At 67.5% G+C, this 54,051-nt stretch carries 61 protein-coding genes and 1 tRNA gene (1 of these 62 only partly in view); 30 read left to right on the top strand and 32 right to left on the bottom strand.

The window, feature by feature from the left end:
- The 4 genes from KBY70_RS10575 to lipB all read right to left on the bottom strand — a co-directional run.
- Positions 1 to 825 carry the 5' portion of a dihydrolipoamide acetyltransferase family protein gene (locus KBY70_RS10575; protein ID WP_254988477.1) on the bottom strand. Its footprint begins 525 nt before the window's first position, so 825 of the gene's 1,350 nt are visible here — the first part of the coding sequence; the start codon lies at positions 823 to 825; its stop codon lies beyond the left edge, outside the window.
- A 76-nt stretch (positions 826 to 901) separates the two neighbouring features.
- Positions 902 to 1,345 carry a YlqD family protein gene (locus KBY70_RS10570; protein ID WP_094560163.1) on the bottom strand — a complete coding sequence of 148 codons (444 nt, stop codon included), beginning with the start codon at positions 1,343 to 1,345 and terminating at the stop codon, positions 902 to 904.
- Positions 1,346 to 1,413: 68 nt separating this feature from the next.
- The gene (locus KBY70_RS10565; RefSeq protein WP_254988476.1) at positions 1,414 to 3,378 is read right to left on the bottom strand and encodes an AMP-binding protein; all 1,965 of its coding nucleotides are present in this window, start codon (positions 3,376 to 3,378) and stop codon (positions 1,414 to 1,416) included.
- A gap of 32 nt (positions 3,379 to 3,410) precedes the next feature.
- Positions 3,411 to 4,091, bottom strand: coding sequence for a lipoyl(octanoyl) transferase LipB (gene lipB, locus KBY70_RS10560; protein WP_254988475.1), 681 nt, complete (start codon positions 4,089 to 4,091; stop codon positions 3,411 to 3,413).
- A 54-nt stretch (positions 4,092 to 4,145) separates the two neighbouring features.
- On the opposite strand from lipB, the gene hpf reads away from it, so the two are divergent.
- From hpf to KBY70_RS10535, 5 genes are read left to right on the top strand one after another with little or no spacing between them, the layout of a single operon-like run.
- Positions 4,146 to 4,736 carry a ribosome hibernation-promoting factor, HPF/YfiA family gene (gene hpf, locus KBY70_RS10555; RefSeq protein WP_254988474.1) on the top strand — a complete coding sequence of 197 codons (591 nt, stop codon included), beginning with the start codon at positions 4,146 to 4,148 and terminating at the stop codon, positions 4,734 to 4,736.
- Entirely contained in the window at positions 4,733 to 5,401 is a 669-nt protein-coding gene (gene deoC, locus KBY70_RS10550) for a deoxyribose-phosphate aldolase (protein WP_254988473.1), read from the top strand. The genes hpf and deoC overlap by 4 nt, the downstream gene beginning before the upstream one ends.
- A 7-nt stretch (positions 5,402 to 5,408) precedes the next feature.
- Positions 5,409 to 6,203, top strand: coding sequence for a DNA repair protein RecO (gene recO / locus KBY70_RS10545; RefSeq protein ID WP_094560160.1), 795 nt, complete (start codon positions 5,409 to 5,411; stop codon positions 6,201 to 6,203).
- Positions 6,204 to 6,228: 25 nt separating this feature from the next.
- Complete coding sequence (locus KBY70_RS10540; RefSeq protein WP_254988472.1) at positions 6,229 to 7,569, top strand: MFS transporter; 1,341 nt, start codon at positions 6,229 to 6,231, stop codon at positions 7,567 to 7,569.
- A gap of 27 nt (positions 7,570 to 7,596) precedes the next feature.
- Complete coding sequence (locus KBY70_RS10535) at positions 7,597 to 8,808, top strand: glycosyltransferase family 4 protein (protein ID WP_094560158.1); 1,212 nt, start codon at positions 7,597 to 7,599, stop codon at positions 8,806 to 8,808.
- Here KBY70_RS10535 and pyrF read toward each other — a convergent pair.
- From pyrF to KBY70_RS10520, 3 genes are all read right to left on the bottom strand, one after another.
- On the bottom strand, positions 8,794 to 9,531 hold the full coding sequence (gene pyrF / locus KBY70_RS10530) for an orotidine-5'-phosphate decarboxylase (protein ID WP_254988471.1): 738 nt from the start codon (positions 9,529 to 9,531) through the stop codon (positions 8,794 to 8,796). The genes KBY70_RS10535 and pyrF overlap by 15 nt on opposite strands.
- Positions 9,531 to 10,823, bottom strand: coding sequence for a tyrosine--tRNA ligase (tyrS, locus tag KBY70_RS10525; RefSeq protein WP_254988470.1), 1,293 nt, complete (start codon positions 10,821 to 10,823; stop codon positions 9,531 to 9,533). The genes pyrF and tyrS overlap by 1 nt, the downstream gene beginning before the upstream one ends.
- A 68-nt stretch (positions 10,824 to 10,891) precedes the next feature.
- Positions 10,892 to 11,215 (bottom strand): DUF1825 family protein, encoded by a 324-nt coding sequence (locus KBY70_RS10520; protein ID WP_254988469.1) that lies wholly within the window; start codon positions 11,213 to 11,215, stop codon positions 10,892 to 10,894.
- Positions 11,216 to 11,348: 133 nt separating this feature from the next.
- Between KBY70_RS10520 and KBY70_RS10515 the strand changes: the two genes are divergently transcribed.
- From KBY70_RS10515 to KBY70_RS10495, 5 genes are read left to right on the top strand one after another with little or no spacing between them, the layout of a single operon-like run.
- Positions 11,349 to 12,050, top strand: coding sequence for a response regulator transcription factor (locus KBY70_RS10515; RefSeq protein ID WP_254988468.1), 702 nt, complete (start codon positions 11,349 to 11,351; stop codon positions 12,048 to 12,050).
- 46 nt (positions 12,051 to 12,096) lie between these two features.
- Positions 12,097 to 12,789 (top strand): type II secretion system protein GspK, encoded by a 693-nt coding sequence (locus tag KBY70_RS10510; protein WP_254988467.1) that lies wholly within the window; start codon positions 12,097 to 12,099, stop codon positions 12,787 to 12,789.
- A 4-nt stretch (positions 12,790 to 12,793) separates the two neighbouring features.
- Positions 12,794 to 13,393 (top strand): GIY-YIG nuclease family protein, encoded by a 600-nt coding sequence (locus tag KBY70_RS10505; RefSeq protein ID WP_254988466.1) that lies wholly within the window; start codon positions 12,794 to 12,796, stop codon positions 13,391 to 13,393.
- Positions 13,394 to 13,431: 38 nt separating this feature from the next.
- Positions 13,432 to 14,955 carry a leucyl aminopeptidase gene (locus KBY70_RS10500; protein ID WP_254988465.1) on the top strand — a complete coding sequence of 508 codons (1,524 nt, stop codon included), beginning with the start codon at positions 13,432 to 13,434 and terminating at the stop codon, positions 14,953 to 14,955.
- A 42-nt stretch (positions 14,956 to 14,997) separates the two neighbouring features.
- The gene (locus KBY70_RS10495) at positions 14,998 to 15,252 is read left to right on the top strand and encodes a hypothetical protein (RefSeq protein ID WP_094560150.1); all 255 of its coding nucleotides are present in this window, start codon (positions 14,998 to 15,000) and stop codon (positions 15,250 to 15,252) included.
- Between the two features lie 9 nt (positions 15,253 to 15,261).
- On the opposite strand, the gene KBY70_RS10490 is transcribed toward KBY70_RS10495, so the two are convergent.
- The 9 genes from KBY70_RS10490 to KBY70_RS10450 form a co-directional block, all read right to left on the bottom strand.
- On the bottom strand, positions 15,262 to 15,468 hold the full coding sequence (locus tag KBY70_RS10490) for a hypothetical protein (RefSeq protein WP_094560149.1): 207 nt from the start codon (positions 15,466 to 15,468) through the stop codon (positions 15,262 to 15,264).
- 176 nt (positions 15,469 to 15,644) lie between these two features.
- Positions 15,645 to 16,346 carry a peptide-methionine (S)-S-oxide reductase MsrA gene (gene msrA / locus KBY70_RS10485; protein WP_094560148.1) on the bottom strand — a complete coding sequence of 234 codons (702 nt, stop codon included), beginning with the start codon at positions 16,344 to 16,346 and terminating at the stop codon, positions 15,645 to 15,647.
- Positions 16,343 to 17,527 carry a lipid-A-disaccharide synthase gene (gene lpxB / locus KBY70_RS10480; RefSeq protein WP_254988464.1) on the bottom strand — a complete coding sequence of 395 codons (1,185 nt, stop codon included), beginning with the start codon at positions 17,525 to 17,527 and terminating at the stop codon, positions 16,343 to 16,345. The genes msrA and lpxB overlap by 4 nt, the downstream gene beginning before the upstream one ends.
- Positions 17,527 to 18,333 carry an acyl-ACP--UDP-N-acetylglucosamine O-acyltransferase gene (gene lpxA, locus KBY70_RS10475; protein WP_254988463.1) on the bottom strand — a complete coding sequence of 269 codons (807 nt, stop codon included), beginning with the start codon at positions 18,331 to 18,333 and terminating at the stop codon, positions 17,527 to 17,529. The genes lpxB and lpxA overlap by 1 nt, the downstream gene beginning before the upstream one ends.
- A 3-nt stretch (positions 18,334 to 18,336) precedes the next feature.
- A complete protein-coding gene (gene fabZ, locus KBY70_RS10470) occupies positions 18,337 to 18,834 on the bottom strand; it encodes a 3-hydroxyacyl-ACP dehydratase FabZ (RefSeq protein ID WP_369802030.1) in 498 nt (165 codons plus the stop codon).
- Between the two features lie 5 nt (positions 18,835 to 18,839).
- A complete protein-coding gene (gene lpxC / locus KBY70_RS10465; protein WP_254988462.1) occupies positions 18,840 to 19,703 on the bottom strand; it encodes a UDP-3-O-acyl-N-acetylglucosamine deacetylase in 864 nt (287 codons plus the stop codon).
- On the bottom strand, positions 19,703 to 21,868 hold the full coding sequence (locus KBY70_RS10460) for a BamA/TamA family outer membrane protein (RefSeq protein ID WP_254988461.1): 2,166 nt from the start codon (positions 21,866 to 21,868) through the stop codon (positions 19,703 to 19,705). Before KBY70_RS10460 ends, lpxC begins: the two co-directional genes overlap by 1 nt.
- A 43-nt stretch (positions 21,869 to 21,911) precedes the next feature.
- Positions 21,912 to 22,667, bottom strand: coding sequence for a phosphoribosylaminoimidazolesuccinocarboxamide synthase (gene purC / locus KBY70_RS10455; RefSeq protein WP_254988460.1), 756 nt, complete (start codon positions 22,665 to 22,667; stop codon positions 21,912 to 21,914).
- Positions 22,664 to 23,665, bottom strand: coding sequence for a hypothetical protein (locus KBY70_RS10450; RefSeq protein WP_254988459.1), 1,002 nt, complete (start codon positions 23,663 to 23,665; stop codon positions 22,664 to 22,666). The genes purC and KBY70_RS10450 overlap by 4 nt, the downstream gene beginning before the upstream one ends.
- A gap of 147 nt (positions 23,666 to 23,812) precedes the next feature.
- On the opposite strand from KBY70_RS10450, the gene purD reads away from it, so the two are divergent.
- A complete protein-coding gene (purD, locus tag KBY70_RS10445) occupies positions 23,813 to 25,126 on the top strand; it encodes a phosphoribosylamine--glycine ligase (protein WP_254988458.1) in 1,314 nt (437 codons plus the stop codon).
- A complete protein-coding gene (nblS, locus tag KBY70_RS10440) occupies positions 25,123 to 27,102 on the top strand; it encodes a two-component system sensor histidine kinase NblS (protein ID WP_254988457.1) in 1,980 nt (659 codons plus the stop codon). Before purD ends, nblS begins: the two co-directional genes overlap by 4 nt.
- Before the next feature lie 27 nt (positions 27,103 to 27,129).
- On the opposite strand, the gene kaiC is transcribed toward nblS, so the two are convergent.
- The 3 genes from kaiC to KBY70_RS10425 are packed head-to-tail and all read right to left on the bottom strand — an operon-like array spanning position 27,130 to position 29,987.
- Positions 27,130 to 28,671, bottom strand: a complete 1,542-nt coding sequence (gene kaiC, locus KBY70_RS10435; RefSeq protein WP_254988456.1) for a circadian clock protein KaiC — start codon at positions 28,669 to 28,671, stop codon at positions 27,130 to 27,132.
- Positions 28,672 to 28,699: 28 nt separating this feature from the next.
- Positions 28,700 to 29,107, bottom strand: a complete 408-nt coding sequence (kaiB, locus tag KBY70_RS10430; protein ID WP_094560138.1) for a circadian clock protein KaiB — start codon at positions 29,105 to 29,107, stop codon at positions 28,700 to 28,702.
- A 19-nt stretch (positions 29,108 to 29,126) separates the two neighbouring features.
- On the bottom strand, positions 29,127 to 29,987 hold the full coding sequence (locus KBY70_RS10425) for a circadian clock protein KaiA (RefSeq protein ID WP_094560137.1): 861 nt from the start codon (positions 29,985 to 29,987) through the stop codon (positions 29,127 to 29,129).
- 186 nt (positions 29,988 to 30,173) lie between these two features.
- Here KBY70_RS10425 and rplU point away from each other — a divergent pair, with 186 nt between their 5' ends.
- Both rplU and rpmA read left to right on the top strand, forming a co-directional pair.
- Complete coding sequence (gene rplU, locus KBY70_RS10420; protein WP_094560136.1) at positions 30,174 to 30,539, top strand: 50S ribosomal protein L21; 366 nt, start codon at positions 30,174 to 30,176, stop codon at positions 30,537 to 30,539.
- Positions 30,540 to 30,602: 63 nt separating this feature from the next.
- Positions 30,603 to 30,866, top strand: a complete 264-nt coding sequence (gene rpmA / locus KBY70_RS10415) for a 50S ribosomal protein L27 (protein ID WP_094560135.1) — start codon at positions 30,603 to 30,605, stop codon at positions 30,864 to 30,866.
- Positions 30,867 to 30,970: 104 nt separating this feature from the next.
- Here the strand turns inward: rpmA and KBY70_RS10410 are convergent, their stop codons facing one another.
- A complete protein-coding gene (locus KBY70_RS10410; protein WP_254988455.1) occupies positions 30,971 to 31,747 on the bottom strand; it encodes a class I SAM-dependent methyltransferase in 777 nt (258 codons plus the stop codon).
- 22 nt (positions 31,748 to 31,769) lie between these two features.
- Complete coding sequence (locus tag KBY70_RS10405; protein ID WP_094560133.1) at positions 31,770 to 32,507, bottom strand: queuosine precursor transporter; 738 nt, start codon at positions 32,505 to 32,507, stop codon at positions 31,770 to 31,772.
- A gap of 42 nt (positions 32,508 to 32,549) precedes the next feature.
- On the opposite strand from KBY70_RS10405, the gene truB reads away from it, so the two are divergent.
- Together truB and KBY70_RS10395 are read left to right on the top strand one after the other, a co-directional pair.
- Positions 32,550 to 33,455, top strand: a complete 906-nt coding sequence (gene truB, locus KBY70_RS10400) for a tRNA pseudouridine(55) synthase TruB (RefSeq protein ID WP_254988454.1) — start codon at positions 32,550 to 32,552, stop codon at positions 33,453 to 33,455.
- Between the two features lie 26 nt (positions 33,456 to 33,481).
- Positions 33,482 to 34,267, top strand: a complete 786-nt coding sequence (locus KBY70_RS10395) for a YebC/PmpR family DNA-binding transcriptional regulator (protein WP_254988453.1) — start codon at positions 33,482 to 33,484, stop codon at positions 34,265 to 34,267.
- 23 nt (positions 34,268 to 34,290) lie between these two features.
- Here KBY70_RS10395 and KBY70_RS10390 read toward each other — a convergent pair whose 3' ends face one another.
- Both KBY70_RS10390 and KBY70_RS10385 read right to left on the bottom strand, forming a co-directional pair.
- Positions 34,291 to 35,031 carry a 6-phosphogluconolactonase gene (locus tag KBY70_RS10390; RefSeq protein ID WP_254988452.1) on the bottom strand — a complete coding sequence of 247 codons (741 nt, stop codon included), beginning with the start codon at positions 35,029 to 35,031 and terminating at the stop codon, positions 34,291 to 34,293.
- A gap of 2 nt (positions 35,032 to 35,033) precedes the next feature.
- Positions 35,034 to 36,230, bottom strand: a complete 1,197-nt coding sequence (locus KBY70_RS10385; protein WP_254988451.1) for a SpoIID/LytB domain-containing protein — start codon at positions 36,228 to 36,230, stop codon at positions 35,034 to 35,036.
- Positions 36,231 to 36,397: 167 nt separating this feature from the next.
- On the opposite strand from KBY70_RS10385, the gene rnz reads away from it, so the two are divergent.
- Positions 36,398 to 37,357 carry a ribonuclease Z gene (gene rnz, locus KBY70_RS10380; protein ID WP_254988450.1) on the top strand — a complete coding sequence of 320 codons (960 nt, stop codon included), beginning with the start codon at positions 36,398 to 36,400 and terminating at the stop codon, positions 37,355 to 37,357.
- A 98-nt stretch (positions 37,358 to 37,455) separates the two neighbouring features.
- Positions 37,456 to 38,019 (top strand): photosystem II cytochrome c-550, encoded by a 564-nt coding sequence (gene psbV, locus KBY70_RS10375; RefSeq protein WP_254988449.1) that lies wholly within the window; start codon positions 37,456 to 37,458, stop codon positions 38,017 to 38,019.
- Between the two features lie 79 nt (positions 38,020 to 38,098).
- On the opposite strand, the gene KBY70_RS10370 is transcribed toward psbV, so the two are convergent.
- The 4 genes from KBY70_RS10370 to serA all read right to left on the bottom strand — a co-directional run bounded on the left by KBY70_RS10370 (position 38,099) and on the right by serA (position 41,601).
- The gene (locus KBY70_RS10370; protein WP_254988448.1) at positions 38,099 to 38,509 is read right to left on the bottom strand and encodes a hypothetical protein; all 411 of its coding nucleotides are present in this window, start codon (positions 38,507 to 38,509) and stop codon (positions 38,099 to 38,101) included.
- Between the two features lie 135 nt (positions 38,510 to 38,644).
- Complete coding sequence (locus tag KBY70_RS10365; RefSeq protein WP_094560128.1) at positions 38,645 to 38,944, bottom strand: ferredoxin; 300 nt, start codon at positions 38,942 to 38,944, stop codon at positions 38,645 to 38,647.
- Between the two features lie 141 nt (positions 38,945 to 39,085).
- Positions 39,086 to 40,015, bottom strand: coding sequence for a 50S ribosomal protein L11 methyltransferase (gene prmA / locus KBY70_RS10360; RefSeq protein WP_254988447.1), 930 nt, complete (start codon positions 40,013 to 40,015; stop codon positions 39,086 to 39,088).
- Entirely contained in the window at positions 40,015 to 41,601 is a 1,587-nt protein-coding gene (gene serA / locus KBY70_RS10355; RefSeq protein ID WP_094560126.1) for a phosphoglycerate dehydrogenase, read from the bottom strand. The genes prmA and serA overlap by 1 nt, the downstream gene beginning before the upstream one ends.
- A gap of 82 nt (positions 41,602 to 41,683) precedes the next feature.
- Between serA and KBY70_RS10350 the strand changes: the two genes are divergently transcribed.
- From KBY70_RS10350 to KBY70_RS10325, 6 genes are all read left to right on the top strand, one after another.
- Complete coding sequence (locus KBY70_RS10350; protein WP_094560125.1) at positions 41,684 to 42,187, top strand: hypothetical protein; 504 nt, start codon at positions 41,684 to 41,686, stop codon at positions 42,185 to 42,187.
- A gap of 15 nt (positions 42,188 to 42,202) precedes the next feature.
- Entirely contained in the window at positions 42,203 to 42,988 is a 786-nt protein-coding gene (locus tag KBY70_RS10345; RefSeq protein ID WP_254988497.1) for a photosystem II S4 domain protein, read from the top strand.
- Positions 42,989 to 43,036: 48 nt separating this feature from the next.
- Positions 43,037 to 43,108 (top strand) — tRNA-Val (locus tag KBY70_RS10340).
- Between the two features lie 47 nt (positions 43,109 to 43,155).
- Positions 43,156 to 44,574, top strand: coding sequence for a UDP-N-acetylmuramoyl-L-alanine--D-glutamate ligase (murD, locus tag KBY70_RS10335; protein ID WP_254988446.1), 1,419 nt, complete (start codon positions 43,156 to 43,158; stop codon positions 44,572 to 44,574).
- Between the two features lie 54 nt (positions 44,575 to 44,628).
- Positions 44,629 to 45,087, top strand: coding sequence for an EVE domain-containing protein (locus KBY70_RS10330; RefSeq protein WP_094560124.1), 459 nt, complete (start codon positions 44,629 to 44,631; stop codon positions 45,085 to 45,087).
- A gap of 92 nt (positions 45,088 to 45,179) precedes the next feature.
- Positions 45,180 to 45,848 carry a hypothetical protein gene (locus tag KBY70_RS10325; protein WP_254988445.1) on the top strand — a complete coding sequence of 223 codons (669 nt, stop codon included), beginning with the start codon at positions 45,180 to 45,182 and terminating at the stop codon, positions 45,846 to 45,848.
- Here KBY70_RS10325 and KBY70_RS10320 read toward each other — a convergent pair.
- The 3 genes from KBY70_RS10320 to KBY70_RS10310 all read right to left on the bottom strand — a co-directional run bounded on the left by KBY70_RS10320 (position 45,835) and on the right by KBY70_RS10310 (position 47,094).
- Positions 45,835 to 46,041, bottom strand: a complete 207-nt coding sequence (locus KBY70_RS10320; RefSeq protein ID WP_094560231.1) for a DUF2811 domain-containing protein — start codon at positions 46,039 to 46,041, stop codon at positions 45,835 to 45,837. The two genes, KBY70_RS10325 and KBY70_RS10320, sit on opposite strands and share 14 nt — an antisense overlap.
- Positions 46,042 to 46,460: 419 nt before the next feature.
- Positions 46,461 to 46,841, bottom strand: coding sequence for a DUF1818 family protein (locus KBY70_RS10315; RefSeq protein WP_094560122.1), 381 nt, complete (start codon positions 46,839 to 46,841; stop codon positions 46,461 to 46,463).
- 22 nt (positions 46,842 to 46,863) lie between these two features.
- On the bottom strand, positions 46,864 to 47,094 hold the full coding sequence (locus KBY70_RS10310) for a DNA-directed RNA polymerase subunit omega (protein WP_094560121.1): 231 nt from the start codon (positions 47,092 to 47,094) through the stop codon (positions 46,864 to 46,866).
- Between the two features lie 63 nt (positions 47,095 to 47,157).
- Here KBY70_RS10310 and KBY70_RS10305 point away from each other — a divergent pair, with 63 nt between their 5' ends.
- The 3 genes from KBY70_RS10305 to KBY70_RS10295 all read left to right on the top strand — a co-directional run bounded on the left by KBY70_RS10305 (position 47,158) and on the right by KBY70_RS10295 (position 49,946).
- On the top strand, positions 47,158 to 48,738 hold the full coding sequence (locus KBY70_RS10305; RefSeq protein WP_254988444.1) for an Hsp70 family protein: 1,581 nt from the start codon (positions 47,158 to 47,160) through the stop codon (positions 48,736 to 48,738).
- 106 nt (positions 48,739 to 48,844) lie between these two features.
- A complete protein-coding gene (locus KBY70_RS10300; protein WP_254988443.1) occupies positions 48,845 to 49,684 on the top strand; it encodes a hypothetical protein in 840 nt (279 codons plus the stop codon).
- 43 nt (positions 49,685 to 49,727) lie between these two features.
- Positions 49,728 to 49,946: a ferredoxin-thioredoxin reductase variable chain gene (locus tag KBY70_RS10295; protein ID WP_094560119.1), complete on the top strand. Its 219-nt coding sequence runs from the start codon at positions 49,728 to 49,730 to the stop codon at positions 49,944 to 49,946.
- Here the strand turns inward: KBY70_RS10295 and pyrR are convergent.
- On the bottom strand, positions 49,943 to 50,485 hold the full coding sequence (gene pyrR / locus KBY70_RS10290) for a bifunctional pyr operon transcriptional regulator/uracil phosphoribosyltransferase PyrR (RefSeq protein WP_254988442.1): 543 nt from the start codon (positions 50,483 to 50,485) through the stop codon (positions 49,943 to 49,945). The genes KBY70_RS10295 and pyrR overlap by 4 nt on opposite strands.
- A gap of 199 nt (positions 50,486 to 50,684) precedes the next feature.
- Here pyrR and gpmI point away from each other — a divergent pair, with 199 nt between their 5' ends.
- From gpmI to msrB, 3 genes are read left to right on the top strand one after another with little or no spacing between them, the layout of a single operon-like run.
- Entirely contained in the window at positions 50,685 to 52,256 is a 1,572-nt protein-coding gene (gene gpmI / locus KBY70_RS10285; RefSeq protein ID WP_233128549.1) for a 2,3-bisphosphoglycerate-independent phosphoglycerate mutase, read from the top strand.
- 24 nt (positions 52,257 to 52,280) lie between these two features.
- A complete protein-coding gene (gene secG / locus KBY70_RS10280) occupies positions 52,281 to 52,511 on the top strand; it encodes a preprotein translocase subunit SecG (RefSeq protein ID WP_094560118.1) in 231 nt (76 codons plus the stop codon).
- Between the two features lie 16 nt (positions 52,512 to 52,527).
- Positions 52,528 to 53,010 (top strand): peptide-methionine (R)-S-oxide reductase MsrB, encoded by a 483-nt coding sequence (gene msrB, locus KBY70_RS10275; RefSeq protein ID WP_254988496.1) that lies wholly within the window; start codon positions 52,528 to 52,530, stop codon positions 53,008 to 53,010.
- Here the strand turns inward: msrB and KBY70_RS10270 are convergent.
- Positions 52,968 to 53,888, bottom strand: a complete 921-nt coding sequence (locus tag KBY70_RS10270) for a LysR substrate-binding domain-containing protein (protein WP_143592864.1) — start codon at positions 53,886 to 53,888, stop codon at positions 52,968 to 52,970. The two genes, msrB and KBY70_RS10270, sit on opposite strands and share 43 nt — an antisense overlap.
- Positions 53,889 to 54,051: the final 163 nt, after the last annotated feature.

The following is a 54,051-nucleotide window of genomic DNA, read 5'->3' as shown; positions in this document are numbered from 1 at the left end:
CATCGTGACGCCCTTGGGCTTCACCTGCTTGTAGAAGGCGTCGAGCTTGGTGGTGGTGATGGTGTAGCCCACCCGGAAACAAGGCACCGCCAGGCTGGCGAGCATGTTGCGGTTCACCGCGCCCTGGAGGGTGTTGAAGCTCACGCTCTCGCCGGGCCGGCCAAAGGCTTCACCGGCAGGCGCAGGAGCCGCCGGGGCTGCACCGTTACCGCCGGCAGCCGCCACGGCGGCCGGACCCGAGTCCTCGGCCACCCGGGGCACCGTGATCGGTTGCCCGGTGGCGGCGAGCACGTCGTCGGCCTGAATGCGGCCGTGGGGACCGCTGCCGCGCAAACCGCCCAGGTCAACGCCCAGCTGGGATGCGAGCTTTTTGGCCCGGGGGGAAGCCACCACCCGACCGCTGGCCGTCGACGCGGGGGCCACCACCGGAGCCGCCACCACTGGAGCGGGAGCGGGGGCCGGTGGAGCCGCCACCGGAGCCGGAGGAGCTGCCACTGGAGCCGCCGCAGCGGGAGCCGGTGCGGGAGCAGCCGCAGCCGCGGGAGCGGCGGGGGCCTTGGCCGCGGCCTCAGCGATCTCGGCCTCGGTTTCCACAATCAGGCCGATGGTCTCGCCCACCGGAGCTGTGCCACCGGCCGGCATCAACACGGCGGCCAGGAAGCCCTCGTTGAACGACTCAACGTCCATGTCGGCCTTGTCGGACTCGACCACCAGCACGGATTCACCGCGCTCCACCTTGTCGCCCGGCTTCTTGAGCCACTCCACGATCTTGCCCTCCGTCATGGTGGAGGAGAGGGCCGGCATAAAGATTTCGTGGGTTGCCAACGGGGGTCTGCCGCGCAGTTGGGCGGATTTTACGTGGCTCCTGATTGGGGGTCTTGGGCTCGGCGAGTGGAGCTGCTCAGGCGCCGGCTTCGATGGCCTCGATCACGCCATCGCGCACCAGCACAGCCGCCTGCAGCTTCTCCACCAGGTTGTCGCCCACCTTCACCTCGCACAGGCTTTCGATCTGCCCCTGCTCCACGATCTGCTCCATCTCCAGCTCCCGCACCTGGCGCTGCTGCTCGAGCATCTGACGCTTCTGCTCTTCCAGCTCGGCCCGCTTGGCGGCCACCTGCTGCTGCACCGAAGCCACCTGGTCCTGCACCCGCGGATCGAGCGGATTGGCGCTCTGGCGACGGATCTCGTCGACCAGCTGCTGACCCTCCTGCTCCAGCTGGGACAACTGACCGTCGACGTTGGCGATGGCGTTGCTCAGCTCGCGCTCAGCATCCTCTTTCCAGCGGGGTGTGACCACGGCACGCACAGTGATCGTGCGCTTGATCGTCAGGGAGCCGTCAGCCATGGGGGATGCAAAGCAGCATTCAGGCTGTCAGCGCGGCGGGCGGGGGTCAACGGTCGGTTGGCCGCACCTCACCGGGGCGTGTAGATCGCGGCGATCGCGCCGCCATCCCGAGCGGCGATGCGGTCGCGGCGCTGCTTGAGGGTCTGGGTCAGCAGGCCGTTGTCGAGGCTGAAGGGCTCCACCAAGGCCACCCCGGCCAGGCGCTCATCGGGCCGGGAGCCCGGGCGAGCAGCCAGCAGCCGGTTGCACTCGCGGGTGAGGGCGCGCAGCAGGGCCGCCTCACCCGCCGGGTCGCCGTCCACCTGGGTGATGAGGCCGGCGGCTGCGGCGAAGGCAGCCAGGGCTTCGGGCTTGGGCACCAGCAGGGCGCCGAGCTGCTTGCGGTCCTGGCCCACCAGCATCACCTGCTCGATCAGGGGACTGGCCACCAGGGCCTCCTCCAGCTGGCCGGGCTCGATGTTCTCGCCGCTGCTCAGCACAATCGTGTCCTTGGCCCGGCCGGTGAGCACCAGGGAGCCATCGGGCAGCAACTGGCCCAGATCGCCAGTATCAAACCAACCCTCGCCATCCAGCACCGCAGCGGTGGCCTCAGGCTTGCGCCAGTAGCCCGCCATCACCTGGGGGCCGCGGGCCAGCACCCGGCCCCGCTGGCCAAGGGCCAGGAGGGCGCCGGTTTCGGGATCGACGATCCGCAGGCTGGTGGCCGGCAGCGGCTGGCCGGCACTGCCGCGGCGGTTGGCCCAGCTGCGGCGGCAGCTGAGCACCGGGCTGGTTTCGGTGAGGCCGTAGCCCACCAGCAGCTCGATGCCGATCGCCTCGAAAAAACCATCCACGTGCAGGGCCAGGGCGCCACCGCCGCTGATGGCGGTGCGCAACCGCCCGCCCACCAATTGCTGACGCACCTTGGGCCAAAGCAGCGCCGCCGCCAGCCGGTGCAGCGGCCAGCGCAACAGCGCCAGCCCCGCGGCTCCAACCCGGGCCGGCCAGCCCTCTGGCGTCAGGGTGAGATCGAAGGCCTGGCGACGCTGCTGGCCGTAGGCGCGGCTGTTGGCCAGGGCGGCCCGTAGCAACCGCTGCCGCGAGGCGGGCATCGCCGTCAGGGCATCGTCGAAGCCGGAGAGCAGGGCCTCCCACAGGCGCGGCACGCTGATCAGATAGTGGGGCCGCACCCGCTGCAGATCGGCACGCAGCTGCTTGAGGGTGGTGTAGGTCTGCCGGCAGCCGCAGGCCAGCAGGAAATATTCGGCACTGCGCTCGTAGGAATGCCAGATCGGCAACACGCTCACCACGCGGTCACCGGGCCGGGGAGCCACGGCCACCCCCAGGTGCCGCAGCTGGTGCAGCAGGTTGGCGTGACTGAGGGGCACACCCTTGGGCTGCCCCGTGGTGCCGGAGGTGTACAGGATCGTGGCGAGGCGGGCTCCGTCCCCTGGCGGGGGCGGGGCCGGCGTGCCGGAGGCCAACGCCGCCGCCCCGCGCTCGAGCAGTTCGCCCCAGCTCAGGCAGGGCACCGGCGGCGCTCCCTCACCCCGTTCGCCCTCCAACACCAGCACGAAACGCAGCCGGGCCAGCCGGGTGTTCTCGAGGGCGAGCTTCTCCAGCAACGCCGCCGACTCCACCACCAGAGCCACGGCCCCGGAGTCGTCGAGGATGTATCGCAGCTCCTCCAGCGGCGCGGCGCTGCCCCGCACCGCATCGGCGGCGCCGGCCCGCATCAGCCCCTGATCCGCCTGCAGCCAGCGGGGGCCGTTTTCGGCGAACAGGGCCACCACATCCCCCGCACCCACCCCAAGGCCGGCGAAGGCCGCCGCAGCCTGCTCGATGCGCTGGTGCAGCTGGCGATAGCTGAGCTGCTCCGGGATGGAGGCGTGCGGTGCCTCCAGGGCCAGGGCCTCGCCATGGCGCTCGGCCAGCACGGGCCACAGTTGCTCCAGGCCGGTGATCTGACTCCAGTCGCTGCGACGGGCCAGGGCCTGCTGATCGCGACGGCTGGCGCTCCAGTGGATCTCAGCGGGGGAGACGGCGCGGGCCATGGCGAGAGGGGCGGCGGAGCTCAGCCCCAGGGTTACCACCCCTGCAGCCGTTCCTGGGGCTTCGGTGGACGCAGGGCCAGACCAAACCGATCGGCCAGGGCCGCTAGCAGCGGTTGGCGCAGCCCCTCGCTGGTGAGCTCAGGCCGCCAGTCGGCCAGTCGCCCCACCGGGTGGTCGGCGAGGCCGCAGGGCACCACCGCCGCAAAGCCCGCCAGGTCGCAATCCACGTTGAGGGCCAGGCCGTGCTGGCTGATCCAGCGGCGCGCCCCCACGCCGATGGCCGCCACCTTGCGGCCCTCCAGCCACACCCCGGTGAGCCCGGCGATCCGTTCCCCCTGCAGATCCAGGCCGGCCAACAGATCAATCACCACCTGCTCCAGCTGGCGCATGTAGAGGTGCAGGTCGGCGCTATGGCGCTGCAGGTTGAGCACTGGATAGAGCACCAGCTGGCCCGGGGCGTGGTGGGTCACCTCGCCGCCGCGATCGATGCGGTGCAGCGGCAGCGGTGGGGCGGCCGGATCGAAGCGCAGGAAGGCCTCCGAGGCACCGCGGCCCAGGGTGTAGCAGGCCTCATGCTCCAGCAGCAGCACCGCCTCCGGCCCTTCAGGGTCCAGCAGGAGCCGTTGCTGCAGGCTGCGCTGGGCTTCCCAGCCCAGCAGAAACGGCACCGGTTGCGCCGCTTCGAAAAGGATTGCGTCGAGCTTGAGGCACATCACCAACCGTTCTTAGCGTTGGGGCACCAGAGCACCGGAGGCGGTTGCCATCTGATGAAACTGCTGATCCATGGCCGCAATCTTGACGTCACCCCGGCCATCCGGGAGTACACCGAAACCAAGCTGACCCGCGCCATTCACCACTTCGAAGGCCTCGTCAAAGAGGCCGACGTGCACCTGTCGGTGGCCCGCAACCCGCGGGTGCCGCAGCAAACCGTGGAGGTGACGATGTTTGCCAACGGCACCGTGATCCGGGCCCAGGAGCGCAGCGACAACCTCTACGCCAGCATCGACCTGGTGGCCAGCAAGCTCAGCCGCCAGCTGCACCGCTACAAAGACCGCATCCACGAGCAGGCCCAGGGTCCGGTGCACCGCTCCGCCCGCGATGAGGAGGCCGGCGCTGCTGCCAACCTGCCGCCGCCGGGAGCCACCCTGGTGGACGGCAAGGAGCCCGAACTGCCCAACCGAGGCGTGCGGCGCAAGTATTTTGCCATGCCGCCGATGACCCTCGACGACGCCCAGCATCAGCTGGAGCTGATCGACCACGACTTCTACGTGTTCCGCGACGCGGAGAGCGGCCAGGTCCAGGTGGTGTATCACCGCAACCATGGCGGCTTCGGGGTGATCCAGGCCAAGGAGGCGTGAGCGCCGACCGGCCCAACCTGGCCCCCCTGATCGACCATGCCCTGCTGGATCCTCACCAGGGCCAGGGCGCAATCCGGCAATGCTGCGAGGAGGCCCGCCACTTCGGCTTTGCCGGGGTGTGCGTGGCCTCTCGCTGGGTGGCCACGGCCCGGGAGCAGCTGCCCCGGGAGGGCAAGGGCCGCACCCCCCAACTGATTGCGGTGGTGGGGTTTCCCTTCGGCGCGGTGCCATCGGCGGTGAAGCAGGCCGAAGCCGAAGCGGCCGCCGCGGCCGGCGCCGATGAACTTGATGTGGTGCCGGATTTCGGAGCCCTGGCCGACCGGGCCAGCACACCGGTCCACGACGAACTGGCGGCCATCTGCGAGTTGGACCTGCCCGTGAAGGTGATCCTGGAGGTGGGCAAGCTGGATCCTGAGGCCCTGGCCCTGCTGGTGGAGATCAGCATCGACGCCGGCGCCCGCTTCCTCAAAACCGGCAGCGGCTTCGGTCCGCCGGTGACGGTGGAGCAGGTGCGGCAGCTCAAGGAGCTGGCCCGCGGCAGGGCCGCGATCAAGGCCTCAGGCGGCATCACCAACCTCGAGCAGGCCCTGGCGTTGGTGGAAGCCGGCGCCACACGCCTGGGCACCAGCCGCGGCGTGGCCCTGGCCCAGGCGCTGCGGGGCTGAGTCTGCCGTGCCCGAGGAGAGCCTGGAAGGACTGGCCCTGAGCTGCAAGCCCCTCGGTGAAAACGATCGCCTGCTGACCCTGCTCAGCGACGACCAGGGGGTGATCCGACTCGCGGTGCCCGGGGCGCGCAAACCCCGCAGCAGCCTGGCCGCCGCCGTGCCCCTGAGCCATCTGCGGCTGCAGGTGGGTGGCCGCAGCGGCCTGCGGCGGGTGCGCCAACTGAAGGTGCTGCGCAGCTACAGCGGCCTGGCCCAGCAACTCGAGGCCCTGGCCGCTGCCCAGGCCCTCTGCGAGCTCTGCCTGGCCCTGGTCCCCAGCGAAGCTCCGGCGCCGGGCATGCTCGCCGACCTGCTGATGCAGCTGGGGCGCCTCGATGCGCTGGTGCGGGAGCGGGGCTGCGATCTGGAGGCCCTGGCGGTTGCGGTGCAAGGGAGCGTTCACCTGCTCGCCCTGGGCGGCTATGCCCTACCGCTCGGACGCTGCGCCCGCAGCGGCGAGCCCCTGGAGCCGCCGCTGGGCAACTGGGACTGGCGCTGCAGCCTGGTGCCCAGCGAGGGCCTGGCGATCGGCGGGGTGCCTGGGGCGCGGGTGGTGCTCAACGCCTCGGAATTGGCCCTGCTGCAACGGCTGCTTCGGCCCAACCTGCCCCGCCGGCGCGATGGCGAGCTGATGGGACCGCTGCCGGTTTGGCTGCACCTGCTCGAGCTGGTGGAGCATTGGACCCAGGAGCACCTGGGCCGCAAACCGCGGGCCTACCGGCTGCTGCGCACGGGCCTGGCCCCAGGCCTTGCGGCATCATGACGGGCCAGCAGCAGCCCAGGCCAGATTGAGCGGCAGTTCCAACGCCACCGGCTTGCAAGGCGTTCTGGCGCTGCCCGATTTCCGCCGGCTGTGGCTGGGCCAGATCTTTTCGCAGCTGGCTGACAAGTTCTACATCGTGCTGATGGTGTTCCTGATCGCCCAGACCTGGGTGAAGGGCACCCCGGAGGCCAACCCCGCCCTGGCCGAGGCGGCCTCGGCGATCCGCCTCGATCTGCCCGAAACCCGGGCCCAGATGATCACCCTGTTGGCCACGGGCATCTACGTGGCCAACACGATTCCGGCGATGCTGCTCGGCACGGTGGCCGGGGTGTGGGCCGACCGCTGGCCCAAACGGGCTGTGATGGTGGCCTCCAATGGCCTGCGGGCGGCGTTGGTGCTGCTGGCCCCCTTCTGCCTGGTGGAGGGGCCCGAGTGGCTCGGCTTGAGCTGGGGCTACTGGGGTCTGGTGCTGATGACCCTGCTCGAATCGGTGCTCACCCAGTTCTTCGCCCCCGCCGAACAGGCGGCCATCCCCCAGTTGGTGCCCAGCGATCAGCTGCTGGCGGCCAATTCGCTGTATCAGGCCACGAGCATGGCCGCCACGATCGTGGGCTTCGCCCTGGGCGACCCGATCCTGCGGCTGCTGCACCTGGGCCTGCGCCAGATCGGCATGGATGGCGGTGAATTCCTGCTGCTGCCCTTTTGTTATGGGCTGGCGGCCGTGGCGATCAGCCGGATCCGCTGGCGGGAACAACCCAGGCCCCTCAGCCGCAGCTCCGTGTGGCAGGAAATCGGCGAGGGCCTCCAGGTGCTGCGGGAGCGGCCACGGGTGCGCAGCGCCATGGTGCAACTGGTGCTGCTCTACAGCCTGCTGGCGGCCCTCTACGTGCTGGCGATCAGCCTGGCCTCGGCGATCCCCGGGCTGGGGCCCACCCAGTTCGGCACCCTGCTGGCCATGAGCGGCCTGGGGCTGGCGACCGGAGCCCTGGCGGTGGCCCAGCTCGGCCAAGGCCTCAACCGTCGCCACCTGGCCGCCACGGGGCTGGGCACCATCGGCTGGAGCCTGGTGCTGCTGGGCCAGCTGCGCGGCAACCTCGTGTTCACCCTGCTGCTCTGCGCCGTGCTGGGCGTGGGTTCGGCCCTGTTGGCGATCCCCGCCCAGACCACGATCCAGGAGGAGACGCCCGAGGACCTGCGCGGCAAGGTGTTTGGCCTGCAGAACAACCTGATCAACATCGCCCTGAGCCTGCCGCTGGTGCTGGCTGGTGCAGTGGTGAGCCGCTACGGCCTGCTGCCGGTGCTGTGGGGGCTGGCGGCGATCGCCCTGGCGGCAGCGGTGATGGAGCGGCCCTGGCAGCGCTGTTAGCGTGGATTTCCGGACGCGCGAGCCCTGGTGGCCCACATTGCCTGGCTGGGCAAAAAAAACCCGTTCTGCGGCAATGTCACCTACGGACTGAGCACCACCCATGCGCTGCGCAGCCGTGGCCACGGGATCAGCTTCATCCACTTCGACACCCCCGCCGGCAGCCTGGGCCGGTCGGGCGAGGCCCTCACGGAGGTCGAAACCCTCGGAGACAGCAACGGCGGCGGCCCGGAAGTGGCCCTGCCCTACCTGGTCAAATCGCAGGTGTACACGATTCCTTCACTGGGCGCCCAGCGGGAGCTGCGGGAATCCCTGGAGCGGCTCAAGCCCGACCTGGTGCACGCCAGCCTGACGCTCTCGCCGCTGGATTTCCGCCTGCCCGATCTCTGCCAGCAGCTGGGGCTGCCGGTGGTGGCCACCTTCCATCCGGCCTTCGATGCCAGCCTGCGCAACCTCACCGCCGGCACCCAGCAGCTCACCTACCAGCTCTACGCCCCAACCCTGGCCAAATTCGACCGGGTGATCGTGTTTTCGGAGCTGCAGGCCGAGGTGCTGCTGCGCCTGGGCGTGCGGGCCGAACGGCTGGCCGTGATCCCCAATGGCGTCGACACCGACACCTGGCGGCCGGCACCGGCCACCGGTGCCCAGGCAGCGGCCAGCCCCGAGCTGCAGGAGCTGCGCCAGCGGTTTGCCGGCCGGCGCGTTTTTCTCTATATGGGCCGGGTGGCCACCGAGAAGAACGTGGAAGCCCTGATCAAGGCCTGGCGGCTGGTGCGCCCGGCGGGTTGCGTGCTGGTGATCGTGGGCGATGGTCCCTTGCGCAGCGCCCTGCAGACCCCAGGCGATGAACCCGACGTGGTGTGGTGGGGATACGAACCCAGCCTCGAGCGGCGGGTGGCGTTTCAGCAACTGGCCGAAGTGTTTCTGCTGCCCTCGCTGGTGGAAGGGCTGAGCCTGGCCCTGCTGGAGGCCATGGCGAGTGGCACCGCCTGCATCGCCACCGACGCCGGAGCCGATGGTGAAGTGCTGGAGGGGGGCGCCGGCATCGTGATCAGCACCCAGGGGGTGACCACCCAGCTGCGCACCTTGCTGCCGGTGCTGCGGGATCAGCCGGTGCTCACGGAAGAGCTGGGCCGCCGGGCCCGGGCCCGGGCCCTGGAGCGTTACACCCTGGAAGGCAACATCCATGCCCTCGAGGCGCTCTACGCCGAGCTGGTGCCTCAGGGCTCACTGGTGGCCTGAGAGCTCAGCGCAGCAGGCAGCAAAAGCCGTCGCCGGATCGGGCACGGCCGTGATCGGGCGACCGATTACCAATTGGCTGGCACCCGCCACCAGGGCCTGGGCCGGCGTCATCACCCGCTGCTGATCCCCCAGGGCAGAGCCGGCCGGGCGAATGCCTGGTGTCACCAGAGCAAAGGGCTCAGGATGGGCTGCCCGCAGGGCCGCCACCTCCAGGGGCGAGCACACGCAGCCGCCGATGTCGGCCGCCGCCGCCAGCCGGGCCAAGCGGGGCACGTAGGCGGACACAGGCTCGTCAATCGCAAGCTGGGCAGCGAAACCGGTGGACTCCCAGCTGGTGAGCACCGTCACGGCCAGCAAGGTGGGAGCGGGCAGGCCGGCGTCGTTGGCGGCCTCCAGGGCAGCAGCCTGGGTGGCAGCCAAGGCGTCATGGCCGGCACAGGCGTGCACCGTGATCAGCTCAGCCCCGAGGCGCGTGGCGCTGCGGCAGGCGCCGGCCATGGTGGCGGGGATGTCGTGGAACTTGAGATCCAGGAACACCCGCTTGCCCTGATCGCGCAGCTGCCGCACCACCGCCGGGCCGCCCGCCACAAACAGTTCGAGGCCCACCTTCACCCAGCGCAGCTCAGGAATCGCCGCGGCAAAGGCGAGTGCCTGATCCGGTCCCATGCCATCGAGGGCCACGATGATTCGATCAGCCGGATGTGCACCCAGGAGCCCAGCCATCAGCCCACCACCAGCCGCCGGAACGTCTTCTTGCCCAATTGCAGCACCTTGCCCGCCAGCTCGGCCGGGCCGGTGAACTCCTGGTTGGGATCGGCCAGCTTCTGGCCATCGAGCTTCACCCCACCCCCCTGGATCTGGCGCCGGGCCTCGCTGCTGCTGGCGCAGATCCCCACAGCACTGAGCAGATAGAAAGCCTTGGCGGGGAAGTTCACTGCCGCCAGCGAAGCCTCCGGCACCTCGGCATCGGCCGCCCCGGCGCCCTGGGCACCAGCCACAAGCTTGGCCGCATCCACCTGGGCCGCATCAGCCGCCGCATCACCATGGCGAGCCCGGGTGATCTCCAGGGCCATCGCCTTCTGACGCTCGCGGGGGTTCTCGGGCAGGGCGGCCAGCTCCAGATCGGTGAGCAAGGTGAGGTAGTCGTTCACCACCGCATCCGGCACCTTCTCAAGCTTCGAATACATCGAGAGCGGGTCTTCAGAGAGGCCCACGGTGTTGCCCAGGCTCTTGCTCATCTTCTGCACGCCATCAAGCCCCGGCAGGATCGGCAACAACAAGCCAAATTGGGGCCGCTGGCCGAGGTGGCGCTGCAGGTCGCGGCCCATGGCCACGTTGAACTTCTGGTCGGTGCCACCCAGCTCCACATCGGCCTGCACCTGCACAGAGTCGTAGCCCTGCAGCAGCGGATACAGGAACTCGTGCAGGGAAATGGGCGTGCCCGAGCCGTAGCGGTTGGCGAAATCCTCCTTGGCCAGCATCTGACCCACGGTGGAGATGCCCAGCAGCTCGATCACCTCGGGCAAATCGAGACCCGCAAGCCACTCGCTGTTGCGGCGCACCTCGAGGCGGCCAGGGGTGTCGAAATCCAGGAGCGCGCGCGACGGATCCTGGCCGAGTCCGAGCTGCACCAGATAAGTTTCGGCATTGGCTTCCACCGCGGCGGCGCTGAGCTGCACCCGGGTGGCGCTCTTGCCGGTGGGATCACCGATGCGGGCGGTGAAGTCGCCGATGATCAGCACCGCGGTGTGACCGGCGTCCTGAAAGGCCCGCAGCTTGCGGAACAGAATCGAGTGGCCCAGGTGGATGTCGGAGCCGGTGGGATCGATGCCGAGCTTGATGCGCAGGGGCCTGCCGCTGCACTCCGCCTCGGCAAGGCGAGCCGCCAGCTGCTGATCGGGATCCTCGCCAGCCCCGACGGCGGCGCCGGCCGGAAACAGATCCGCCATCCCCCGGGCGAGCCAGGCCGGCAAGGCCCCATGAGGATGCACGACGGTTGGTTGCGGTCCTGTCATCGGCACCGGGGCCAGGGGCGACTGGGTGGCCGGATCGTACGCAGCCGCGACGGGATCGCCGTCAGGCCCTAGGCGTGAGCATCGAGCTGACCCTTCATGCGCTCGAGGGTCTGGTGCATCTGCTGGAGCATCGTTTCCGGCGTCAGGCCGAACTGGCTGAGCTGGGTGCGCAGCTGCTCGACGGTGAGCTTGGCCTGGAAATCCTCGGAGAGCTCGAAGCGCTTCATGAACACCCGGTAGCGCTCCATCATGTCCTCCATCTTTTCGATGTAGAGCTTCTTGCCCTCCCGATCGAACTTGCCGTACTCACTGCCCAGCTGCATCAGCTGCTGGTAGTCGCCAAAGAGGCGCTTGGCTTCGTCCTGAACGATTTCGGATTCAAAGAACGCCATGCCCCTAGCAGTGCAGCGATTCTGTGATTCTGGTGAAGTCAAGCCGCCCTGGGGAGTGCGGATAGACGTAATCGCGATGCCACCCCGGCCAGCCTCAGCCAGCATGCGGCTCATGCTGCCGTGAACCCCACCCATGGACTTCACGCCAAAACTTGACCAGATCCGCCGCAACACCAGCCAGATCCACAACCTGCTGCGGGACGCCCGGCTGGTGGTCTGCTTCGGCAACCGGGCCCTGCTTTGCACGTTTGTGGGCGGTCTGATCGGACAGGACCACCTGGTGGGGGCCGCCACCTGCGAAGCGGCCGGCCTTGCCCTGGTGGAACAGCATCAGCCCAGCATGGTGGTTCTCAGCGACACCCTGGAGGAGGGCTCTGGCGTGGCCCTGGTGCAGGCGATCAAACAGCGCTGGCCCACCATTCACACCCTGCTGCTGATCAGTCAGGAGCAGCGCCAGGAGGCGATCAAGAGCGCCATCGAGGCTGGTTGTGATGGGTTGTTGGTGGTATCCCGCATGGGGCTGGGCAGTTCGCTTGCTGCGATCCATGCCATCAGCGGCGGCGGGGTGTATGTCGACCGAAGCCTGGCAGAGCTGTTTCGCCGGGGCCATGGCGATGGCGGCCCGCTCGAACCGCTGAGCGAGCGGGAGCGGCAGGTGCTCAGCCTCGTGGCCCGGGGTGACAGCAACGGCGAAATCGGCCAGCAGCTGTACGTTTCAGCAGACACGGTGAAAACCCACCTGCGTCACCTGTGCCGCAAGTTGCCGGCCCGCGACCGCACCCACGCCGCGGTGCTGGGCCTGCGCTGGGGGCTGATCGACTGGCCTGAAGCCTGAGCTGGCCGCTAGGTTCAGACCACCGTTGTTGCAGTCGCGATCCGCCATGGCCCAGCGGCACTGGTTGGATCCCCTCGCGCGTCAGCTACTGAGGGCCACCGGGCAGATCCCAGCCGCCCGCCGCAGCCCCCAGCCCGAGCGGCCGGCCCCCGCCGACCAGCCGGACAGCTGGAATCGCGAGCAGGTGGAACGGGAGCTGCTGGCTCTGAAGCTGCAGCAGAACCCCGCGCTCAAGCTCAAGGATGGCGAGGCGGTTCGTCGCGCCGCCGCCCTCGGCTGGCGGCTGGATGTCAACCGCGCCACCCCCGCCGACTGGCTGCGGCTGCCAGGCATCGAAGCGGCCCAGGTGGACCTGTTGCTGCGGCTCCAGGCCGGCGGCGTGCAGCTCAGCGGGCTCGAGGATCTGCAACGGGTGCTGGAGCTGCCCGCAGCGGTGGTGGAGCGCTGGGCCCCCCTCTTGGAGTTTCGCTGGTATGGCGAACCCGCCCTGCCGGTGCAAGCGTGCAGCCCCCTGGATCTGAACCGCGCCACGGCCACGCAACTCGAAGAACTGGGACTGGATCCGGAACGGCTGCGCCGGCTGCTGCGCGAGCGGGGGCGTGGCCCCTTCCGCGATCTGGCCGACCTGCAACAGCGCCTGCAGCTGCCGGCGGCGTTGGTGGAAGCCTGGATCGGCAAGGTGCGCTTCCAACCGGGGCCAGCCGGTCCGGTGCTGCCGCCGGCCAGCAAGGGGTCCTAGGGCCGTGGCGCGCCAAGGGGAGTTGTTTGCTGGATCGGCCCTCGGGGGAGCGGCCCATGCCGAGGGCGCCGATCTTCCTCTGTTGACCCACCAGCTGCAGGAGTGGCAGGCCCGGCTGGCGGCCCACCAGCAAACCCTGTTTGCCAACCAGGAGGGGGGCGGCCAGCAGGGGTCATTGTTTGCCACCCCTCCCGAGGATCCCCAGGGCGAAGCCGAGCGCTTCCAGCCCCTCAGCCTGCAGCCCCAGCCCCTGTCGTTCTGGCGCTGGCCCGCCGCACCCCAGCAGGGGGCCGCCCTGTACGTGGTCACCGATCGCCCCGCCGGCCTGCCCCAGCCGCTGCTGCTCTACGTGGGCGAAACCGGCCGGGCTGATCGGCGCTGGAAAGGCGAGCACGATTGCAAGGCCTACCTGGCCGCCTACAGCGAGGCCCTGCTGAAGGTCGGCCTGGGCTGCCAGCTCAGCATTCGCTTCTGGCTGGATGTGCCCGCCGCCGTTCGGCCGCGACGGGCCCTGGAGCAGGCGCTGATTCGCCGCTGGCTGCCGCCCTTCAACAAGGAAACGCGCAGCCGCTGGGCCACACCGTTCCAGGCCGATCCCGCCTAGGCGCGCTGGCTACGATCGCCGCCAACCCCGGCCGGCCCATGGAGTTTCGCTGCATCCCCGACGACCTGCCCGCGGCCCTGAGCCAGTGGGACGGCGACTGCCTGGCCGTCGGCCTGTTCGCCGGTGCCGACGATCGCCCGGAGCACCCCCAGCTGCAAAAGCTGACCACGGCCCTGGGCCAGCCTCTGGCCAAACGCCTCGAACAGCGGCGCTTCAAGGCCAAGCCGGGCGAATGCATCAGCCTGGATCGCCTGGACGCCACCCCCCAGACCCTCATCCTGGTAGGCCTGGGCGCCCCGGCCGACTTCAGCCTGGCCGGCCTGCGCCAGGCCTGCGCCGCCGCCAGCCAAACCGCGGCGGCCGCCGGAGCCCGCCACCTGGCCCTGGCCCTGCCGCTCGAAGGGCTGGAGGCCGGCACCGCTGCCGGCGCCATGGCTGAGGCCACCCGCCTGGCCCTGTTCAGTGATCAACGCTTCAAGAGCGAAGCCGAGCCCAGACCCCAGCCCGCCACGGTGAGCCTGATCGGGGTAGCCAAGGCAGCCGAGCCCACCCTGGCTGCGGTGAACGCCACCTGCGCCGGCGTCGAACTGGCCCGCGAACTGGTGGCTGCGCCCCCCAATGTGGCCACACCCCAGCACCTGGCCGACACCGCCGCGGCCATCGCCCGCGACTTCGGCATCACGCTGCGGGTGCTGGAGCGCAGCGACTGCGAAGCCCTCGGCATGGGGGCCTACCTCGGCGTCGCCCAGGGGTCCGATCTGGCCCCGAAATTCATCCATCTCACCTACACCCCGGCCGGGCCCGTGCAACGCCGCATTGCCCTGGTGGGCAAGGGTCTCACCTTCGATTCCGGCGGTTACAACCTCAAAACCGCCGGCTCCCAGATCGAGATGATGAAATACGACATGGGCGGCAGCGCCGCGGTGCTGGGAGCGGCCCGCGCCATCGCTGAGCTGAAGCCCGCCGGCGTGGAGGTGCACGTGATCGTGGCGGCCTGCGAAAACATGATCAGCGGCGGCGCTGTGCACCCCGGCGACATCCTCACCGCCTCCAACGGCAAGACCATCGAGATCAACAACACCGACGCCGAGGGGCGCCTCACCCTGGCCGACGCCCTGGTGTATGCCTGCAAGCTGGAGCCCGATGCGGTGGTGGACTTGGCGACCCTCACCGGTGCCTGCGTGATCGCCCTGGGCGAGGAGATGGCGGGGCTGTGGTCCAACAACGACGGCCTGGCCGAAGCGCTGTTGGGCGCTGGTCAGGCCGGCGGCGAAGACCTGTGGCGGATGCCCCTGCGCAGCTCCTACAAGGCCGGGCTCAAGAGCCCGGTCGCCGACCTCAAAAACACCGGCCCCCGCCCTGGCGGCTCGATCACCGCCGCCCTGTTCCTGCAGGACTTCGTCACCCCGAAGCTGGCCTGGGCCCACCTCGACATCGCCGGCACCGTCTGGAGTGACAAGGGGCGGGGGGCCGACCCGGCCGGAGCCACTGGTTTCGGCGTACGCACCCTGGTGAACTGGATCTGCTCCGGCGCCGCCACGGGACCATCAGCCCGGATTTGATCAGCAGCCTAGGTTTGGAGTCCTGACGCCTTAGCTCGCTCCATGGCCGTCCAGAAGATCCGCTGGTATGTCAAAGCTCAGCTGGGGGTGCTGCTGCTGCCAGCGGGGCTCTGCCTCTTCGGCGAAGCGGTGATCCGCAAGGGAATTCAGGTGCTGGCGGCCAGCGGCAAGGTGGAAACACTCACCAGCCCAGGCCCCTGGTTTTGGTATGGCACCTTCGGCCTGATTCTGATCAATGCGGGCGTGGGTCTGATGGTCGAAAGCGGCCTGCTGCGCGGCTATCCCGGCCGCAGCTGAAGGCGGTTCTCAGGCAGCCACGCCCACATCAGCGCTAGCGGCTGCCCCCAGGCTGGCCATCAGCTGGGCAGGCGATTCGAGGGCATGGATCTGCCAGCGGGCCCGCTCCCCACAGAGGGGCAGCAGGCGATCCAGATCATCCGCAGCCTGCTTCGGGCTCCCGTAAGGCCCAACGTGGCGGGTCTGCAGACCGTCGCGAATGGTCAGCAGATACATACAGGGCAGCGCACAGAGGCACGCATCACGGTAGTGAAGCGTCAAGGGATTGGGAAGGGCGGAAAGCCGCTCTACTACAGCCGTCTGACCGACCAAAACCACCCTGCCCCTACAGATTTTCCTCATAATTGCAGCAGAGTCCACGGGTCCGCTGCTCCCCAGTTACTGCTCTTGCGTCAGGACTTCCTGCTCGAAACCCAGGCCATGCCACTGCGGGCTCGCTTGCCCCACACCGCATCGAGCCGCCGATCCCGGCCGCAGGCCCAGCGGTAGTAGTTGTATTTGACGCTGTTGCGTTCCGCGTAGTTCTGGTGGTAGCCCTCCGCCGGCCAGAAGCGCGTCAGGGGCTTGATCTGCACCTGCAGGCTGGCAGCGGGCCGCGCCAGCTCCGCAGCTGCCGCCAGGCGGCTGGCCTCGGCTTGGGTCTGCTGCTCGGGGCCACTGGTGAAGATGACGGGCCGGTACGACGTACCGCGATCGCAGAACTGACCGCCGCCATCGAGGGGATCGATGTTGCGCCAGTACGCCCGCAGCAGAGCGGCGTAGCTGAGGCGAGCTGGATCAAAGCGCACCCGCACCACCTCCTGGTGGCCGGTGCCTCCGGCCGACACCTGGCCATAGGTGGGCTGGGCCACGGTCCCGCCGCTGTAGCCGCTCTCGGCATCCAGCACCCCGGGCAAGCTCTCGAGGTCGTGCTCCAGGCACCAGAAACAGCCCCCCGCCAGCACAGCCTCTTGAACCGAAGCAGCCTTCTGGGCCGGGTCCGCCCAGGCTGGGCCAGGCGACAACAGGCCCAACGGCAGCAGGAACAGAAGAGGAAGCAGCACAGGCAGCACCAGGCTGGGCAGCCAGGCCAGGGGCCGGGGGGTTTGGATCATGCGGCGTTGAGCACCTGGTCAAAGATGGCCGCGGCCGCCCGCTGGGTGACGCCAGGCTCCCCCAATTCGAGCCGCAGACGGCGGTAGCCCTCCAGCATGCTGTGGCGGGCCGCACTGGCGCTATCGAGCAGGGGCAGAGCTTCCCTCACGATCGCCGCAGCTGAGAGATCCTCCTGCAGCAACTCGGGCACGAGCCGCTCGCCCAGCACCAGGTTGACCGGCGAGATGTGGGGCACGCTGAAGCGCAGGATGTAGCGGGCCACAAAGGCGGTGACCCCGCTGACGCGGTACACCACCACCTGCGGCACGCCCCGCAGGGCCAGCTCGAGGTTGACGGTGCCCGACTTGGCCAGCGCCAGATCCGCTGCGGCACAGAGGTAGGCCTTGAGCTGGTCGGAATCGGAGGCGGCAATGATCTCGGCGCGCACCCCTGCCTGGCTCAACTGCCTCGACAGATGGGCTTCAAATCCCGGCAGGCCTGCTGGCACCACCACCTGCAGCTCGGGCCGCTGACGCTGCAGATCCGCCGCCGCCGCCACGATGTGGGGCAGCATGTAATGGATCTCCTGGCGCCGAGACGCCGGCATCAGCAGCAGCACCGGCGCATCACGCAGGCCAAGTTGACGCAGGGCCTCCTGGCGGCTGGGCAGCTGGCCAATGGTGTCCAGCAGCGGATGGCCCACGTAGGTGACGTTGGCGCCGCGGCAGCGGTAGAAGCGGGCTTCTTCCTGGAAGATCGCCAGGATCTGGTTGGTGAAGCTGATCAGATTGGAGCGGCCGCCGTTGCCGAATTTGAACGCCCATTCCTGGGGGGCGATGTAATAAGTGACCGGCACCCTGGGGAACTTGCGCTTGAGGCGTAGCCCAAGGCTCACGTTGGGGCCCATGTAGTCGATCAGCACCACACCATCGGGCGGGTCACGGCGGAACCAACGCTTGAGGCGCCGCTGCAATTTCAAGGTGGGCAACACAAAGGGGATGGCCTCCAGCAGGCCGATAGCCCCCATGCGGGTGGTGTTGGCCAGCAACTCGGCCCCGGCCCGCTCCATCCGCTCGCCGCCAAGCGCCACGATCTCCAGATCCAGCTGGCGGCGCTGGGCCTCCTCATGCAGCGCCCTGACCAACAGGGCCCCCTGCAGATCCCCAGACACCTCGCCGGTGCTCACCAGCAACCGCAGCATCAGCGCGCCCCCGGAATCGGCCCGCGGCGCGATGGGCCTAGGGAGGCTTCCAGGAACGTGCAGAGCTGGTCGGCTGCGCCATGCAGGGGCTGACAGCGCAGTTGCCCCAAGGCCTCAGCCAGAGTCAGAGAGCGGCGATACAGCAGGGTCCAGGCCTGTTTGAGGTCCTCAAACTGCCGGCCGTCGTCGAGCTCCACCAGGCCACTGCGCCGCAGGCCGATCTTGTTGAGGGCCCGCACGCGGGATGGATGGCCCTCCACCATCGTGAATGGGGGCACATCCCGCTCGATCCGGCTCATCCCCCCCACCATCGCCAAAGTGCCGATGTACACAAACTGATGGACACCCAACACGCCGCCGATCACGGCACGGTCGCCGATCACCACATGGCCGGCCACAGCCACCCCATTGGCGATCACAATCCGGTCACCCAGTTCACAGTTGTGGCCGAGATGGCTGTAGGCCATCAACAGGTTGCCGCTGCCCAGGCGCGTCTGTTGATGGCCGGTCGTGGCGCGGTTGATGGTGACGCACTCACGGATGGTGTTGTCATCGCCGAGCACCACCTCGGTGGGATCGCCGGTGTATTTCAGATCCTGGGGCTCCAGGCCGATGCAGGCGCCAGGAAAGATGCGATTGCCGCGGCCCATCCGCACCCGACCATCGAGCACCACATGGGGGCCGATGCGGCAATCGGGGCCGAGCTGAACCTCAGGGCCGATCACCGCATAGGGCCCCACACTGACCCCATCGGCCAGCTCGGCCCTGGGATCAACAACAGCGGTGGGATGGATGGTCGTGGCCATCGCTCAAGCCACCAGTGAAAACATCAGTTCGCCGGAGCAGGCCAGCTGACCATCGACGCTGGCCTCAGCCTTCACCTTGCCGAAGCGCTGGCGCTTGAGGCTGAGCAACTCACAGGTGATCAGCAGCTGGTCGCCAGGTACCACAGGCCGGCGGAAGCGCACCCCGTCGATTCCGGCGAAGACAAACAACCCCTTGGGCAGATCGGGCATCTGGGTCACGATCAGACCGCCCACCTGGGCCATGGCCTCCACAATCAACACCCCCGGCATCAGCGGGCGACCCGGGAAATGGCCCTGAAACTGCGGCTCGTTGATGGTGACATTTTTGATCGCCACAGCCCGCTTGCCGGGCTCGTGCTCAATCACCCGATCCACCAGGGCGAAGGGGTAGCGGTGGGGCAGCAATCCCTGGATTTGCTCCGTGGTGAGGATCACCTCCCTGCTGGCTCCCGCTGAGGCGGGCAGCGGAGATGCGGGAACCGGAGAACTGGACTCAGACAAGGGGATCAACCGGGAGAGGGAATGGCGGGAGGCAAGTCAGCCAAAGCAGCCGCCAGGAAGGTGTGAAGCCCATGGGAGCCGCGGTAAGCGAACACCTGGGCCCGAGGTAGGCCGACGAGTGCAAGGTCTCCCAACAAGTCCAGGATTTTATGGCGCACGGGTTCCTCGGCAAACCGCAGCGGCGGGTTGAGCCAGGTCTCGCCGTCACACACCAGGGCGTTCTCAAGACAGCCCCCCTGAATCAACCCCGCTGCCCGCAACTGATCCACCTGGGAGCGCAGACCAAAGGTGCGGGCCGGGGCGATCTCATCGACAAACGTGCCAGGGGTGAGCTCCAGAGAAAACAGCTGGCGCCCGATGGCCGCATCGGTGAATTCGATGGCAGCGCCCAGCCGCAGGCCGGCGTAAGGCAACGCCGTGGCAAAGCTGGAGCCATGGCTCACCGTCAGCGGAGCCTCCAGCTCGACGCCGGTAGAGGGGGCCGGCAGGGCCCGCAACCCCGCCTCGGCCAAGGCCTCTACCCAGGGCAGGGCCGATCCATCCAACAGGGGAATCTCCTCACCGCTCACCAGAATCTCGGCCTGGGTCACCCCGATACCGGCCAAGGCTGCCAGCAGGTGCTCCACCGTGGCCAACCGGCGTGGGCCCAGCTGCAAGGCCGTGCACAACTGGGTGTCACTCACCTGGCCCGGCGCCAATCGGCACAGCGGAAGCTCTGGCGCATCGAGCCAGCCCACCCAGAAACCCGGACGCTCCGAGGCCTGAAGCCGCACCGTGCCCTCCTGGCCGCTATGCAGGCCCACACCGCGGCGCTGCACCGGGGTTTGGAGAGTCCAGGCTCCGGTGTAATCAGCTGGCCACTGCACCACTAAAACTTCCAGCCCACGCCGAGGTTGAAGCGCCAGTCACTGGTGAAGTCCTGGGTGGCGGCTTCCAGCCGTAGGGGGCCCACGGGAGTGGTGACGATCACGCCGATCCCCGGGGAATAGCCCTGACCCTTTTTACCCAGCAGACCACCCGGATTACCTGGGATATCGCCCTGGGTGCCGAAGGTGGTGCCGGCGTCAAAGAAGATCTCACCACTGATGATGCTGAAGATCGGGAAGCGGTATTCGATCGTGGCCTCAGCAAAGCTCTTGCCCACGCCAAGGTCACAGTCGTAGTAACCGCGCACGGAATTGCCACCCCCCAAACAGAAAGCCTCGTAAGGCGGAATCTCACTGCCGATCAACGAACCAGCCGACACCTGGAAGGCGAGGGCCTGTTTGCAATCCTTGGTCTCACCAGGCTTAGGACGGCAACCCTTGAAGATCTTCAACCACTCCACAGGGATGTAGTGGGTGAAGCTGCCCCGCACACGGTTAAACGTGGGGGAATTTTCTCCCACGGAAATGAACTGCTCGGTGCCCAGACTGAGGAAGTTGCCTTTGGTGGGATTGCGGGGATCGTTGAGGGTGCTGTAAGTGGCACCCACCCGGAAACTCACCAACTGGTTTTCAGAAGCGCAGTTGTAGGCCAGGCAGATCACCTGGTTGCTGGGGACGGTAATCGGAGAACTGGTGGCCCCCACCACGCCATAGGAATATTTGCTGCCCGAAAAGTCCATCGGCGTCACTTCCTGACCACCGAAAGACAGGATCAAGTTCCAGGGCGCTTTCTTGTAGGGATTGCCGCCATTGAGCGGGCGCACAAACTGCACATTGGCACCGATGCGCTGAATCGCCACAGTGTCGAAGTTGGTCGTGACCGTTTCGGTGCCGTTGTTATTGACGGTGCGACTGGTGACGACGTCAAAGTCGGCACCATCAAAGTTTTGGAGTTGATAGGTGAAGGAGGTGTTTTCGCTCTGGAAGAGCTGGGGAACTTCCCGGCTGAAGAAGAAACGGGCCCGGAACGAGGTGCGGTACTTGTTGTCCTTAATCCAGGGGTCGGTGAAGGTGATATCTCCAAGGCCGCCGTATTGGCCGTAGGAGATGTTGGTGCCCAGGTCCCAGGCGCGACCAAACAGGTTGCTGTCCTGCAGCTGGATCTGGCCGAACACACCCTGGCTCTGGCTGTACCCCAGGCCACCGGAGAGGGAACCGCTGGACTGCTCGACGATGCCCAGCACAATCACCACCTTGCCGGGTTCGGCCGGCACCGGCCTGAGCGTCACCTTGACGTCACTGAACAGGCCGGTGCCATAGATGCGCTTGATGTCTTCCTCCAGCTCGCGGCGGTTGAACACCTGACCGGGCCGCAGGGAGACCTCTCGGGTCACCACCCAGGGCTTGGTCTTGCCCCGGATCGGCTCGCCCTTGTCGTTGGTGGCCGAGCCCTCCTTGTTGAGGAACTGAACCTCCACCCCCTCGACAGTGCCCTGACGCACCAGCAGCTCCACCACCCCTTCCGGACTCACCCGACTGGGGCCGGTGATCCGGGCTAGGGAGTAGCCCTGGTCGGCATACCAGCGCTGCAGCTCCTGCATGCGGGTCTGCAGGGTGTTGAGGTTGAGAGTCTTGCCGTAGTCCGCCGCAAAGGTGTCCTTGACCACCTGCTCAGGCAGCTTCAGGTCGGCGGGATCGAGCTTGACCTCCTGCAGCACCGGGTTGGCCACCACCACCACCACGAGGCGGACGCCCAAGGGGCCATCAACAGGCTGGATGCGCACATCGGAAAACCAGCCGCTGGCGTAGATCGCCGACAGGTCGGTCTGAAGTTCCGAGCGGGTTACCTGGGTGCCGGGGGTGGCCGCCATGGCGGCGTAGGCGGCCAACTCGAGCCGCTCCTGCTCGGGATGGCCCTGGAGGCCCTCGATCACCACCTCGGCAATCAACACCTTGGGCTCAGCCTTTGCGGCGGGCTGGGCGGGTTCGGCCTGGGCAGGGGTAGCTGGGGCGGGCGCCGGTTCCGCCAGGGGGTTATCGAGCTGCTCGGAAACCGGCCTGGATTCAGCGGGCTGTTCGCTGGCTGGCTGGGCGAGGGCAGGAGTCGCCGAAAGGAGAGCGGCACCAACCAGGGGCCACGCAGCCTTCAAACCCAGCAAGCCAGCCATGTGTTTGGGGGGCGGTGCGGTCGGGCCGCAAATGCCGTTGACCTTACCCGTAGACCCTGGGTTCCGGACAGGCCCCTTGGACCCGTTTGAGGACCTCCCCGTAGGCCTCGACAACACCACCTAAATCCTGTCGGAATCGATCCTTGTCCAAAATGCGGTCCTGGGCATCGGCCACGCCCCGATCCCAGAGGCGACAGGTGTCGGGACTGATCTCATCAGCCACCACCAGTTCACCGGTGGTGGTGAACCCCAGTTCGATCTTGAAATCCACCAACTGCAGCCCGATCGAGCCAAATAGAGCCAACAGCTCTCGGTTGACCTGACGCGCCAGATCTTCCAGCTGCCGGCGCTGCTCCGGGGTCACCAGCCCCAAATGCCCCAACCGGGCCTCGGTGAGCAGGGGATCGCCGTAGGCGTCGTCTTTGTAATAGAGATCGAGCAGCGGTGGCTCCAGAGCCGTGCCGGGTTCGATCGGCATCTGCTTGCAGAGCGAGCCCGCCGCGGTATTGCGGATCACCACCTCAACGGGAATCACCCGCACGGGCCGGCAGAGCATCCAACGCTCTCCTCCAACCCCCAGGTAGTGGGTGGGCACCCCACGGGAAGCCAAGTGTTCAAACAGCAGGGCCGAAATCCGGCAGTTGAGCTCACCCTTGCCAGCCAGTTGGGCCTTTTTGAGGGCGTTGAAGGCCGTGGCGTCATCCTTGTATTCCACCGCCACCACATCGGGCTGGTCGGTGGCATAGACGCGCTTGGCCTTGCCTTCATAAAGGAGTGAACCGAGGCTGTAAGCCGTCATGGCTGGGATATGGGAGTAGGGGGAGCAGCATGGCCGCCGGGGGAGCGAGGAGAACGCAGTTGACGCTCCAGCTCGACCTGCCGGGCTGAGCCCGCCGGATCGCGGCGGCGCAGCAGCCATTCTCCGTAGGCATCGTCGATGCCGCCGCTGAGCCGCAAGCGGCGCTCCCGCACCCGCGCAGCCGACTCCGGTGTGCTGCCGGCGAGGGCCAGCTGCTGATCGAGGATCTGGGCCACCAGCCCCCACGCCCCCGCCGCGGCAGCCTGCTCAAGAGCCAGCTCCAGCAGGCGATCCTGCTCCGGGGCAGGCAGTCCATCCAGCAGAGCCACCGCCTGCGAGAGACGGACCGCCGTCGCGGCCCCGGGCTGGGCACTGCTGACCAGCACCTCGGCCGCCCGTTGCCGCTGGCCCAGGCTCTCCAGGTGGCTGGCCAGCAGATCCAGGGCCGGGCGCGTCACCGGAGTGCCGTCCTGGCGCCGGCCGACCGGCAGCTCCAGCGATGCCAGAGACGCCAGGTTGCCTGCCGCCAGCCGCTCCAGGGCATCGGCAGCCAATTGGTGGTGCAAACCCGCCTGGGCGGCGCGCCACTGCAGCACCAGCCACTGCGCCCGATCGGCCCCCGCCGCAGGGCTCACGCGGCCGAGCACCTCCAAAGCCCCATCAGGGGCTCCACAGTTCAGCAAGCTGTCGGCATTGGCCAGCACCACCGGCAGGGGCTGGGGGGCTGGATGGATCGTCAGCAAACGCTGCTGCAGGAGCCGCAACTGCGGGCCATCGCCCCGCTGGAGGGCGGCGGAGCAGGCCCCGTCGAGGGCGCTGAGATCGCCGCTGCGCAGCAGAGCTGCCAAGGCCGGATCAGGGGCCGCTGGTGGGGCCGCGGCCCAGAGTGCTGCAGGCAAGGCGCCGCCCAGCGCCACCAACCCCATGCCCACGCCGAGGGCAACCCGCCCGTGGAGGCACCGCAACCGGGACAAGCCCTGCCTGGACAGGGGCTGCATGGAGAGTGGCTGCCTGGCTCGGGGGGAGAATGGCGCTGGGCTTGCCGGCATGTCGAACTACAGGGCGCGGCGGCCCGCTCAGCAGGGTTCAACCTAGAAGAGCTGCTACACCCCATCCACGTCCAGTTTCGCCCCTCACCCGGCCCCATGCCCTCCGCCCCCTGCCCAACCCCCGCAAGGATCCTGGTGATCGGTGGCGGTGGTCGTGAAAATGCCCTGGGCTGGGCGCTGGCGCGCTGCAGCGGGGTGGAAACGGTGTGGATTGCCCCCGGCAATGGCGGCACCCCCGACCTGCCCGGCTGCCGGCAGCTGGCGATTGCCGAATCCGATCAGGCCGGCCTGATCGCCGCCTGCCGCGACCAGGCGATTGAGCTGGTGGTGGTCGGCCCGGAAGCCCCGCTTGCCGCCGGTCTGGCCGACGCCCTGCGGACCGAGGGGGTGCCGGTGTTCGGGCCGGGGGCCGACGGGGCCCAGCTGGAAGCCAGCAAGCAGTGGGCCAAAGCGCTGATGCTGGAGGCAGGCATCCCCACCGCCGGCTACTGGCCCGCCAGCAGTTGCGCGCAGGCTCTGCAGATCCTGGAGCGCGAGGGCCGGCCGCTGGTGGTCAAGGCCGATGGCCTGGCAGCTGGCAAGGGGGTCACCGTGGCCGAGACCCTGGAGGAGGCCCAGGCCGCGATTGCGGAGATCTTTGATGGTCGCTTCGACGCCAACGCTGACTCAGCCGGGGCCACCTTGGTGCTGGAGGAGCGCACCTTCGGGCCAGAAGTGTCGGTGTTCGCCCTCTGCGATGGCGAGCGGATGGTGCTGCTGCCCCCCGCCCAGGACCACAAGCGCATCGGCGAGGGCGACACGGGCCCCAACACCGGCGGCATGGGCGCCTACGCACCGGCGCCGCTGCTCGATGCCCAAGGCCTGAACGAGGTGCGTCGCCTGGTGCTCGAACCCACCGTGGCCGCCCTGCGGGCCCGCGGCATCGACTACCGGGGCGTCATCTACGCCGGCCTGATGCTCACCGAGAGCGGCCCCAGCGTGATCGAATTCAACTGCCGTTTTGGCGATCCGGAGTGCGAAACCCTGATGCCCCTGCTGGGCCCTGAGCTGGCCCAGGTGCTGCTGGCCTGCGCCACCGGCTGCCTCGACCAAGCCCCACCGCTGACGATCAGCGCGGGCTGCAGTGCCTGCGTGATCGCCGCCGCCCAGGGTTACCCCGGCACCATCCGCCAAGGCGATCCGATCACCAGCCAGCTGGAGCCCAGCGCCCAGCTGCAACTGTTCCACGCCGGCACCCGCCGCGACTCAGACGGCAGCTGCCGCACCAGCGGCGGGCGGGTGTTGGCAGTGGTGGCGCAGGCCGACGACTTCGACAGCGCCTTCGAGCGGGCCTACGCCGGCCTGGCCCAGGTGCACTTCGAGGGCATGACCGCCCGGCGCGACATCGGCCATCAGGTGCGCAGCCGATGAGCTGGCGCGCTGCCCTGGGCCGCTGGTGGGCGGAATTCAGCCTGCAGACCAAGCTGCTGGCGGTGGCCACCCTGGTGGTGAGCCTGCTGATGACGGGCATCACCTTCTTTGCCCTCAACGGCATCCAGCGGGATGCCCGGATGAGCGACACCCGCTATGCCCGCGATCTGGGTCTGCTGCTCTCCGCCAACGTCACGCCGCTGGTGGCCGAGGCCAACGACCGCGAGCTGGCGGCGGTGGCCGATCGCTTCTGGCGCTCCAGCCGCAGCCTTCGCTACATCTTCTTCGCCGACCCCGAAGGGGTGATCTACCTGGGCATCCCGATCGGGGCCAGCTCCGGCAGCAGCGAGCTGCTGCTCAGCCGCCGGCTCGAATTGCCCGCCGACCTTCAGAAACGGCCCGACACCCCGCTGATCCGCCAGCACCTCAGCCCAGACGGCCAGGTGACTGACGTGTTCGTGCCGATGGTGAGCGAGGGGCGCTACCTCGGGGTGCTCGCCCTCGGCATCAACCCCAATGAAACCCTGCTGGCCAGTGCCGCTCTCACCCGGGAGGTCACCGTGGCGGTGTTCATCTCGATCTGGGTGCTGGTGATCCTGGGGGCGGTGTTCAACGCCCTCACCATCACCCGCCCGGTGAAGGAGTTGTTGCAGGGGGTGCGCTCGATCGCCGGCGGCAAGTTCGAAACGCGGCTGGCCCTACCGGTGGGGGGCGAACTGGGCGAATTGCTGGCGGGCTTCAACACCATGGCCTCGCAATTGGAGGACTACAAAGCCGCCAACATCGAAGAGCTCACCGCCGCCCAGGTGAAGCAGCAATCGCTGATCGCCACCATGGCCGATGGCGCCGTGCTGCTCGATGCGGGGGGGGCGATCGTGCTGGCCAACCCGACCGCCCGTCGCCTGTTCCGCTGGGAAGGACGCAACCTCGAAGGCAATGACCTGATCGCCGAGCTGCCCGAACGGCTGGCCATGGAGCTGCAATCCCCCCTGGACAGCGTCACCTGCCGCGATCGCGACACCACCGATGTGCGCTGCAGCTTCGGCGAACCATCTCGGACGCTGCGGATCGTGCTGCAGTCGGTGCGCGATGCCAGCGGCGAAAGCCTCAAGGGCATCGCCATGACCATTCAGGACCTCACCCGCGAGGTGGAACTCAACGCGGCCCAGAGCCGTTTCATCAGCAACGTGTCCCACGAGCTGCGCACGCCGCTGTTCAACATCAAGAGCTACGTGGAAACCCTCCACGATCTGGGCGACCAGCTCACCGAGGAGGAAAAACGGGAATTCCTCGGCATCGCCAACGCCGAAACCGATCGCCTCACCCGACTCGTCAACGATGTGCTCGACCTCTCCCGCCTGGAGTCGGAGCGGGTGTGGACCCTCGAACCCCTGGAGCTGGCCCCCGCCATCGAGCAGACCCTGCGCACCTACCGGCTCAACGCGGACGAGAAAGGCGTGACCCTGGCCTTCGACGCCGACCCCCTGCTGCCCCGGGTGTTGGGCAACTGGGACCTGCTGTTGCAGGTGTTCGACAACCTCGTGGGCAACGCGCTCAAGTTCACCCCCAAGGACGGACAACTGCAGCTGCGGGCCTACCCGTGGCCTGACCTCTGCCAGCTCTCCCCGAGCACGGCCCCGAACAGCGAGAGTCCAAGTTGCGAGCTCACCTCACCGCTGCCCAGGCTGCGGATCGAGATCGCCGACAGCGGATGTGGCATCTCCGAAGCCGACCAGGAGCGCATCTTCGAGCGCTTCTTCCGGGTCGAAAACGCTGTGCACACCGAGGCAGGCACGGGGCTGGGCCTGTCAATCGTGCGCGGCATTCTCGAGAAGCACGGCACCCAGGTGCGCATGGCCAGCGAGCCCGGAGTGGGCACCATCTTCTGGTTTGACCTGCCTCTGGAGGATTCCGACACCGACGAGCTGCAGCTCTTGGCTGAGCGGCGCCGCTACGACCAGGCTGTCACCCTGTAATCAACCCTTCGCTTAGCGGTCGTTTTCTTAGCGGTCGTCGTCGGCCACGCCCCGCACAATCCGCGAGAGCTCACTGCGCTCATCGGTGGTGATGCGGTGGGGAACACCGGAGATGATCCGCTCGAAATTGGAGAAGGAGTCCTTAATCTCCGGCCCGTTGCTGGTGATCACGAATTCGCGGATGCCCTTGTCGTGCCAGGAGCCCCGCATCTTGAACACGTTGAGGGCGCGGGCCATCTCACCGCGAATCTCCACGTACTGCAGCAGCAGGATCGTGTCGGTGATGGTGGAGATGTGGGAATCGGTGATCGAGTGGCTGCCCATGAACTCCTCAGAGGTGTTCGTGAAGAAGCCGGCGATCTCCTCCTGCTTGGCGTAGCCGGTGACGCCGATCACAAACTGGCGGAAGGCGTTATGGCTTACCCCCCGAGCCAGGGCACTGAGGGAATCAATCGCCATCCGCGACGGCTTGAACTGGCTGATTTCGGTCTTGATGATCTGGAGGTGGTCCTCCAATCCCGTGGATTCGGGATAGGCACAGATGATCTTGAGCAGGCCGTCCTGCTCCATCTGCTCGAAGTCGATCCCCCAGCTGGTGGCGTTGCGCAGCAGCTGGGCCCGGGATTCCTCGTAGGCAAATAGGATCGCCCGCTCCTTGTTATCGCAGGCGTTCTCGACGAACTTGCTGACCAGCAACGTTTTACCGGTGCCGGTGGCGCCAGTGGCCAGGATGACCGAATCCTTGAAGAAGCCGCCGCCGCACATCTCATCGAGCCGCGGCACGCCAGAGCTCACCCGCACATTGGAGCTGCGCTGGGTGAGACGCATCGCCCCCAGCGGGAAGATGCTGATGCCATGGGCTCCCATCGTGAAGGGGAATTCCCCCTTCATGTGGGTGGTGCCCCTCAACTTGAGGATCTCGCAGGTGCGCCGCCGACGCTCACCCTCCAACACGTTGCGCAGAATCACCACGTTGTCGGAAACAAACTCCTCAACGCCGTAGCGGGCAATCGGGCCATATTCATCGATACGCTCGGTGGTCATCAACGTGGTGACACCGATCTCCTTGAGGCGGGCAATCAGCCGAAAAATCTCACGCCGCACCACCGACACAGCATCGTATTGCTGGAACACAGCCGTGATCGAATCAATCGCCACACGGCGGGCCTTGTATTTGCGAATCGCATAGTTGATTCGCTCGATCAGACCGGAAAGATCAAAGCTGCCCGCCACATCTTGACCCTCCGGATCCGGCGAAGCATCAAGGATGAAAAGCTTATCCTGCTCCACCATCTCCTGCAGATTCCAACCAAAACTGGCGGCGTTGCGCAAGATATCGAGCGGCGACTCTTCAAAGGTGACAAAGATCCCAGGCTCGTTGTACTGGCGAATGCCGTTGCACAGGAAGTTGAGCGAAAACACCGTTTTGCCGGTGCCCGAGGTACCGCTGATCAGGGTGGAACGGCCGATCGGCAGCCCGCCATGGCACACGTCATCGAAGCCCTCGATCCCAGTCGGGAGCTTCTGCACCTGCATCAGGGGATTAATGTTGGGGCTGGGATCCTGCATCGACGGTGGGGGTCTGATAAAAAACTACTCAGGTCAGCGGCCCCTGGGAAGGGAGAGGATCTGTAGGAGCGGCTGAAGGCGCATCGCCGAGCGGGTCATCACCGAAGGCCTCCTGAGAAAATGCCTCGTCAGCCAGAGCCTCCTCCGTGAGCTCTTCGTAGAGGAGATCCAGACCGATCAGCACCCGCTCCCGGTCGGAGAGATCGCCAATGATCCGCCGAACCGGCGGTGGCAGGATCTTCGCGAGGGTCGGGGTGGCGAGGATCTTGTCTTCCTCCGCCAACTGGGGATTTTTCAGCACATCGATCACCTTGAGGGCATAGACCCCCCGGAATTCCGTTTCCAGAATGTTGCGCAACGTCTTGAGGGCACGCATCGAGTTTGGCGTGTTGCCCGCCACGTAGAGCTTGAGGATGTAGGTCTTGCGTGGAGTCATGGTGAAAGTAGCTCCTGGGTCAAGCCATCGAGGACTGGCCGGACACCTCGACCGGCAAGCCAGCCAAGGGGGCATCGGGTGGAATCGAGCGGCGATACATCTCGCAGAGATGGGCCATCACGTCGAGTAGGGCTAGTCGGTAATCCTGGAGAAAATCGTTTTTGTGTCCTTCCAGCTTGAGCTGCTTGGAAAAACCATCAATGAGATTCATGTGAATCTCAACAGTTTTGGTGATCGGCAAATCACTAAAAAAAGCCGTATTCACAAAGCTTTCCAGGGCCTGGTTGGCGGCAGCCGGATCCCGGAAGTAGCTGAGCAGCAGATCCCGATAGGTGCGCTCGAGGGAATGGATCAGCTCATGGCTCTCCAGCTCCGGCAGGTTGCGCAGAAACCGGGAGGGATCGCGCTTGTAGAACACGCCCACAAACCCGAGCCGGCCCTTGAGCCGATTGGCCAACTTCCAGCGGTCGGGCGTGTCGGGGGTCTGGCCGGCAGGGGAACTGCTCGCCGCCACCAGGCCATGCCGCAGGAAACGAGACACCGCCGCATCGAGGCTGTAGCTGAGCTGCTCCAGCTGATCGGGGGGTAGGTGCACCTCCGCATCGTGAAATTCGATCCGGCCACTCACCGCACCAATCACCACAGCCGGCAATAACAGGCCGAGATCCGACAGGGCTTGATAGGACTGGGGGGAGAGGGCCCCCTGCTCCAGCAGCACCGCATCGAATTCTTCGCGCCGCCGATCCAGCTGCTCCACGGGATCGCTGGCCGGATCCACCCACACCAGCGCACAGCGACCACCCGCCAGCCATCGGGAGCTGGCGTCCTGCAGCCGGGGGTCGCGGATCAGGGAAGCGATGGTGAGAGCCGGTTCGGGCATGGACCGCTTCGGCAGCGGGACAACCCGCGGGAATGGCTCCCAAATGTTGACGAAAGGAGGGCCAGAGCGGGAAGATTGTTGTTTGTCTTTTGATTGTGTGCGCCAGGCCGAATGACGGCCAGTCCTTCGCCGGAGACCACTCCGCTCCTGAGGACCGCCCGTCAGCCTGTCCACGCCCTTGCTGCCATGAGCCCAACCCCCGAAACTGCCGCTGCATCCGGTCCTTACGCCATTGTTGAGGCCTCAGGCCAGCAGTTCTGGCTGCAACCGAACCGCTACTACGACTTCGACAGGGTCGCAGTCGATGTTGATGGCAACTTCACCATCGACAACGTGCTCCTGGTCAACGACGGCAAAGCCACCACCCTCGGCCAGCCCTACGTCAAAGGCGCCAGCGTGGCGCTGAAAGTGATGGAGCATCGCCGCGGCCCCAAGATCATCGTTTACAAAATGCGCCCCAAAAAGAAGACCCGGCGCAAGAACGGTCACCGTCAGGAGCTGACCCGTGTGATGGTCGAGTCGATCTCCGTCGGCGGTAAGGCGATCGCCTGAAACCCGGTACCTCGCGCTCCACGCCTACGTTCCTGAGACCCCTATCCCTGCTTCCTCCGATCCATGGCCCACAAGAAAGGCACAGGCTCCACGCGCAACGGCCGCGACTCCAACTCCAAGCGTCTGGGCGTCAAGCGCTACGGCGGTGAAACTGTGAGCGCCGGCTCAATCCTGATCCGTCAGCGCGGCACCTCCGTGCTGCCTGGCGTGAACGTTGGCCGCGGCTCCGACGACACCCTGTTCGCCCTAGTGGACGGCGTGGTGAGCTTCGACAGCATCAAGCGCGGGCTGCGCAGCCGCAAGCGCATCAACATCGCCGTCGGCTGATCGAGCTGCAAGCCATCCCGGCGAGCCGATCTTCAAGCACCAGCCGGCGGACAACCCCGCCGGCTTTTTGATGGCCAGAGCCCCGCGCCCGCTCAGGGGACCCTTCAGGCCAACCGGTAGGCCCGGGTGGTGATCAGATAGGGGTGGAACACCTCCAGGAAGCGGCTTTGGAGTGTGCGGAAGAAGGCCTCCACCAGCTCAGGGGCGTCGAAGTGGAAGGGGTACTCGCCCTGAAACCCCTTGAAGAAATACCAGTTGAGCAAGGCAATCCCTTCCGGTGCTAAGCGTTCGGCGAAAATTTCCAGCTGGGCGGCCGGATCGCTGAGGTGCTCGAGCACATCCAGGCAGACGATCGTGTCGAAGCGCGCGGGCAGGGCCGGATCGGCCAGATCGCGGAAGCAGCGCAACTTGCCGGCCAGGCCAAGCTCGGCGGCGCGGACCTCCACGAAGGCGCGGTTGTGGGGGTTGAGATCCACAAACCACACCTGCTCCACCTGGGGAAGGGCTGCCGCCGCCAAGGCATGGCTGCCGATGCCGCCACCGAAGTCGAGCACCTGACCGGCCGCAAAGCGCTGCTGAAGGCGCAGAGTGTCGGCGATGTAATCGGCACTGCCGAGGTGCCAGGCGGCCAACTCGAGCAGATGGCCGGTGCCCACGGCGTCTTCGTAGAACTGCTCCACCTGGTTGGGATCAAAGGCCCCCGGATGCAGGGCAGCAAGATCGTTGGTGCTGCTGGGCAGGCGGCGCTCCAGCTCCGGCAAGGCGATCTCAAGGAAAGCGGCCAACTGGGGCCGCAGGGCAAAACCATCGACCAAAAACTGCTCCACCGTTAAGGGTGAAGCCAGCGCCGCCCCCTCTTGCTTCTCCACCACCAACGCCATCCCTGTGCAGGTTGAGGCCAACCTAGGTGCCGGGATTCGGGGCCCCTTCAGGCACCCCGTCGAGCAACTCGGCCCCGTCGCCGGGAACCTCCAGCCAGCGCCGCAGCCAGGCCACCAAGCCATAAAAGGGCAGGGTGTCGGCCAGGGCGGCGATGAGTTTGAACAGGTAGCCGCTGGCGATGAACGAGGCCAACTGGGGCAGCACCGGCTCGCCGGCGCGCACCGGCAGCAGATGGCTGGCGTAGTGGCTGATCAACACCACCGCCGTGGTGTCCACCAGCTGGCTCACCAGGGTGGAGCCGTTGTTGCGCAGCCACAGGGCTTTGCCGCCACTGACGCGTTTCCAGAAATGGAACAGGCGCACATCGGTGAACTGGGCTGCCAGGTAGGCCACCATCGAGGCCCCCACCGCCCCGAAGGCCAGGCGGCGCACCTCGAAGAAGGTGGCCTCCGGCGCACCGGCCAGACCCGGCAGGATGCCACCGAGCCAGAGGATCAGCACGATCCAGCCGTTGAGCGCCAGGCCCACCCACACCAGCTGCCCGGCTTTGCGCTCACCCCACAGCTCACTGATCAGGTCGGTGCAGAGGAAAGTGACCGGATAGGGCAGGGCGCCCACAGCCACCACGATCGGCCAGGAGCCGATGCTGCCCAGCTGCAGAAAGCGGGTGAGCCCGAGGATATTGAGCATGCCCATGGTGCCGAGAAAGATGCCGGCCAGCACCAGAAACGCGAGGTCACGGCGCTGCTGCAGGGTCATCGAGGCCGAACATGGGACCCTGCAAGGCTGACGCTCCGATCCATGGCTGACCAGCCCTGCGGCTTTCTGGTGCTCGACAAGCCCGCCGGCCTCACCTCCCACGCCTGCGTCGGCCGGGTGCGGCGTGCCTACGGCCTGCGCCGCGTGGGGCATGGCGGCACCCTGGATCCCGCCGTCACCGGCGTGCTGCCAATCGCCTTGGGCCCCGCCACCCGGCTGCTGCCCTACCTGGAGGGTGACAAGACCTACCGGGGCGTGGTGCAGCTGGGGGTGCGCACCGTCAGCGACGACCTGGAGGGAGAGGTGCTGAACCGCGCCGCCGTGCCCGCACTGACGGCGGCCGATCTGGAGGCGGCACTGGCGGCCTTCCGCGGCACGATCCAGCAGGTGCCGCCGCAGGTGTCGGCGGTGCATGTGGACGGCCAGCGGGCCTACGCCCGGGTGCGCCAGGGGGAGCAGCTGCAGCTGGCGGCCCGGCCGGTGACCGTGCAGCAGCTGGAGCTGCTGAGCTGGGATGCGGCGGCCGGCAGCCTGGAGCTGCAGGTGCGCTGCTCGGCCGGCACCTACATCCGCGCCCTGGCCCGCGACCTGGGGGAGGCGCTGGGCTGCGGCGGCGCCCTGGCCCGGCTGCGGCGCACCGAGGCCCTGGGCTTCAGCCTCGAGCAGGCGGTGCCCCTGGAGCAGCTCGATCAGGCGCCCTTGCCCGCCCTGCTGGATCCCCTGGCGGCCCTGGCCCACCTGCCCCGACGGCAGCTTGATGAAGCGGAGCTGGAGAGCTGGCGCTGCGGCCGGGCTCTTGCCGCCGGAGCGCCCCTGGAGGCCGGCCAGGAGCTGGCCGCCGAGCAGCCGGTGGCCGTGTTGGCACCGGATGGCAACCTGGCCGGCATGGCCCGCGCCAGTGGCACCGGCCTGCTGCAGCCCAAGCTGGTGTTCAACGCCACTGGCTGACCCCGCCTTTTTCCCCGCACCCTCCGATGGCCGGCCACAGCAAGTGGGCCCAGATCAAGCGCACCAAAGCGGTGGTGGATGCCAAGCGGGGCGCCGTGTTCACCCGGCTGGGGCGGGAGATCACCGTGGCAGCCCGGGGTGGAGCCGACCCAGCTGGCAACTTCCAGTTGCGCACGGCGATCGAGAAGGCCAAGGCCGCCGGCGTGCCCAACGCCAACATCGAGCGGGCCATCGCCAAGGGCTCCGGGCAGGGCAGCGGCGCGGGCGATGCCTTTGAAGCTGTGCGCTACGAGGGCTATGGCCCCGGCGGGGTAGCGGTGCTGATCGAGGCCTTCACCGACAACCGCAACCGCACCGCCGCCGACGTGCGCCTGGCCTTCAGCAAGCACAGCGGCAACCTGGGCGAGACGGGCTGCGTGGGCTACCTGTTTGAGCAGCGGGCGGTGGTGCGGATCGAGCAGACCGGCCTGCAGGAGGAGGCGCTGCTGGACAGCTTGCTGGCGCTGGAGGAGCGGGGCGGGCCAGCAGCCCTGGGCTACGAGCTCGATGGCCAGGGGGCCGAAGTGTTCGGCGCCTTCGAGGCCCTCGAAGCCCTGCAGGACGGCCTGCGCCACCAGGGTTTGCCCGTGGGCGGCTGGGAACACCGCTGGATTCCCCAGACCGCCTGCCCCCTCGGCGACGAGGACAGCCTGCGGGCCTGCCTGCGGATGCTCGATGCCCTCGACGACCTCGACGACGTGCGCAGCGTCACCAGCAACCTGGAGGCCGACGAGGATCTGATGCAGTCCGTGCTGGCAGCGCTGATGGGCTGAACCAGCCCGCTGAGCCAGCCCGCTTAACCAGCCAGGGCTGCGGCATCGGCGATCACGGTGACCGCGGGATGGCCCTGCAGCCAGCTGGCCGGGAGGTTGTCGTGGGGCGGCTCCTCCAGAACGCGCCGCAGGATCCCGGCCTTGGCCGCACCGGTCACCACCAGCAGAATCCTCTCGGCCGCGAGGATCTCCAGCATTCCCAAGGTGATGGCCCGGGCCGGCACCGCGCCTGCATCGCCCCCGAAGGCGCCGGCGTTCTGGGCGCTGGTGGCGGGGCTCAGGTCCAGGCAGCGGCAGGGGGCCTGGGCAGCGCAGGGAGGTTCGTTGAAGCCCACATGGCCGTTGCCACCCAGACCCAACAGCTGCAGGCCCACGCCCCCGGCGGTGGCCAAGGCCGTCGCATAGCGGTGAGCTTCCGCCTGAGGATCAGCCGCCAGGCCATCGGGCAGCCGCACCTGATCTGCCCGCAACCCCAGGGGCCGCTGCAGCTGATCGGCCATAAAGGCAGCAAAGGAGCGGGGATCGTCGGCCGCCAGGCCCACGTACTCGTCGAGGTTGAAACTCAGCCAGCCATCGCGGATGGCCTGCTGCTCCTGAGGCTTGAGCAGGCCCAGCTGCAACCGCAGCGCCGCGTACACGGGCTCCATGGTGCGCCCGGTCGCTAAGCCCAGGGGCTTGCGCAGCTCTGCCAGCTGCGCCTGACACACCCGTTCGGCCACCGCCGTCGCCACGGCCTGGGCGTCTGGCAACGCGATCAGCTCCACGCTCAGGGGCTGGTGTAAGGACGCAGCTCGGTGCCGCGGTAGTAGTGCCGCAGGATCTGGTCGTAGCTCTGGCCCCGTTGGGCCAGGCCGTGGGCCCCCCACTGGCTCATGCCCACCCCGTGGCCGTAGCCGCGGCCGATCGCCAGCAGCGACGGCGGTGGCACCTGCACCGGCAGTGGCACCTGCACGGGCGGCTGGGCCTCCGGATCAGACGGCTGGGACGACAGGGGCGGCAGTGGCGGCAGGGAGGGGGGAAGGGCGGCCAACTCGGGGGCTAGCACTTCAAAGCGCACCAGGGTGCTCTTGAGGCCGAGGCGACTGCGCAACTGGGCACCGGTTAGCACCAGGGTGCCGGCGGGGCCGATCACCCGGGCCTGGCGGACCCGTCCGGAGCCGGTGGTGGCGAGCACCTCGATGCGCTGGGCTCCACCGATCTCGCCGAAGGCCTTCTGCAGCTGATCGGGCTCCAACCGCTGCTCCCAGGCGTGCACCGGACTGTGCTGATCAAAATCGGGAACGCTCACCAGGTAGGGGAGCTGCTGACTCCAGAGATCGCCGCTGTTTTCGGTGCTGCCGCCGGCGCTGCTGTGAAACACCGCATTGGCCAGGCTGGAGCCGTAGATCAACACCTGACCGCGGGTGCTGGCCACCGCCTGGCGGGTGGAGGGCGTTTCGGCATCGACGCCCTTGTACACCTGGCTCGACACGGTGGCGCTCACGTCAAAGGGGGCCGTGGGCTTGCGCTGCCGCAGGGCATAGGTGCGGGCCGCCACCGCCTGGGCCCGCAGAGCCGCCTGGGGCCAACTGGCCGGCATCTCGCTGCCCACCACGCTGGGCAGGTAAACCTCCAGGGGCACATGGTTGATGGCCCGCACCGCAGAGGCGCCCACCAGGAGCTGCAGTCGCCCGCGGTAGCCCCGCTGCTGCAGCTGGAAATCGGCCCCATCGCCGGAAGGCCGCGCCGCCGGCTCGAGCCAGAGCTCGGACATCTGGGGCAGGCGCTCCACGGCACCGCCGCGCTCCAGCACGAGGTCGCCGGCGGCGAGCTGCAGCACCACCGACTCACTGGGGGCCAGCAACCAGCGCTGGCTGCCGGCCCGAAGCACCAAGGGCTGCTGGCCTGCCGCCAGCGGCATCCGGTCAGCCTCCAGCAGCAGCACCCGCACCTGGGGCTCAGCAGCCTGGGCCTGCAGGGCCATGGGGGCCGCCCCTGCCAGGACCATAGCCGCCGCGGGCCCGGCAACGAGCCAGGTCGCCGACCAGGAGAGGACGCGCTGGCGAGGGGAAGGCGGCGCCAAAAGAAAGATTCCTGCTCAGGGGATTCATTGTGCCCGGCGTGGCAGCATGCGCCAGAGGCGGCACGACCGTGCAGGTCACCTTTTTAGGCACCAGTTCCGGCGTGCCCACCAGGGGCCGCAATGTGTCGGCCGTTGCACTGCGGCTGCCCCAGCGCAGTGAGTTGTGGCTGTTCGACTGTGGCGAGGCCACCCAGCACCAGTTCCTGCGCAGCGAGCTGCGGGTGAGCCAGCTGCGGCGGATCTTCATCACCCACATGCATGGCGACCACGTGTTCGGCCTGCCGGGGCTGCTGGCCAGCCTGGGGCTGGCGGGCACCTGCACGGGCATCGATCTCTATGGCCCCGACCCGCTGCGCGACTACCTCGAAGGGGTGCTGCGCACCTCCTCCACCCGCATCGGCTACCCGCTGCGCACCCACAAAGTGCAGCCCGCCGCCAGCAGTGGCGGCCTGCTGCTCGACGACGACGACCTCACCGTGCGTTGCACCCCGCTCACCCACCGGGTGCCGGCCTTTGCCTACCGGGTCGACCAGAAACCGCGGCCCGGCCGCTTCGACGTGGAGCGTGCCCGGGCCCTGGGCATCCCGCCCGGCCCGGTTTATGCCGAGCTCAAGGCCGGCCGCAGCGTGACCCTCGACGATGGCCGCATCATCAAGGGCGCCAGCCTTTGCGGCCCCGACCGCCCTGGCGCCAGCGTCGTGTATTGCACCGACACCGTGTTCTGCGAGGCGGCGGTGCAGCTGGCCGCCGGGGCCGACCTCCTAATCCACGAATCCACCTTCTCCCACGCCGAGGCGGAGCTGGCCTACCAGCGCCAGCACTCCACCAGCACGATGGCGGCCCAAACGGCCCTGGAGGCCGGCGTCAAGCAGCTGGTGCTGACCCACCTCAGCCCCCGCTACATGCCGGGCAATGCGATGACCCCCGACGACCTGGTGGCGGAAGCCCGGGCCATCTTCGCCAATACCGTGGTGGCCAAGGATTTCCTCAGCATCGACATCACGCCACCCGAACCGGCCACGGCCTAGGCCTGCAACAGTTCGCGCGATTCCGCTCCGGAGGGCCCTTCCCCCGTGATACAAGGTCTCCGATGCGGTCTCTCCCGCCTACCCGCCGGCTTTTCCCAATGGCCTCCTCCTTCTCCTCGGCTGCCTTCAGCAGAGCCGCCTTCAGCAGAGCCACCTTCCGCAGGGGTGTTCGCGCACTGGCCCGAACCCTATTGGCCCTGCCCCTGGCTCTGCTGTTGTGCATGGGCTTCGGTGGCCCGGCCCTGGCGGCCGCGTGGAGCACCGAGCAGCTCACCGTGCCGGCCAGCCCCGATGGCACCCTGGTGACCTTCAGCGAGCAGGAGATCAAAGCCGGCCGCAAGGTGTTCAATAGCAGCTGCGGCGAGTGCCATGCCGGCGGGATCACCAAGACCAACCAGAACGTGGGCCTCGACCCCGAGACCCTGGCCCTGGCCACCCCGTCCAGGGACAACGTGGAGGCCCTGGTTGACTACATGAAGGACCCCACCTCCTATGACGGGGAGTACAGCATCGCCGACGTCCACCCCAGCATGCGCAGCAGCGACATCTTCGTGAAGATGCGCGATCTCGACGACGACGATCTGCGTCTGATGGCCGGCTACATCCTGGTGGCCCCCAAGGTGCAGGGCGTGCAGTGGGGCGGCGGCAAGATCTACTTCTGATCGCGTCCCATCTGAACCGATCCCCCATCAGCCGGTGCCCCAGCGCCGGCTTTTTTGTGGCCCGTTTTGGGTGCCCGACTCAGGGGCGTTGCTCAGGCGCCACCGACTGGCCGGGAGGCTGGCTGTTGGCATGGTCGAGGGAGGCCGGCAACTTGCTGTACCACCACTCCTGCAGGCCTGCCCCCAGACGCACCGGAAACAGGGTCATGACCGTGCGGGTGGGTCGGGCACCCGGCTGGAGCAGCTCCACCGCATAGGAGGGACAGCGGCGCGAGGCCAGATCGGGAACAAAACGCCGGCCGATCCGCCGCCAGCTGGGCTCCTTGCTGCGCCAGGCCAGGCGGCAGCAAGGCCAGGGCAGCTCCTCGCGATCAAACAGACGGCAACAGGGGCCCAGCACCCGATAGCTGTACTGGCCTCCAGGGCTGGTGTGCTCGCTCCCCGGCTCCAGCAGGACTTCGACGGTGCCGCGTGTGGAGGCTCCCCGCAAAGGGGTTGTCTGGCCTGACACTGAACAAGGCTCCAGGACGACAATAAAAAGCCACCCCGCAGGGTGGCAAACAAGCTTGGATGATTCAAGGGGCGCCAGCCAGGACCTGACTGGCGCCTCGCAGGGACCCCGAGCTCAGTAAAGCTCTTCTTCAGCGTGGGTCTTGATGGTGCAGTCGCTGGTGGGGTAAGCCACGCAGGTGAGCACGAAACCAGCTTCGATCTGGTCGTCGTCGAGGAAGCTCTGATCGCTTTGGTCGACGGTGCCGGCGGTCAGCTTGCCAGCGCAAGTTGAGCAGGCGCCTGCACGACAGGAGTAGGGAAGATCGATGCCCTGCTCTTCAGCGGCATCGAGGATGTACTGGTCGTCAGGAACCTCGATGGTCTTGTTGAGGCCTTCGCTCTCGCTGATGAGGGTGACCTTGTAGGAAGCCATGAAAAGGATTGGGGCTCACAGGCACCCGGAAGCCGGGCCTGTAGGACACGCCCTTCATACATCCGCCGCACGCGTTTCCTGCTGATTTGCGCGCCAGGATCCGGGAAACCCAATCAAAGCCAAGGCACAGATCAGCGTGCCTTATGCAACACGCCGGATCGTCATCAGCCCCCACTGGCTCTGCTGGGCCGTGAGCTCCGCCCGCCAACCCTGCTCAAGCAGCTCATGCTGCAGGGCCGGGGCCTGATCCACCAGCAGGCCGCTGAGCAGACCGACGCCGTGGGCGGCCAGCACCGTCTCAAAGGCGGGGCAGAGGGCCTGGATCACCGGCGCCAGGATGTTGCAGAGCAGCAGATCGGCCGGCTGGCCGTCGAGCAGGGCAGCCAGAGCCTCTACCGAGCCCAAGCCCACCCGCACCTGGGACGTGAGGCCGTTGAGGGCGGCATTGTCCGCGGTGGCCCGCACCGCCAGGGAGTCGGTATCGGCCGCCGCCACCGAGGCCGCGCCCAGGCGCAGGGCCGCCAGGCCCAGCACGCCGCTGCCGCAACCGAGGTCGGCCACCCGCAGCCCGGCCAACTCAAGGCCCTCGAGGGCCTCCAGGCAGAGACGGGTGGTGGGATGGCTACCGGTGCCGAAGGCACTGCCGGGATCCATGGTGATCACCAGACGCTCGGCATGCTCGGGCGGACAGGGGAGCCAGGCGGGGAGGATCAGCAGGCCCTGGCCCACCGGGTCGGCCTGCCAGTGCTGCTTCCAGCTAAGGCTCCAGTCTTCGTCGGCCTGCTCACTCCAGCGGATCGGCGGCAGCACCAGGCCAAAGGTCTGCGCCAGGGGGGCCAGGGCTCGCTCCAGCTGGGTGCGCTCCGGTGCGGGCCAATCGATGGCCGGCAGCCAGGCCACCAGCTGACGCTCACCGGGATCTTCGGGCCGATGCTGCACGGCCACGCGGGAAATCCCCATGGCCCCGAGCTTCCACAGCAGAGATTCCTCAAGCTCGGGTAGCGCCGCCAGTTCCAATCGCCACCAGCTGGGGCCGGCGCCGAACGGGGCGCCGCCAGACGCGGCCACCATCAGAGGGTGACCGGGTGGGCTTCCTGGATGCCGTTGATCGCGTGCACCGAGGCCAGCAGGCTCGGCGGGATGGGATCGTCGAGGCTGACCACCATCACGGCATCACCGCGCACGATGCGGCGGCCCACCTGCATCGAGGCGATGTTGACGTTGTGCTCGCCCAGCAGGGAGCCCAGCTGGCCAATGATCCCGGGCATGTCGCGGTGCCGGGTAAACAGCATGTGGCGACTCGGGGCCACGTTCACGGGGAACTCGTCGATGGTGGTGATGCGCAGCTCACCCTCGGCAAACACAGCTCCAGTCACGGTGTGGTTGCCATTGGAACCCTTGGAGCTGAGCTGCAGCGAGCCGCCGGCGAAATCACGGCTGGCATCATCCTTCACCTCCAACACATGGATGCCACGCTCCTTGGCCTCCAGGCTGGCGTTCACGTAGTTGATGCTGTCGCCCAGGGCCGTGGAGAGCAGGCCCTTGAGGGCTGCCACCACCAGCGGCTGGGGAGGATGGGCCGCAAAGTCGCCCTGGAGCCGCACCTCCAGCTCATTGATCGGGCCACCCGCCAGCTGGCTCAACAGTTGGCCGAGGGTTTCAGCCAGCTGCAGATGGGGCTTGAGCTGCTCCATCACCTCGGCGTTGAGGCCAGGGATGTTGACGGCACTGCGGGCCGGCAGACCCAGCAGCACGTCACGAATCTGCTCGGCCACATCGATGGCCACATTCTCCTGGGCCTCTTCGGTGGAGGCGCCCAGGTGGGGGGTGAGGATCAGCCGCTCCCGCACCTGGCGCAGGGGCGAACCGGCGTCGAGGGGCTCATTGGCATACACGTCGAGGGCGGCGCCGCCGATGGTGCCGTTGTCCACCGCTTCGGCCAGGGCCGCCTCGTCGATGATGCCGCCGCGGGCGCAATTGACGATGCGGGCTGTTGGCTTCATCGTCTTGAGCAGCTCAGCGTTCACCAGGTTCTCGGTGTCCGGCGTGCGCGGCAGGTGCAGGCTGACGAAGTCGGCTTCAGCAAACAGGGCCGGCAGGGGCAGCAGGCGCACCTGCATCTGCTGGGCCCGCTCCGCCGACACGAACGGGTCGTAGGCCATCACGTCCATGCCCATGGCCTTGGCCACCCGGGCCACATGGGAGCCGATCTTGCCCAGGCCCACCACACCGAGCTTTTTTTTGTAGAGCTCGTTGCCAACGTATTTCTTGCGATCCCAGCCGCCGGCCATGGTGCTGGCGTGGGCGTGGGGAACATGGCGCGAGAGGGCCAGCATCAGCGCCAGGGCCTGCTCAGCGGCGGCAATCGTGTTGCCCTCGGGGGAGTTCACCACCAGCACACCCCGCCTGGTGGCCGCTGGCACATCCACGTTGTCCACCCCAACACCGGCACGGCCGATGATCCGCAGCTTGTCGGCGGCTTCAATAATGTCCGCGGTCACCGTGGTGCCTGAGCGGATCATCAAGGCGTCGTATTCGCCAATGATCGCCTTGAGCTCTTCAGGCGGCAAGCCGGTGCGCACATCGACCGTGGCCACCTGGGACAGGATGTCGATCCCCGCCTGGTCGATGGGATCCGAAACGAGAACCTTTGTCATGCCCGGCGGTTGGGAGGGTGAGCCGGCGGTGCAGTGTAGTGAGCGGCGAGAATCCCTCCATCCTCAAAGAGTCGAGCGCAGCGTGGGCACGAGTGTGGTGGTGGTGTTGAACGACCGCAAACGCCTGCATCAATTGAAGGACCGACTGGCGGAGTTGCAGCCGCCGATGGTGCGGTTGGAGGCCATCGGCGCAGGCGAGCAGACCCTGGCGGAGGTGGAGCGGCTCAATCCGGCGGTGGCGCGGCGCAACCGCCAGCGCTCGATGGCCCGCTGGCTGATCCCTTTTGGCTTCCTGGCCGGCCTCACCTTCACCTACATCACCGACCTCGACACCTTTGCCTTTGCTGGCGCTTGGAGTCAGCACCTGATCGGCGCCCTGTTGGGCATGGGCTCGGGCTGGATGGGCAGCTTCGCGGCGGCGGCAAGCGTGCGCTCAGAAGAAGACGACCGGATCCGCAGCCTGCGCAACCGGGTGGAGGAGGGGCACTGGCTGCTGCTGGCCGAAACCGCCAATGGCGTTGAGATGCCGTGGATCAGCCTGCAGCAGGCCAAACCGTTGGCCGTGGTGCGCCTGGGCGATGGCTAGGCAGGCGTGGATCTGATGCTGCCGCGGCGCGACCTGCTGGAGGGCAGCCAGCACCCCCAGGAACTGAAGGCCGTGATCAACGCGGCCGACCAGGCCCTGCGCACCTGGGAGCCGGTGTGGACAGCCTTTGTGGACGCCGAGGTGTGCGAGGAGGCCGAGCAACGGCTGGGCGACCTGAGCGAACTCAGCCTGAGCAGCAGCGGTGGCTACCCGGGAGCTGAGCGGCGGCGCCTGCTGCTGCTGCGTCGCGAGGCGGCCCTGGAGCCCAACGCCGTGCCCCAGGCACTGATGGGCCTGGAGATCAGCGGCAACTTCCTGTTCGATCCCGCCGAACGCGCCGATTTCCGGGCAGGGCTGCTCGCTCTCGGTGCACAGTCCGACAGCCTGGGCGATCTGTGGGTGCGGGGCGATCGGGGCGCCCAGGCGGTGCTCACCGCCCAGCAGGCGATGGCCCTTGCTGGGCTGAGCACCACGGTGCGCACGGTGGAGGTGCAGCTGGAAGCCCGCCCCCTCGATCAGCTGCAGCTGCCCGCCGCGCGTCAGCCGCGGCGCTTCCACACCGTGGAGGCCTCCCTGCGTGTGGATGCGGTGGCCTCAGCGGGCTTCGGGATCTCGCGTAGCCGCATGGCCGAACTGATCCGCCAGGGCAGCGTGCGACTCAACTGGCAGCCCATCTCCAGCGCAAGCCGCCTGCTGGCAGCGGGAGATCGGGTGCAGCTGGAGGGCCGAGGCGAGCTACGGCTTGAGACCATCACCGCCACCAAGCGGGAGCGCTGGCGCATCGAGCTGGTGCGCTGCTGAGGTGGTGCGGCCCCCAGCAAACCGATCTGTAAAGTGAGCGAGCTTCTGGGGCGATTAGCTCAGAGGTAGAGCACTACCTTGACACGGTAGGAGTCACTGGTTCGATTCCAGTATCGCCCACTTTGATCGCCCACGTTCCTGACTGAAGATCAGCTGCAGTGTCCGAGATGGCAGTCACGGCAAGCGGTTTGACCGTGGTTGTGGGTCTGGCTCGCTCCGGGATCGGCGCAGCTCGGTTATTGCACCATCTAGGGCGCGCCGTGCTGGTGATCGACAACCAGAGCGGTCCTGCCCTCGAAGCCAAAGCCGCCGCGCTGCGGCAGAGCGGCATCCCTGTCCAGCTGGATGCCCCCCTCCACCCCGACACCTTTGCTGCCCTGACGGCGCCCCTGGCTGCGGTGGTGGTGAGCCCGGGGATCCGCTGGGATCACCCCACCCTGGAAGCGCTGCGCCGCCAGGGCATCCCCACCCTGGGCGAGCTCGAGCTGGCCTGGCAGGCCAACGATGCTGCCGTGCCCTGGATCGGCATCACCGGCACCAACGGCAAAACCACCGTCACCCACCTGGTGAGCCACCTGCTGCAGCACGCCGGCCTGGATGCACCCATGGGCGGCAATGTGGGCTTTTCCGCCGCCGAGCTGGTGCTGGAGCAGCGGCAACGCAGCACAGCGCCGCCCGACTGGTTGGTGATGGAGCTCAGCAGCTACCAGATCGAAGCGGCCCCGCAGGTGGCCCCCGACGTGGGCATCTGGACCACCCTGACGCCGGACCATCTGGAGCGCCACGGCAGCCTCGATGCTTACCGCGCCATCAAACGCAGCCTGCTGGAGCGTTCCAAGCTGCGCATCCTCAACGCCGACGACCCCGATCTCCGGGCCCATGCCAGCAGTTGGGACCAGGCCACCTGGATCACCGCCGGCCAGCGCAACGACCTGCCCGCCACGATCCACCCCAGCCTCTGGATCGAGAACGGCCAGGTGATGCGCGCCGTCAAGCCTGGCGCTGGTGCGGCAGCCGAACCCTTGATGGCCGCCGACAGCCTGGCCATGCCCGGAGCCCACAACCGCCAGAACCTGCTGATGGCCGCCGCCGCCGGACTGGCCGCCGGGCTCTCAGGCCCCCAGATGGAGCAGGCCTTCCGGGCTTTTCCCGGCGTACCCCACCGGCTCGAGCGAATTCGCGATCAGCAGGGCATCTGCTACTTCAACGACAGCAAAGCCACCAATTACGACGCTGCCGAAGTGGCGATCCATGCCTTGGAGGGCCCCCTAGTGGTGCTGGCCGGCGGCGAATCGAAACGCGGCAATCCCGCCGGCTGGCTCGCCGCGCTGCAACACAAAGCCGCTGCGGTGGTGCTGTATGGCGCTGCTCGGACGGAATTCAGGCGCCTGCTCGAGGAGGCTGCGTTTGCGGGGGTGGTGCAGTGCTGCCCGGGTCTGGCCGAGGGGGTACCCCTGGCCGCCGAACTGGCAACAACCCTGCACTGCCGCGCCGTGCTGCTGTCACCCGCCTGCGCCAGCTTTGATCAATACAGCGACTTCGAAGCCCGCGGCGATCACTTCCGGCAACTGGTCGCCACGCTGTAGCGGCCCAGAGGTCGACCTCTAGCATCCAGTCCAGAGCCGTCCGCAGCGACGCCCATGGCCTTTTGGTTGATGAAGAGCGAGCCCGATGTCTACGGGATCGACCATCTGCAGCGGGAGGGCACCACACTCTGGGATGGCATTCGCAACTACCAGGCCCGCAACTTCATGCGGGCCATGCAGATCGGCGACCAGGCTTTCTTCTATCACTCCAACACCAAACCACCCGGCATTGTGGGCCTGATGGAGGTGATCGAAACCCAGCTCATCGATCCCAGCCAGTTTGATCCCAGCTCGAAATACTTCGACCCCGCCGCCACTCCGGAGCGCCCCCGCTGGGACTGCGTCCGTCTGCGGTACGTGCGTCACTTCGACAGCCTGCTGAGCCTGGATGCCCTGCGGGACAACTTCAGCCCAGAGGAGCTGGGGGTGGTGAAACGGGGCAATCGGCTCTCGATCCTGCCGGTGAGCGTCAGCAGTGCCGAACAGCTGCTGACGCTGCTGGAATCCCCATGAGCAATCTGGCGCCACGCCACCAAAACCCATTGGCGATTCGCAGCGCGGTCGAGCGGGGCTGGGCAGCCTTTGCCTGCAGCCCCTGGGCGTTGATGGGATTCACCCTGATCGGTGGTGGCATCAATCTGCTGAGCCAACTGCTCTACCGCCATCAGAGCAAGCTGGTGATCTCGCTGCTGGGGCGGCCCGATCCCCTGCCGATTGCCCTGGCGGGCTTCGCCTGGATCCTCTATGTGATCACGGGTCTCTGGCTCGTGGTGGGGTTGATGCGTGGAGCGCTGCTGGCCCTCAACCAACAGCGGCCCCGGCTGGGCGACCTGCTGCGGGTGGATGGACGGGCCATGCTGCGCTGTTTCGGGATGCTGGTGCTGATCCTGGCGGTGCTGGCGCTGATCGTGCGCCTGGCCCAGGCCAGTTCGTGGTTGCTCACTCTGATTCAGCCGGTGCTAGCCCCGCTACCGCTGCTGGCGGGCCTTGCCGCTGTGATCTACTTCAGTGCCGACCAGATTCTGAGCCTGCCGCTCACCCTGATCGGCGGTCTCAATCCCTTGGCGGCCTTCCGTTGCAGCCGGGCTGCGACCGACCCCCACTGGCTCCAGTCTTTGGGGCTGGCCATGGTGCTGCTCGGCCTGGTGCTGGCCGGTTTCCTGGTGCTGCTCGTCGGGCTCGTGGTCACCCTGCCGCTGGCAGCCTGCACCCTCACGGCGGCTTACCAACAGCTGTTCGGCACCGACGACCGGGGCCGGCTCACGGGCTCCTGAAACCGACCTGGGCGGGGAACAGATTGGCCAGATAGCAGCGGGTCACCCCGCGGCTGTGCAGGCCGTTCTGCACCAGAAAGCCAGCGAGGGCTGCCTGGAACAAGCGGTATTGATCCCAGTTGGGATGCTGCGCCATGAAATCGTGCATCGACGCCAACAGCACCTCCGGCACCTCGGCGTGAAAGCTGACCATCGCAGCAGCCGCTGACTCAGGCTCCTCAGCAGCCTGGGCGACGCTGGCTGGACGAGCATCAACAGTGGTCTGCAACTCCATTGGGGCTCAACAAAGACTTGGCACCAGTTCTCCACATCCGCTCACAACCGTCAAATCGCCGTTCCACGCCCTACAACCAGGGCTCCCAGGCTGAGATCGCCTGCCCCTCAAGGAACCTGCACCCGGCCCACCCCGCCGGGGCCGCTGCGGGAGGTAACCGCGGGCGCTGTCAAGGGGAAAGCAGACAACGGCACCATTCTCCCCAGAGCCAAGCCCCAGACCCAGATCCGGGCCCCTGGCCTGGGGAAAACCTGGGCAAAACACCCGCGATTCTTGGGGGGCAAGCGGGAAAGCGACCGTGATCAGCACTGCTGATTAACACCCAGATTGGCCGGGTCTCAGCTGGGATCGTTCTGGGCCAAGGCCGACACGAGAGCGGCCACCAGGGCCACGCTGGCCTCGGGCCGCCAGCCGCCCTCCACAGCCCGGCTCCGTGAGGCCGGCGTGAGCACAAACCGCAGCTGCCACACCTCTCGGCCGCCCTCCAGGGCCATCCAGAGCGGGCCCCGCTCCAGCTCCAGGCTGATCGTCTCCTCCACCATCAGCTGGTCGACCAGGCCGTGATGCTCCTGCACCAAGTGGACCAGTCCCTCTTGCAGCCCCTGCGCCTCATCGGCGGTCAGCTCCACCGCCCAATCCTGGCCGCCGATCAACACAGCAAAGGGGTGGCGGCCTGGATCCACCAGCCAACGCCACCCCTCACCCTCCTGCACCTGCATCCTGAACCTGCCTGGGCCAGCCTCAGCCAGGCAGCAGGTCGGGCTGATCCTGCTCGTCGCTGAGCTCAACAATGGCCCGCTGCACGGGCTTGATCATCGAGTCGTCGAGCAGGCCATCGAAATCATCGAAGCGGCGCTGCTTGGCCCGGAAGGCAATGCGCACCGTGGTGAGGTAGCGGTTGCTGGAATGGCGAATCAGGCTTTCGGCCCGCTGGGCCAATTCCTTGGGGTTGAGATCAAGACCGCTCTGCATAAACACCACCTCGATGGAGCAAGCCTAAGTCAGCAGCGGCAGCCCCCTGGCTAGAAGTGGGGGATGGGCGGCACCCTGGCGATCGATCTGGGCAGCAGCACCACGGTGGTGGCCTACCAGGCACCCGGCGCAGCGGCGCAGCTGCTGGCCTTGCCGCCCTACAGCAACAGTGAACCGGTGGTGGTGCCCACCCTGCTCTGGCTCAGCGAACCCGCCCCATCCCGGCCCCTGATCGGACGCCAGGTGCTCGAGGCCGGCCTGGCCGATGGCGACGATCCCCAGCTGCACCGCGACTTCAAACGCCAGATCGGCGCAGCCCCCGCAGTCGGATCTGCCGCCATGGAGCCCGCCCCAGGCAACGGCCTGCCCCTCTCGCCGGAGCAAGCCGGCGCCCTGCTGCTGCGTCGGCTCTGGGCGGCGCTGCCCGCCGACCTGGAACCGCAGCGGCTGGTGCTCACGGCCCCGATCGACAGCTACCTGCGCTATCGCCAATGGCTGCAGGAGGTTTGCAGCGAGTTGGCCGTGCCCGAACTAGCCCTGGTGGACGAACCCACCGCCGCCGCAATCGGGGCGGGCTTGCCGGCCGGCAGCACGGTGCTCGTGGTGGACCTCGGTGGCGGCACGATCGACCTCTCCCTGGTGGCCCTGGAAGGGGGCGAGGGCAGGCCGGCACCGATGGCCCAGCTGCTGCGCTTCGCCGGCCGCGAGTTGGGGGCCAGCCGCCAGGTCCTGCGCTGTGCCCGGGTGATCGGCAAAGCAGGCCTGGCCCTGGGGGGCCGGGATCTCGACCGCTGGATCGCCGCCGAGCTCTGCCCTGGAGCACCGCTGAATGGTGCGCTGCTCCAGGCTGCAGAAAATCTGAAGTGTCAGCTCAGCAGCAAGGAAGAGGCCCTGGCGCTCTGGAGTCCCCCGGGGCCAGGCCAGCCGCCCCAGCCCCTGCGGCTGAGCCGCAGTGCCCTCAACAACCTGCTGCGGCAACGGGGCCTGCTCGCCCAACTCGATGGCCTGCTGGAGGAGGTGCTGGCCGCGGCCCGGCGCGAGGGCCTGGCCCTGCAGCAGATCACCGCCGTGCTGCCGGTTGGAGGCAGCAGCCGCATCCCCCTGATCCGCCAATGGCTGAGCGAGCGCTGCAGCGGCGTGCCCCTGCGCGACGAGCGTCCGGTCGAAGCCGTGGCCCTCGGGGCCCTAGCGCTCACACCAGGCGTTCAGGTGCGCGACGTGCTGCGCCATGGCGTCAGCCTGCGCTGCTGGGACCAGCGCTCCGGTCGCCACCACTGGCAACCCCTGTTTGTGGCGGGGCAAGCCTGGCCCAGTGAGCGGCCGCTGGAGCTGGTGCTCGCCTGCAACAACCCCGACCAACGCGCCCTGGAGCTGGTGTTGGGAGAACCCGACAACGAACAGCGCAGCGAAGTGGTGTTCGAGGGCGGCCTACCGGTGCTGCGCCAGCGACCAGCGGGTCAGGGCCGGGTCCGGGCCTGGAGCCACCAGCCCCCACCCGTGGCCCTCGACACCCCGGGCCAGCCCGGCGAGGACTGCCTGCGGCTGGCCTTCCAGGTGAATGGTCAGGGCCAGCTGGTGCTTGAGGCCACCGACCTGCGCAGCGGCCGGACTGCGCAGGCGCGGGTGCTGGGTGCCGTGCGCTGAGCCCCCATGCGCTGAGCCCCCTTGCGCCAAATCGGTGGACGCCACAGGCGCTGCCCCCGCAAGGGTGCATTTGGCCCCATGCGCCCATAAAACGGAAGCTGTCTCCATGAGCCCCGCCTTGGGCCTGCGCCGCCACAGGCTGCCCCGATTCTGGCTCGGCCTCACCCTGGGTCTGGTGGCCAGCGGCGTCGGGGCGGCCTACTGGTGGGAGCAACAGCTGCCGCAACGCCTGGAGCAGGCCGCCCGGGGAGGCGATCTCGAGGCCTGCCTGCGCTACAGCGAACAACTCGAGGCCCTGCGCTGGCTCGGTGGCCAGGCCCCGGCCGAGCAGGGCAACTGCCGGCGCCGCAAGGCCGCCCAGCTGTGGCAGCAACAGCAATGGAGCCCCGCCCTGCAACTTCAGCTGCAACTGGTGAATTCCCAGGCCGGCCAAGCGGCCGACCGTCAACAGCTGGTGGTGTGGCAGCAGTCTCTGCAACAGAAGGCGCTCAGCCGCTTCCAGGAGGGCGACCTGCCCGGCGCCCTGGCGCTCCTGGCCGAGATGGGCGACGACCAGCGGAGCGACGGCAACAGCCTGGGGGACAAGTTGCGTGAAAACTGGACCCGCAACCGACTGCAGTTCGAGCGCGCCAAACGCCTTGGCGATCAACAGCGCTGGTGGGAAGCCCTCGATGCCCTGACCCGCATCGACCATCCCTGGTGGAAAACCCACAGCCGCGATGTGCAGGCCAAGGTGACGCAAAGCATTGAGAGCCTCAAGGGCCAGGAGCGCGAACGGGACGCCCACGGCCAACTGCCGCACACGGTGCCCGACTCACAGCTCGACGCCCAGGTGCGCCAGCGGATTGCCAGCGGCATGGACGAATGGTCGGCATTCCAGGCCGCCTGCCGGGCCCTGGGCGGCAGGGTGGTGGAAGCCGGACCAGAAACGGCCTGCAAGCGATGAGTGGCGCGTGACAGGATTAGCCCCGTCTCCAAACTTCGAGGCCATGCAGCCAGGTGATCAGGTCAAGGTCTCCCACAGCGTGGTCGTCTACCACCACCCCCAGCACCGCGGCGAGGCCTTTGACCTGCAGGGTCAGCAAGGCGAGGTGGTGACTGTTCTCAACGAGTGGAAGGGACGGGTGATCAGCCCCACCCTGCCGGTGGTGGTGGCCTTCGGCAAATTCCGGGCCCATTTCCGAGGCGACGAACTCGAGCCCGCCTAGATCTCCGGCCTCACCAGGTACACCCCTTCCTCCCCATCGATCCCCTGCAGGCAGAGCTGGATCGATTCTTGGCGGCTTGTCGGCACCACCCGACCGCAGAAGTCGGGTTGGATCGGCAGCTCCCGATGGCCACGATCCACCATGGCCAGCAAGCGCACCCGCTTCGGCCGTCCCCAGGCCTGCAGGGCCTCAAGTGCTGCCCGCACGGTGCGTCCCGTGAAGATCACATCGTCCACCAGCACCACCTCACGCCCATCCAGCGCCACCGGCAGATCGGTGGGCTGGGACAGTCGGGTTCCCACCCGCTCCAGATCGTCCCGATGGAAGGTGGGATCCACTGTGCCCTGATCGATCGGGTGAGCCGTCATCGCCGCCAAGCGCTGGGCCAACACCGCGGCCAACGCGACACCGCGGGTGGGGATTCCCAGCAGCACCAAGTCCCGACTGTTGGTGACACTCTCCAACACTTGGGAGGCCAGCCGGTCGAGGGTGCGCCCCAGATCCTGGGCCGAGAGCAGTTCAAGCCGATCGATCAGCACCGATTGGGTGTCGCCAAAGGCTGACCGTACCGGGATAGGCGGGAATCGCAGCACATCTGCACTGTAGGTTGGATTTGGAAGGCGTTGGTCCCAACGCCGCTAGGTGAGACGGGTGACAACAATTCCCTCCCAGCAGCAATCCACCCTGCACGCAGGCTCACCTCCGGCGTTTCGAGAATCTGCGGCTGTCGCCCCCGTCGTGCTCGCCATCCTGGATGGCTGGGGCTACCGCCACGAAGACGAACACAACGCCATTCGCGCCGCCAGCACCCCGGTGATGGATGCCCTCTGGCACGCCTATCCCCACACCCTGATTGAAGCCAGTGGGTCGGCCGTTGGCTTACCTGACGACCAAATGGGCAACTCGGAAGTCGGACACCTCACCATCGGCTCTGGTCGCATCATCCGCCAGGAGCTGGTGCGCATCAGCCAGGCCGTCAAGGACGGCAGCCTCGCCGCCAACCCCGCCCTCAACGCCCTGGCCGATGGCCTGATCCAACGGGGAGGCACCCTGCACCTGATCGGCCTCTGCTCCGACGGGGGCGTCCATAGCCATATCACCCACCTGGGTGGGCTGCTGCGCTGGGCTGCAGCGCGGGGTCTGTCAGATGTCTGCGTGCATGTCATCACCGATGGCCGCGACACCGACCCGAGCAGCGCCCCCCGATTCGTCGCCCAGGTGCAGGATCAGATCAGCCGGGCTGGCGTCGGGCGGATCGCCACGCTGTGCGGCCGCTACTGGGCGATGGACCGCGACAACCGCTGGGACCGCACCGAGAAGGCCTACCGCCTCTACACCGAACCAGCCCCCATCTCCGAGCTCAGCCCGGTCAATGCCATCCATGCCTCCTACGCCCTGGACATTGGCGATGAATTCCTGGAGCCCCTGCGCCTGGCCGAGGGGCTGATTGAGGCGGGCGATGCCCTGGTGTGTTTCAACTTCCGCCCCGACCGGGTGCGGCAACTGATTCGGGCCCTGGTGGTGCCCGACTTTGACGGCTTCGAACGGGAGGCGATCACCCCACTCGATGTGGTGACCTTCACCCAATACGAGAAGGGCCTACCGGTGGCGGTGGCCTTCCCACCGGAATCCCTGGATGGCCTGCTGGGACAGGTGGTCTCCGAGGCTGGACTGCGTCAGTTCCGCACCGCCGAAACGGAAAAATATCCCCACGTCACCTATTTCATGAATGGGGGGATCGAGCAGGCCTTCCCAGGCGAAGACCGCCATCTGGTGCCCTCACCCCGCGTCGCCACCTACGACCAATCCCCCGCCATGTCGGCGAGCCAACTCACCGACAGCTGCATCGCTGCCATCCAAAAGGGCATCTATTCCCTGGTGGTGATCAACTACGCCAACCCCGACATGGTGGGGCACACCGGCAAGATGGAGGCCACCACAGAAGCGATCAGCACCGTGGATGCCTGCGTGGGCCGACTGATGGAGGCCACCAATCGCATGGGTGGCACCCTGTTGATCACCGCCGACCACGGCAACGCCGAGACGATGGAAGGGCCCGATGGCCGCCCCTGGACCGCCCACACCACCAACCCGGTGCCCGTGATCCTGGTGGAGGGCGAAAAGCGCAAACTGCCCGGCCATGGCACCAATGTGCTGCTGCGCGACCAAGGCGGGCTGGCCGACATCGCCCCGACCATCCTCGAAATCCTGAACCTGCCGAAACCAGCAACGATGAGCGGCGCGTCGCTGGTCTTGCCCGCAGGCACCACCGCCGACGCCAGCCGCATCCCCCAGACGCTGGGCGTTTAGCCTGCGTCCATCAGCGGAGAGGCCATGATCACGTCTGTGTTGTCGTGGGTGTGGATCGGCAGTGGCGTGCTGCTGATCATCAGTGTGCTGCTGCACAGCCCCAAGGGCGACGGCATGGGCGGTCTGGCCGCCAGCGGCGGGTCCATGTTCACCAGCGCCCGCAGCGCGGAAGCCACCCTCAACCGCATCAGCTGGACGCTGCTGGCCATCTTTCTGGGGCTGGCCGTGGTGCTCAGCGCCGGCTGGCTGAACTAGGCACGCTCGGATGACAATGCCGCGCCGCAACCTACTGGTGGCCCTGGGATCCAGCCTGGGTGCCTTCTTCACCGGTGCCTCCCGCGCCGAAGCCGCCTCCAAAGCCCAGGATCCGGCCTGGCAGCTCAGCGAAGCCGCCTGGAAACAACGGCTCAGCCCGCCCGCCTACAAGGTGCTGCGCCAGGAAGGCACCGAACGGCCCTTCTCCAGTCCGTTGAACGGCGAAAAACGTGCGGGCACCTATCTCTGCGCCGGCTGCGCTTTACCGCTGTTCAGCGCCAAGGCCAAATACGACAGCGGCACCGGGTGGCCCAGCTTCTGGCAACCCCTGCCCAACGGCATCGCCACCAAGCTGGATTTCAAGCTGATCGTGCCGCGCACCGAATACCACTGCCAGCGCTGCGGAGGCCACCAAGGCCATGTCTTCGACGACGGCCCCAAGCCCACCGGCAAGCGTTATTGCAACAACGGCGTTGCGCTGACCTTCAAGCCCGGCTGATCGCTCAGCAGCACCTCCACAACCTCGAGCCCGGCGGCCAACTGGGTGGCCCTGCCGACCAGTGCGGCCAGCAGGCTGCGCAGATGGGAGCGGGCGACAAACTCCCGTTTCACCACCAGGGCCTCCCCGACTGTGATCGGCAAGGTGAGGGGCAAGGGCACGCAGCCATCCAAGAAGCCCGTCACCCGCTGCAGGGGCGTGCCGAAGCCGATCATCAAGTCCTCCACGGGCACCGTGTCAAACCAGCAGGCCTGCTGGACACGCCGATCCCGCTCCGGACACGACCAGAGGTTGTGGTCTTCGAGGATGCGCTGGGCCTTGGGGAAGGCGCCATCGGGCAACGGCAGCACGGGGTAGTCGGCCAGATCCGCGAAGGAGAGCCGATCACCACGCTGCAGGAGCGGGTGACCGGGCCTCACCATCATGTGCAGCGGCATGGCCGTGAGCTGGATGGCGTGCAGGTCGGGATGGTCGGGGAGATCGGGTGCGGAGCAAAGCCAGGCATCGATCACACCATGGAGCAACAGCTCGTGCGGCCGCTGGTATTCGAGATAATTGGAGTTGCCGCACGTCCAGGCGTCGGGCAGCTGCGTGGCCAACAAATGGCCGCACCAGTGTTGGCTGTCAAGCCGCAGGCAGCGGCCTTGCCGCCACCGCAGCAGCTGATGCACGGCGCGCTCCAGATCAATCAGAGCTTGGTCTCCTTGCAGGCACCATTCGCCTGCCCGTTTCTGCATCGCCAGGCCAAACACCTGCAGACAGCGGCGGCTGTGGCGGCTCACCGTCGACTGGGTGCACTCGAGATAGGCGGCAGCGCGCTCACCGGTGCGCAGCCACAACAGGGCATCCAACGCCGCCAACACCTCCACTGAGACCACTCAGAGCGCAGCCATAGTTGGGCAACCGTAGTGTCACTGACGTGACCCCCTTTGTTGGTCCAAGCCTTATGAGAGTTGGTGGGTGTGGTCATGCGGCAACTCCCTGTTGAGCTGCCTCCAGGGGCGTACGCCCCTGGAGGGCCGAGTGCGGCCTGAGAGAGTT

Origin of the sequence: Cyanobium sp. ATX 6E8, from assembly GCF_024346335.1 — a bacterium.
In the GTDB taxonomy this organism is placed as follows: Bacteria; Cyanobacteriota; Cyanobacteriia; order PCC-6307; family Cyanobiaceae; genus Cyanobium_A.
Note: the sequence above shows the minus strand (reverse complement) of the source record. Positions and strands in the feature narration are given on the sequence as shown.

Coding starts and splice junctions, on each gene's coding strand:
- secG (WP_094560118.1), top strand. CDS start 52,281: ATGATCACGTCTGTGTTGTCGTGGGTGTGGATCGGCAGTGGCGTGCTG.
- KBY70_RS10330 (WP_094560124.1), top strand. CDS start 44,629: ATGGCCTTTTGGTTGATGAAGAGCGAGCCCGATGTCTACGGGATCGAC.
- serA (WP_094560126.1), bottom strand. CDS start 41,601: ATGACAAAGGTTCTCGTTTCGGATCCCATCGACCAGGCGGGGATCGAC.
- truB (WP_254988454.1), top strand. CDS start 32,550: ATGGCTGACCAGCCCTGCGGCTTTCTGGTGCTCGACAAGCCCGCCGGC.
- KBY70_RS10510 (WP_254988467.1), top strand. CDS start 12,097: ATGGCCCAGCGGCACTGGTTGGATCCCCTCGCGCGTCAGCTACTGAGG.
- KBY70_RS10310 (WP_094560121.1), bottom strand. CDS start 47,094: ATGCAGAGCGGTCTTGATCTCAACCCCAAGGAATTGGCCCAGCGGGCC.
- msrA (WP_094560148.1), bottom strand. CDS start 16,346: ATGATCCAAACCCCCCGGCCCCTGGCCTGGCTGCCCAGCCTGGTGCTG.
- KBY70_RS10325 (WP_254988445.1), top strand. CDS start 45,180: ATGGGATTCACCCTGATCGGTGGTGGCATCAATCTGCTGAGCCAACTG.
- KBY70_RS10460 (WP_254988461.1), bottom strand. CDS start 21,868: ATGGCTGGCTTGCTGGGTTTGAAGGCTGCGTGGCCCCTGGTTGGTGCC.
- hpf (WP_254988474.1), top strand. CDS start 4,146: ATGAAACTGCTGATCCATGGCCGCAATCTTGACGTCACCCCGGCCATC.
- rpmA (WP_094560135.1), top strand. CDS start 30,603: ATGGCCCACAAGAAAGGCACAGGCTCCACGCGCAACGGCCGCGACTCC.
- lpxB (WP_254988464.1), bottom strand. CDS start 17,527: ATGCTGCGGTTGCTGGTGAGCACCGGCGAGGTGTCTGGGGATCTGCAG.
- KBY70_RS10320 (WP_094560231.1), bottom strand. CDS start 46,041: ATGGTCAGCTTTCACGCCGAGGTGCCGGAGGTGCTGTTGGCGTCGATG.
- KBY70_RS10300 (WP_254988443.1), top strand. CDS start 48,845: ATGAGCCCCGCCTTGGGCCTGCGCCGCCACAGGCTGCCCCGATTCTGG.
- KBY70_RS10500 (WP_254988465.1), top strand. CDS start 13,432: ATGGAGTTTCGCTGCATCCCCGACGACCTGCCCGCGGCCCTGAGCCAG.
- KBY70_RS10495 (WP_094560150.1), top strand. CDS start 14,998: ATGGCCGTCCAGAAGATCCGCTGGTATGTCAAAGCTCAGCTGGGGGTG.
- KBY70_RS10385 (WP_254988451.1), bottom strand. CDS start 36,230: ATGGCCCTGCAGGCCCAGGCTGCTGAGCCCCAGGTGCGGGTGCTGCTG.
- KBY70_RS10395 (WP_254988453.1), top strand. CDS start 33,482: ATGGCCGGCCACAGCAAGTGGGCCCAGATCAAGCGCACCAAAGCGGTG.
- tyrS (WP_254988470.1), bottom strand. CDS start 10,823: ATGACAGGACCGCAACCAACCGTCGTGCATCCTCATGGGGCCTTGCCG.
- rplU (WP_094560136.1), top strand. CDS start 30,174: ATGAGCCCAACCCCCGAAACTGCCGCTGCATCCGGTCCTTACGCCATT.
- kaiB (WP_094560138.1), bottom strand. CDS start 29,107: ATGACTCCACGCAAGACCTACATCCTCAAGCTCTACGTGGCGGGCAAC.
- KBY70_RS10305 (WP_254988444.1), top strand. CDS start 47,158: ATGGGCGGCACCCTGGCGATCGATCTGGGCAGCAGCACCACGGTGGTG.
- pyrF (WP_254988471.1), bottom strand. CDS start 9,531: ATGGCTGGGCTCCTGGGTGCACATCCGGCTGATCGAATCATCGTGGCC.
- msrB (WP_254988496.1), top strand. CDS start 52,528: ATGCCGCGCCGCAACCTACTGGTGGCCCTGGGATCCAGCCTGGGTGCC.
- KBY70_RS10295 (WP_094560119.1), top strand. CDS start 49,728: ATGCAGCCAGGTGATCAGGTCAAGGTCTCCCACAGCGTGGTCGTCTAC.
- KBY70_RS10520 (WP_254988469.1), bottom strand. CDS start 11,215: ATGGCGTTCTTTGAATCCGAAATCGTTCAGGACGAAGCCAAGCGCCTC.
- nblS (WP_254988457.1), top strand. CDS start 25,123: ATGAGCTGGCGCGCTGCCCTGGGCCGCTGGTGGGCGGAATTCAGCCTG.
- purD (WP_254988458.1), top strand. CDS start 23,813: ATGCCCTCCGCCCCCTGCCCAACCCCCGCAAGGATCCTGGTGATCGGT.
- prmA (WP_254988447.1), bottom strand. CDS start 40,015: ATGGTGGCCGCGTCTGGCGGCGCCCCGTTCGGCGCCGGCCCCAGCTGG.
- lpxA (WP_254988463.1), bottom strand. CDS start 18,333: ATGGCCACGACCATCCATCCCACCGCTGTTGTTGATCCCAGGGCCGAG.
- purC (WP_254988460.1), bottom strand. CDS start 22,667: ATGACGGCTTACAGCCTCGGTTCACTCCTTTATGAAGGCAAGGCCAAG.
- KBY70_RS10345 (WP_254988497.1), top strand. CDS start 42,203: ATGCTGCCGCGGCGCGACCTGCTGGAGGGCAGCCAGCACCCCCAGGAA.
- kaiC (WP_254988456.1), bottom strand. CDS start 28,671: ATGCAGGATCCCAGCCCCAACATTAATCCCCTGATGCAGGTGCAGAAG.
- KBY70_RS10450 (WP_254988459.1), bottom strand. CDS start 23,665: ATGCAGCCCCTGTCCAGGCAGGGCTTGTCCCGGTTGCGGTGCCTCCAC.
- lipB (WP_254988475.1), bottom strand. CDS start 4,091: ATGTGCCTCAAGCTCGACGCAATCCTTTTCGAAGCGGCGCAACCGGTG.
- KBY70_RS10405 (WP_094560133.1), bottom strand. CDS start 32,507: ATGACCCTGCAGCAGCGCCGTGACCTCGCGTTTCTGGTGCTGGCCGGC.
- KBY70_RS10315 (WP_094560122.1), bottom strand. CDS start 46,841: ATGCAGGTGCAGGAGGGTGAGGGGTGGCGTTGGCTGGTGGATCCAGGC.
- KBY70_RS10425 (WP_094560137.1), bottom strand. CDS start 29,987: ATGCCCGAACCGGCTCTCACCATCGCTTCCCTGATCCGCGACCCCCGG.
- KBY70_RS10490 (WP_094560149.1), bottom strand. CDS start 15,468: ATGTATCTGCTGACCATTCGCGACGGTCTGCAGACCCGCCACGTTGGG.
- KBY70_RS10410 (WP_254988455.1), bottom strand. CDS start 31,747: ATGGCGTTGGTGGTGGAGAAGCAAGAGGGGGCGGCGCTGGCTTCACCC.
- KBY70_RS10515 (WP_254988468.1), top strand. CDS start 11,349: ATGGACTTCACGCCAAAACTTGACCAGATCCGCCGCAACACCAGCCAG.
- KBY70_RS10365 (WP_094560128.1), bottom strand. CDS start 38,944: ATGGCTTCCTACAAGGTCACCCTCATCAGCGAGAGCGAAGGCCTCAAC.
- murD (WP_254988446.1), top strand. CDS start 43,156: ATGGCAGTCACGGCAAGCGGTTTGACCGTGGTTGTGGGTCTGGCTCGC.
- psbV (WP_254988449.1), top strand. CDS start 37,456: ATGGCCTCCTCCTTCTCCTCGGCTGCCTTCAGCAGAGCCGCCTTCAGC.
- KBY70_RS10565 (WP_254988476.1), bottom strand. CDS start 3,378: ATGGCCCGCGCCGTCTCCCCCGCTGAGATCCACTGGAGCGCCAGCCGT.
- KBY70_RS10570 (WP_094560163.1), bottom strand. CDS start 1,345: ATGGCTGACGGCTCCCTGACGATCAAGCGCACGATCACTGTGCGTGCC.